This is a genomic window from Pseudomonas sp. S12(2018) (assembly GCF_024355235.1).
Classification (GTDB): domain Bacteria; phylum Pseudomonadota; class Gammaproteobacteria; order Pseudomonadales; family Pseudomonadaceae; genus Aquipseudomonas; species Aquipseudomonas palmensis.
In genome coordinates this window covers 132913-179662 of the sequence record NZ_QLAD01000008.1, presented here as the reverse complement: position 1 = coordinate 179662, position 46750 = coordinate 132913, and the positions used below count along the sequence as shown (strand labels likewise).

At 65.3% G+C, this 46750-nt stretch carries 45 protein-coding genes; 25 read left to right on the top strand and 20 right to left on the bottom strand.

Annotated features, from left to right (window positions below; genetic code table 11):
- The coding region (locus DN388_RS19770) for an aldehyde dehydrogenase family protein (protein ID WP_254506117.1) at window positions 1-1362 on the bottom strand (1362 nt) is incomplete at its 3' end.
- A 265-nt stretch (window positions 1363-1627) separates the two neighbouring features.
- On the opposite strand from DN388_RS19770, the gene DN388_RS19765 reads away from it, so the two are divergent.
- From DN388_RS19765 to DN388_RS19750, 4 genes are all read left to right on the top strand, one after another.
- Window positions 1628-3547: a sigma-54-dependent Fis family transcriptional regulator gene (locus DN388_RS19765; protein WP_100634129.1), complete on the top strand. Its 1920-nt coding sequence runs from the start codon at window positions 1628-1630 to the stop codon at window positions 3545-3547.
- 65 nt (window positions 3548-3612) lie between these two features.
- On the top strand, window positions 3613-4962 hold the full coding sequence (gene mpl, locus DN388_RS19760; protein WP_255001831.1) for a UDP-N-acetylmuramate:L-alanyl-gamma-D-glutamyl-meso-diaminopimelate ligase: 1350 nt from the start codon (window positions 3613-3615) through the stop codon (window positions 4960-4962).
- Window positions 4959-5588: a flavin prenyltransferase UbiX gene (gene ubiX, locus DN388_RS19755; protein WP_043863917.1), complete on the top strand. Its 630-nt coding sequence runs from the start codon at window positions 4959-4961 to the stop codon at window positions 5586-5588. The genes mpl and ubiX overlap by 4 nt, the downstream gene beginning before the upstream one ends.
- Window positions 5585-5875 carry a YceK/YidQ family lipoprotein gene (locus DN388_RS19750; protein WP_043863916.1) on the top strand — a complete coding sequence of 97 codons (291 nt, stop codon included), beginning with the start codon at window positions 5585-5587 and terminating at the stop codon, window positions 5873-5875. The genes ubiX and DN388_RS19750 overlap by 4 nt, the downstream gene beginning before the upstream one ends.
- Before the next feature lie 66 nt (window positions 5876-5941).
- Here the strand turns inward: DN388_RS19750 and DN388_RS19745 are convergent, their stop codons facing one another.
- From DN388_RS19745 to DN388_RS19735, 3 genes are all read right to left on the bottom strand, one after another.
- The gene (locus DN388_RS19745; protein ID WP_043863915.1) at window positions 5942-6583 is read right to left on the bottom strand and encodes an oxidoreductase; all 642 of its coding nucleotides are present in this window, start codon (window positions 6581-6583) and stop codon (window positions 5942-5944) included.
- Between the two features lie 26 nt (window positions 6584-6609).
- On the bottom strand, window positions 6610-8331 hold the full coding sequence (locus DN388_RS19740) for a C13 family peptidase (RefSeq protein ID WP_078481390.1): 1722 nt from the start codon (window positions 8329-8331) through the stop codon (window positions 6610-6612).
- Between the two features lie 87 nt (window positions 8332-8418).
- Window positions 8419-8874, bottom strand: a complete 456-nt coding sequence (locus DN388_RS19735; protein ID WP_043863913.1) for a MaoC family dehydratase — start codon at window positions 8872-8874, stop codon at window positions 8419-8421.
- A 170-nt stretch (window positions 8875-9044) separates the two neighbouring features.
- Here DN388_RS19735 and DN388_RS19730 point away from each other — a divergent pair, with 170 nt between their 5' ends.
- The 3 genes from DN388_RS19730 to DN388_RS19720 are packed head-to-tail and all read left to right on the top strand — an operon-like array spanning window position 9045 to window position 10720.
- Window positions 9045-9407, top strand: coding sequence for a CidA/LrgA family protein (locus DN388_RS19730; RefSeq protein WP_043863912.1), 363 nt, complete (start codon window positions 9045-9047; stop codon window positions 9405-9407).
- A gap of 2 nt (window positions 9408-9409) precedes the next feature.
- Window positions 9410-10120 (top strand): LrgB family protein, encoded by a 711-nt coding sequence (locus DN388_RS19725; protein WP_173925073.1) that lies wholly within the window; start codon window positions 9410-9412, stop codon window positions 10118-10120.
- Between the two features lie 9 nt (window positions 10121-10129).
- Window positions 10130-10720, top strand: coding sequence for an LON peptidase substrate-binding domain-containing protein (locus DN388_RS19720; RefSeq protein WP_043863910.1), 591 nt, complete (start codon window positions 10130-10132; stop codon window positions 10718-10720).
- Between the two features lie 3 nt (window positions 10721-10723).
- Here DN388_RS19720 and DN388_RS19715 read toward each other — a convergent pair whose 3' ends face one another.
- Both DN388_RS19715 and DN388_RS19710 read right to left on the bottom strand, forming a co-directional pair.
- Entirely contained in the window at window positions 10724-12040 is a 1317-nt protein-coding gene (locus tag DN388_RS19715) for a bifunctional DedA family/phosphatase PAP2 family protein (protein WP_054916340.1), read from the bottom strand.
- Between the two features lie 4 nt (window positions 12041-12044).
- Window positions 12045-12737 carry a DNA-3-methyladenine glycosylase gene (locus DN388_RS19710; RefSeq protein ID WP_043863908.1) on the bottom strand — a complete coding sequence of 231 codons (693 nt, stop codon included), beginning with the start codon at window positions 12735-12737 and terminating at the stop codon, window positions 12045-12047.
- Window positions 12738-12927: 190 nt separating this feature from the next.
- Between DN388_RS19710 and DN388_RS19705 the strand changes: the two genes are divergently transcribed.
- The 12 genes from DN388_RS19705 to lipA all read left to right on the top strand — a co-directional run bounded on the left by DN388_RS19705 (window position 12928) and on the right by lipA (window position 24287).
- Window positions 12928-14199, top strand: coding sequence for a glutamate-5-semialdehyde dehydrogenase (locus tag DN388_RS19705; RefSeq protein WP_255001822.1), 1272 nt, complete (start codon window positions 12928-12930; stop codon window positions 14197-14199).
- A 2-nt stretch (window positions 14200-14201) separates the two neighbouring features.
- Complete coding sequence (gene nadD / locus DN388_RS19700) at window positions 14202-14888, top strand: nicotinate-nucleotide adenylyltransferase (RefSeq protein WP_043863906.1); 687 nt, start codon at window positions 14202-14204, stop codon at window positions 14886-14888.
- Between the two features lie 44 nt (window positions 14889-14932).
- A complete protein-coding gene (rsfS, locus tag DN388_RS19695) occupies window positions 14933-15358 on the top strand; it encodes a ribosome silencing factor (RefSeq protein WP_088514344.1) in 426 nt (141 codons plus the stop codon).
- A 9-nt stretch (window positions 15359-15367) separates the two neighbouring features.
- Window positions 15368-15835, top strand: coding sequence for a 23S rRNA (pseudouridine(1915)-N(3))-methyltransferase RlmH (rlmH, locus tag DN388_RS19690; RefSeq protein WP_010222895.1), 468 nt, complete (start codon window positions 15368-15370; stop codon window positions 15833-15835).
- A 15-nt stretch (window positions 15836-15850) separates the two neighbouring features.
- Window positions 15851-17803, top strand: a complete 1953-nt coding sequence (gene mrdA, locus DN388_RS19685; RefSeq protein ID WP_054916341.1) for a penicillin-binding protein 2 — start codon at window positions 15851-15853, stop codon at window positions 17801-17803.
- Window positions 17804-17834: 31 nt separating this feature from the next.
- On the top strand, window positions 17835-18938 hold the full coding sequence (gene rodA / locus DN388_RS19680) for a rod shape-determining protein RodA (RefSeq protein WP_043863944.1): 1104 nt from the start codon (window positions 17835-17837) through the stop codon (window positions 18936-18938).
- Window positions 18939-18955: 17 nt separating this feature from the next.
- Entirely contained in the window at window positions 18956-19966 is a 1011-nt protein-coding gene (mltB, locus tag DN388_RS19675; protein ID WP_043863903.1) for a lytic murein transglycosylase B, read from the top strand.
- On the top strand, window positions 19966-20967 hold the full coding sequence (locus DN388_RS19670; RefSeq protein WP_043863902.1) for a septal ring lytic transglycosylase RlpA family protein: 1002 nt from the start codon (window positions 19966-19968) through the stop codon (window positions 20965-20967). Before mltB ends, DN388_RS19670 begins: the two co-directional genes overlap by 1 nt.
- 135 nt (window positions 20968-21102) lie before the next feature.
- A complete protein-coding gene (locus tag DN388_RS19665; protein WP_043863901.1) occupies window positions 21103-22263 on the top strand; it encodes a D-alanyl-D-alanine carboxypeptidase family protein in 1161 nt (386 codons plus the stop codon).
- Between the two features lie 76 nt (window positions 22264-22339).
- Window positions 22340-22615 carry a DUF493 domain-containing protein gene (locus DN388_RS19660; protein ID WP_043863900.1) on the top strand — a complete coding sequence of 92 codons (276 nt, stop codon included), beginning with the start codon at window positions 22340-22342 and terminating at the stop codon, window positions 22613-22615.
- Window positions 22615-23262 carry a lipoyl(octanoyl) transferase LipB gene (gene lipB, locus DN388_RS19655; protein ID WP_043863899.1) on the top strand — a complete coding sequence of 216 codons (648 nt, stop codon included), beginning with the start codon at window positions 22615-22617 and terminating at the stop codon, window positions 23260-23262. Before DN388_RS19660 ends, lipB begins: the two co-directional genes overlap by 1 nt.
- Before the next feature lie 2 nt (window positions 23263-23264).
- The gene (gene lipA, locus DN388_RS19650; RefSeq protein ID WP_043863898.1) at window positions 23265-24287 is read left to right on the top strand and encodes a lipoyl synthase; all 1023 of its coding nucleotides are present in this window, start codon (window positions 23265-23267) and stop codon (window positions 24285-24287) included.
- A gap of 136 nt (window positions 24288-24423) precedes the next feature.
- On the opposite strand, the gene DN388_RS19645 is transcribed toward lipA, so the two are convergent.
- From DN388_RS19645 to leuS, 5 genes are all read right to left on the bottom strand, one after another.
- Window positions 24424-25740 carry a lytic murein transglycosylase gene (locus DN388_RS19645; protein ID WP_043863897.1) on the bottom strand — a complete coding sequence of 439 codons (1317 nt, stop codon included), beginning with the start codon at window positions 25738-25740 and terminating at the stop codon, window positions 24424-24426.
- Window positions 25741-25801: 61 nt separating this feature from the next.
- Entirely contained in the window at window positions 25802-25966 is a 165-nt protein-coding gene (gene arfA, locus DN388_RS19640) for an alternative ribosome rescue factor ArfA (RefSeq protein WP_054916343.1), read from the bottom strand.
- A 137-nt stretch (window positions 25967-26103) separates the two neighbouring features.
- Window positions 26104-27141: a DNA polymerase III subunit delta gene (gene holA / locus DN388_RS19635; protein WP_058540594.1), complete on the bottom strand. Its 1038-nt coding sequence runs from the start codon at window positions 27139-27141 to the stop codon at window positions 26104-26106.
- A 39-nt stretch (window positions 27142-27180) separates the two neighbouring features.
- Window positions 27181-27786, bottom strand: coding sequence for an LPS assembly lipoprotein LptE (gene lptE, locus DN388_RS19630; RefSeq protein WP_054916345.1), 606 nt, complete (start codon window positions 27784-27786; stop codon window positions 27181-27183).
- Window positions 27787-27844: 58 nt separating this feature from the next.
- Window positions 27845-30451, bottom strand: coding sequence for a leucine--tRNA ligase (gene leuS / locus DN388_RS19625; RefSeq protein ID WP_054916346.1), 2607 nt, complete (start codon window positions 30449-30451; stop codon window positions 27845-27847).
- A gap of 237 nt (window positions 30452-30688) precedes the next feature.
- Here leuS and DN388_RS19620 point away from each other — a divergent pair, with 237 nt between their 5' ends.
- Both DN388_RS19620 and DN388_RS19615 read left to right on the top strand, forming a co-directional pair.
- Window positions 30689-31006, top strand: a complete 318-nt coding sequence (locus DN388_RS19620) for a hypothetical protein (protein ID WP_043863893.1) — start codon at window positions 30689-30691, stop codon at window positions 31004-31006.
- Window positions 31007-31140: 134 nt separating this feature from the next.
- Complete coding sequence (locus DN388_RS19615; protein ID WP_058540592.1) at window positions 31141-31902, top strand: YdcF family protein; 762 nt, start codon at window positions 31141-31143, stop codon at window positions 31900-31902.
- Here the strand turns inward: DN388_RS19615 and lnt are convergent.
- From lnt to miaB, 5 genes are all read right to left on the bottom strand, one after another.
- A complete protein-coding gene (lnt, locus tag DN388_RS19610) occupies window positions 31899-33416 on the bottom strand; it encodes an apolipoprotein N-acyltransferase (protein ID WP_043863891.1) in 1518 nt (505 codons plus the stop codon). The two genes, DN388_RS19615 and lnt, sit on opposite strands and share 4 nt — an antisense overlap.
- An 8-nt stretch (window positions 33417-33424) precedes the next feature.
- On the bottom strand, window positions 33425-34264 hold the full coding sequence (locus DN388_RS19605; RefSeq protein WP_043863890.1) for an HlyC/CorC family transporter: 840 nt from the start codon (window positions 34262-34264) through the stop codon (window positions 33425-33427).
- 5 nt (window positions 34265-34269) lie between these two features.
- Window positions 34270-34764 (bottom strand): rRNA maturation RNase YbeY, encoded by a 495-nt coding sequence (ybeY, locus tag DN388_RS19600; RefSeq protein ID WP_043863889.1) that lies wholly within the window; start codon window positions 34762-34764, stop codon window positions 34270-34272.
- Window positions 34757-35758 (bottom strand): PhoH family protein, encoded by a 1002-nt coding sequence (locus DN388_RS19595; RefSeq protein WP_043863888.1) that lies wholly within the window; start codon window positions 35756-35758, stop codon window positions 34757-34759. The genes ybeY and DN388_RS19595 overlap by 8 nt, the downstream gene beginning before the upstream one ends.
- Window positions 35759-35880: 122 nt before the next feature.
- Window positions 35881-37209, bottom strand: coding sequence for a tRNA (N6-isopentenyl adenosine(37)-C2)-methylthiotransferase MiaB (miaB, locus tag DN388_RS19590; RefSeq protein ID WP_043863887.1), 1329 nt, complete (start codon window positions 37207-37209; stop codon window positions 35881-35883).
- A gap of 129 nt (window positions 37210-37338) precedes the next feature.
- Here miaB and DN388_RS19585 point away from each other — a divergent pair, with 129 nt between their 5' ends.
- Window positions 37339-37665 carry a DUF1820 family protein gene (locus DN388_RS19585; RefSeq protein ID WP_043863886.1) on the top strand — a complete coding sequence of 109 codons (327 nt, stop codon included), beginning with the start codon at window positions 37339-37341 and terminating at the stop codon, window positions 37663-37665.
- 8 nt (window positions 37666-37673) lie between these two features.
- On the opposite strand, the gene DN388_RS19580 is transcribed toward DN388_RS19585, so the two are convergent.
- From DN388_RS19580 to DN388_RS19565, 4 genes are all read right to left on the bottom strand, one after another.
- Window positions 37674-38222: a tetratricopeptide repeat protein gene (locus tag DN388_RS19580; RefSeq protein ID WP_043863885.1), complete on the bottom strand. Its 549-nt coding sequence runs from the start codon at window positions 38220-38222 to the stop codon at window positions 37674-37676.
- 224 nt (window positions 38223-38446) lie between these two features.
- Window positions 38447-39727 (bottom strand): glutamate-1-semialdehyde 2,1-aminomutase, encoded by a 1281-nt coding sequence (gene hemL / locus DN388_RS19575; protein WP_054916347.1) that lies wholly within the window; start codon window positions 39725-39727, stop codon window positions 38447-38449.
- Between the two features lie 11 nt (window positions 39728-39738).
- Window positions 39739-40365 carry a thiamine phosphate synthase gene (gene thiE / locus DN388_RS19570; RefSeq protein ID WP_058540588.1) on the bottom strand — a complete coding sequence of 209 codons (627 nt, stop codon included), beginning with the start codon at window positions 40363-40365 and terminating at the stop codon, window positions 39739-39741.
- 23 nt (window positions 40366-40388) lie between these two features.
- Window positions 40389-41186 (bottom strand): hydroxymethylpyrimidine/phosphomethylpyrimidine kinase, encoded by a 798-nt coding sequence (locus DN388_RS19565; RefSeq protein WP_054916370.1) that lies wholly within the window; start codon window positions 41184-41186, stop codon window positions 40389-40391.
- A 261-nt stretch (window positions 41187-41447) separates the two neighbouring features.
- Here DN388_RS19565 and DN388_RS19560 point away from each other — a divergent pair, with 261 nt between their 5' ends.
- The 3 genes from DN388_RS19560 (at window position 41448) to amn (ending at window position 46705) form a co-directional block, all read left to right on the top strand.
- A complete protein-coding gene (locus DN388_RS19560; RefSeq protein WP_255001769.1) occupies window positions 41448-43436 on the top strand; it encodes a sensor histidine kinase in 1989 nt (662 codons plus the stop codon).
- 74 nt (window positions 43437-43510) lie between these two features.
- Window positions 43511-45163, top strand: coding sequence for an acyl-CoA dehydrogenase family protein (locus DN388_RS19555; RefSeq protein WP_255001766.1), 1653 nt, complete (start codon window positions 43511-43513; stop codon window positions 45161-45163).
- Window positions 45164-45232: 69 nt separating this feature from the next.
- Entirely contained in the window at window positions 45233-46705 is a 1473-nt protein-coding gene (gene amn, locus DN388_RS19550; protein WP_255001757.1) for an AMP nucleosidase, read from the top strand.
- Window positions 46706-46750: the final 45 nt, after the last annotated feature.

Sequence of the window (46750 nt, the reverse complement as noted above, 5' to 3'; positions counted from 1 at the left end):
TACGCGGCCAGCCTTGATGCCGCGGCCCATGCGATAGGCGCGGTTGATGTCGCGGGTCCATACACCGGCGCCCAGGCCGAATTCGGTGTCGTTGGCAATGGCCAGGGCCTCGGCTTCGTCCTTGAAGGTGGTGATGCTGACCACCGGGCCGAAGATCTCTTCCTGGAACACGCGCATCTTGTTGGTGCCCTTGAGCAGGGTCGGCTGGATGTAGTAACCGGTCGACAGGTTGCCCTCGAGTTTTTCCACCTTGCCGCCCGTGAGCAGTTCGGCGCCTTCCTTCTCGGCGATTTCCAGGTACGAGAGAATCTTGTCGAACTGCTGCTCGGAGGCCTGGGCGCCGACCATGGTGTCGGTGTCCAGCGGGTCGCCACGCTTGATCTGCTTGATCTTCTTCATCACCTCCTGCATGAACGCCGGGTAGATCGATTCCTGCACCAGTGCGCGCGACGGGCAGGTGCACACCTCGCCCTGGTTGAAGAACGCCAGCACCAGGCCTTCGGCGGCCTTCTCGATGAAGCTCTGCTCGGCCTGCATGATGTCTTCGAAGAAGATGTTCGGCGACTTGCCGCCCAGCTCCACTGTGCTGGGGATGATGTTCTCGGCAGCGCATTTCATGATGTGCGAACCCACCGGGGTGGAGCCGGTGAAGGCGATCTTGGCGATGCGCTTGCTGGTGGCCAGCGCTTCGCCGGCTTCACGGCCATAGCCCTGCACCACGTTGAGCACGCCCGGTGGCAGCAGGTCGCCGATCACTTCGAGCAGCACGCTGATGCCCAGCGGGGTCTGTTCGGCCGGCTTGAGCACCACGCAGTTGCCGGCGGCCAGGGCCGGGGCGAGCTTCCAAGCGGCCATCAGGATCGGGAAGTTCCACGGGATGATCTGCCCGACCACGCCCAGCGGTTCGTGGATGTGATAGGCCACGGTGTTGCCGTCGATTTCAGCGGCGCTGCCTTCCTGGGCGCGCAGGCAGCCGGCGAAGTAGCGAAAGTGATCGGCGGCCAGCGGGATGTCGGCGTTGAGGGTTTCGCGTACCGCCTTGCCGTTGTCCCAGGTTTCGGTGATGGCCAGCAGTTCGAGGTTCTGCTCGATGCGGTCGGCGATTTTCAGCAGGATCAGCGAGCGCGCCTGCACCGAGGTGGTGCCCCAGGCATCGGCGGCCGCATGGGCGGCGTCCAGCGCCTTGTCGATGTCTTCGGCACTGGAGCGTGGGAACTCGGCAATCGGCTGGCCGTTGACCGGCGAGGTGTTGGTGAAGTACTCGCCTTTGACCGGTGGCACGAACTCGCCGTTGATGTAGTTGCCGTAGCGGCTCTTGAAGGAAACGATCGCGCCGTCGGTACCGGGATGTGCGTAACGCATGGTGTGTCTCCTGGCTATTGTGCTTGTAGGGAGGATGTAAAGCGTAGTGCAAGGCACGGGCCACTGCCCGGTGGCCTAGTTAAATCAAGGGCTTGGCGCGGCGCGGAGGGCGCCCCGCAGGCGCTGTGTGCCAGCCCCGGCACAGCCTGGGTGACACTCTGTACCCGTCGTGGCACACAACGTGACCCGACGGTCCCGCCACCATTGCAATGCACTGGCGGCAGGAGGATGCTGGGTTCATCTCGTGTGCGGAGAACAATAAAAAGTGCAGAGCAATCATCTGAGCCGGCACGCCCGGCAAGTGCTCACCGTCACCCAGGGCAAGGCGCTGTTGCAGGGGCCGGGCAGCGACCCGTCGATCGCCCGTTCCTGGCTGCGCTGCCTGGAGGACTACCACCTCGACCCGGCCCAGAGCGTTGCGCCCACCGTGCTCGAGCACGGGCGGCTGCTGGAGAGCCGTGAGCGCCTGCAGCAGGTGCTGCAGATCGCCGGCAACGAGATGAACAGCCTGCACCAGCAACTCTGCGGCGCCGGGCACGCGGTTCTGCTGACCGATGCACGCGGGGTGATCCTCAACTGCGTCACCGCACCCACCGAGCGGCGCATCTTCGAGCGCGCCGGGCTCTGGCTGGGCGCCGACTGGAGCGAGGCCTGCGAAGGCACCAACGGTATTGGCACCTGCCTGGTCGAGCGCCAGGCCCTGACCATTCACCAGGATGAACACTTTCGCGGGCGCCATACCGGGCTGACGTGCTCGGCCAGCCCGGTGTTCGATCCGCAGGGCGAGCTGCTGGCAGTGCTCGACGTGTCGTCGGCGCGCCCCGACATGTCGCGCCAGAGCCAGTTCCACACCATGGCGCTGGTCAACCTCTCGGCCAAGATGATCGAGAGCTGCTACTTCCTGCGCCATTTCGAAAACCACTGGCTGTTGCGCTTTCACCTGCAGGCCGAATCGGTCGGGCTGTTCAGCGAGGGGCTGCTGGCGTTCGATGGCGAGGGGCGTATCTGTGCGGTCAACCAGAGTGCGCTGAACCTGCTGGCAACGGCACGCGGTGGGCTGCTCGGCCAGCCAGTGGAGGCGTTTTTCGACTGCGCGCTGGATGAACTGCTCGGGCGTGCCACGGCGGCCGCCAGCACCAGCTGGCCGCTGCGTACCCGCGATGGCCGTGTGCTGTTCGCCAGCCTGCGCGGCCAGGCCCGTGCGGTGGCGCCACCGCTTGCACCGTCGGCCACCAGCACGCCAATGCCGGCACAACGCATCTGCCTGGTCGACCCGGCACTGCAACAGGATTTTCGGCGTGCGCTACGGGTGTTCGAGCGCGACGTGCCGCTGCTGCTCAACGGCGAAACCGGGTGCGGCAAGGAGGCCTTCGCCAAGGCCGTGCACCAGGCCAGCCAGCGCGCGGGCAAACCGTTCGTCGCGCTCAACTGTGCGTCGATCCCGGAGAGCCTGATCGAGAGCGAGCTGTTCGGCTATCGCGGCGGCAGCTTTACCGGGGCGCGCAAGGAGGGCATGCGCGGCAAGCTGCAACAGGCCGACGGCGGCACCTTGCTGCTGGACGAGATCGGCGACATGCCGCTGGCCCTGCAGACGCGCCTGCTGCGGGTGCTCGAGGAGCGCCAGGTGGTACCGATCGGCGGCGAGCCGCAGGCGGTGGATGTGCGCATCATCAGTGCCACCCACCGTGACCTGCTGGGCCGGGTCGAGGCCGGCAGCTTTCGCGAAGACCTGTATTACCGCCTCAATGGCCTGGAGGTCGCCCTGCCGGCATTGCGTGAGCGCAGCGACAAGGCGCAGTTGCTCGACTTTGTCCTCGCCGAGGAAGCCGCGGGCCAACCTGTGCGGCTAGAGCCGTCGGCACGCCGGGCGCTGCTGGAATTTGCCTGGCCCGGCAACGTGCGCCAGTTGCGCAATGTGCTGCGTACCCTGGTGGCCCTGTGCGAGGATGGCCGCATCGCATTCGACGACCTGCCGCCGGTAGTGCGCCAGCCCCCGGCAGCGCTCGAGCCCAGGGTTGCCAGGCCGCAGGCCGAACACCCGCTGGACGACGCCGAGCGGGCCGCGCTGCTGCAGGCGCTGGAGCACAAGCGCTGGCACATGACCCAGGTAGCGGCGCAACTGGGGGTCAGCCGCAATACGCTGTACCGCAAGCTGCGCAAGCACGGGATTGCACGGGGCGCCTAGGCAAACTCAGGATGCGATTTTTCCCACCCTAAGCTACCCTGCCTCCACGTTTCGTGAGGTCGACCATGCACATTCATATTCTCGGTATCTGCGGTACTTTCATGGGCTCGCTGGCGGTGCTGGCCAAGGAGCTTGGCCACCGCGTCACCGGCTCCGACGCCAACGTCTATCCCCCCATGAGCACCCAGCTCCAGGCCCAGGGCATCGAGCTGCATCAAGGCTATGACGCCGCCCAGCTGGAGCCGGCCCCCGACCTGGTGGTGATCGGCAACGCACTGTCGCGGGGCAACCCGGCGGTGGAGTACGTGCTGAACAAGGGCCTGCCCTACGTGTCGGGCCCGCAGTGGCTGGCTGACCACGTGCTGCAGGGCCGTTGGGTACTGGCCGTGGCCGGCACCCACGGCAAGACCACCACCAGCAGCATGCTGGCCTGGGTGCTGGAGCATGCCGGGATGAGCCCCGGCTTTCTGATCGGCGGTGTGCCGCAGAACTTCTCGGTGTCGGCGCGCCTGGGCGCCACGCCGTTCTTCGTGGTCGAGGCCGACGAGTACGACAGCGCGTTCTTCGACAAGCGTTCCAAGTTCGTGCACTACCGTCCGCGCACCGCCATTTTGAACAACCTCGAGTTCGATCACGCAGACATCTTCCCTGATCTAGCTGCCATCGAGCGCCAGTTCCACCATCTTGTACGCACCATTCCGAGCGAAGGCCTGGTCATTTACCCCACCACCGAGCCGGCCCTGCAGAAGGTGATCGAGATGGGCTGCTGGACCCCGGTGCAGACCACCGGCGCCGGTGGCCAGTGGCAGGTGAAACTGCTCAGCGCCGACGGTTCGCGCTTCGAAGTCAGTTTCGAAGGCCAAGCCCAGGGCGTGGTGGAGTGGGAGCTGACCGGCCAGCACAACGTGGCCAACGCCTTGGCCACCCTGGCCGCTGCCCGCCATGTGGGCGTGGTGCCGGCCATCGGGATTGCCGCCTTGAGCGCGTTCAAGAGCGTCAAGCGGCGCATGGAAAAGGTCGCTGAAGTCCAGGGCGTGACCATCTATGATGACTTTGCCCACCATCCGACCGCCATTGCCACCACCCTCGATGGGCTGCGCAAGCGCATCGGCGACGCTCCGTTGATCGCGGTGATCGAGCCGCGCTCCAACTCCATGAAGCTGGGCGCCCACCGTGATGGCCTGCCCCAGAGCGTGTGCGATGCCGACCAGGTGATCTGGTATGCACCGCCCAATCTGGGCTGGGACCTGGCCGCCACCGCCGCCGAGTGCACGGTGCCGTCGATTGTCGCCGACAGTCTCGAGGCGATCATCGAGCGGGTCAAAAGCCAGGCCGCGCCGGGCACCCAGGTGGTGATCATGAGCAACGGCGGCTTTGGCGGGCTGCACGGCAAGCTGGCCGAGGCACTGCGATGAGCGGCCCGGAGCGCATCACGCTGGCCATGACCGGTGCCTCCGGGGCGCAGTACGGGTTGCGCCTGCTCGATTGCCTGGTGCGTGAAGACCGCGAGGTGCATTTTCTGATCTCCAAGGCTGCGCAACTGGTGATGTCGACCGAGACCGACGTGGTGTTGCCGGCCAAGCCGCAGTCGATCCAGGCGTTTCTGACCGAGTACACCGGCGCTGCGGCCGGGCAGATCCGGGTATACGGGCGCGAGGACTGGATGTCGCCGGTGGCCTCGGGCTCCGGGGCGCCGGCAGCGATGGTGGTGGTGCCCTGTTCCACCGGCACGCTGTCGGCAATCGCCACCGGGGCCTGCAACAACCTGATCGAGCGGGCCGCGGACGTGACCCTGAAGGAGCGTCGGCAGTTGATTCTGGTGCCGCGCGAGGCGCCTTTCTCGACCATCCACCTGGAGAACATGCTCAAGCTGTCGCAGATGGGCGCGGTGATATTGCCGGCCTCGCCGGGCTTCTATCACCAACCGCAGACCATCGACGACCTGGTGGACTTTGTGGTGGCGCGGATTCTCAACCTGCTGGATGTTCCGCAGGACATGCTGCCGCGCTGGGGCGAGCACCATGTTGGCGGCGAGGAGTGAAGGCGCTGCTGGTGGCAGGCCTGGCGGTGCTGGCACTGAGCAGCGGCTGCGCCACGGTGCGCACGCTGGATGCGGCCAAGCCGGGGGCACCGGTGGTGTATTCGGGTACGCGGCTGGATCTGTATGCGCTGCAGGGCGGTTGCTGCCCTGAAGACCGTTTTGGCGCGCCGGCACCGGCGTACCCGGGGCTGGACCTGCCGGGCAGTGCACTGCTCGATACGGTGTTGCTGCCGTTGTCGGTGCTGACGGTGCTGGGGGTGGGGTTTCAGGCTACCGGCGGGTTGTAGCCAGCGGCCTCATCGCGGGTCGAGCCCGCTCCCACAAGGGGCTCGACCCACGATGAGGCCTTTGAATTACTTACCCAATCTACGCAGTTCATCGGACTCCACGGTCCGGACCCCGTCCTGCTCTTCCAGCGCCAGGCGCCACAGCGCCCGCGCCAGTTGGCAGGCTTCGATGCCGCGGTACTTGCCCGGCAGCAGCCGCGACAACGGCCCGGCAAACTGTTCACCGAGCCGAGGCTCGATACGCTCGCCCAGCAGTACCGACGGCCGCGCGATGGTCAATTGCGGCCAGTCCTGCGCCATGAGTGCCTGTTCCATCTCGCCCTTGACCCGGTTGTAGAACACCGACGACTTGGGGTCGGCACCAATCGCGCTGACCACCAGCAGGTGCCGTGCACCCATTTCCCGCGCTCGCTTGCTGAACGCCACCACCATGTCCAGGTCGACGGCGCGAAACGCCGTTTCCGAACCTGCCTGTTTGATGGTGGTGCCCAGGCAGCAGAAGGCGATGTCCACGCGGCCGCTCAACTGCGGCAGGAACACCGCCGGGTCGCCGACCGGGTTCTCCAGGTGCGGGTGTTCGGCCAGCGGCCGGCGCGTGGGGGCCAGCACACGGCTCACGGTTGGCTCGTTGAGCAGCCGATCCAGCAAATGCTCACCAGTCAGCCCGGTGGCTCCGGCAATCAGGATGTGCTGAGGCGTCAGGTACATGATGTCTCTCCCTTGATACAGTCAGCTTAGTGGCTGCTTGTATTTTCTGCTTGTACCGCATCGGCACTTTGCAGTGCTTTTCGTGCCTGTTGCTGGCGCAGCTTCTGCCAGTGCTGCAGCACCCGTTGCGGCGCCCACAGCTGAGGTTCGGAAGCCTCGAAGCCATCGGCCTGCTCGCGCTGCTGCACCGTGGTCTTGGCCAGTTCGAAGGCCTGCTGCAGGTCGTCGGTCTGGTTCAGTGCCCGGGCGAACAGTGCTTCGCCGAAATAGGTGAAGTCGGCCTCTTCGGAGCAGCCGAATGACACCCGGTCGGCACGCGATGCGGTCATGATCAAGGTCTTGTCGTCCTTGAGTGAATCGATGTAACCCCCCGAGTAGCACGCAGAGATCACGATTATCTTGTCACGTTCCTTTAGTGGGGCAAGCGCGGCCGAGAGTTCATCGGCGGGCAGGTCGGCCAGTTGCAGGCGCGGCAGATCCAGCACCAGTTCATGTTCGTGGCTGCCGTGGCTGGTCAGGTAGATGAACACCAGGTCTTCGGGGCCGCTGCGCTCGGCCAGGGTGCGTGCGGCCCGCGCCAGGTTCTCGCGGGTGGCCAGGGGGCGGTCGGCCATGTGGTCGCGGTGGTTGACCAGGGCGACCTGGCCAGTGGCACCGAAACGGGTCTTGAGCATGTCGCTGACGTAGTCGGCCTCGCGCATGAACACGCTCTGGTTGCCATCGCCGGCCAGGGCCAGGCTGTACAGTTCGATGGCCGGGGTGGAGGCCGGTACCTGGGCCAGCGCCTTGTCGAGCAGGGTGCCCTGCTTGAGCAGGGCCAGCTCCAGGGGGTCGGGCAACAGGCGCCCGTGTTCGTCGCGCACGCGCAGGCCGTTTACCCAGTGGCCGCTTTCGACACTGCCGTCGACCTGCGTCAGCCGGCCTTTGCCCTGGTAGGTGTCGTTTTCGAAACCGCCGACGTACAGGCTGCCGTCGGGCAATTGCAGACGGCCCTGGCCGGCGAAGCGCCAGTCGCGAAACTCGCCCTTGTAGTGGCTGCCGTCGCTGCCGAACAGCTCGCCCTTGCCGGTCAGCGAGCCGTCGCGGAACTGGCCGATCCAAACGTCGCCATCGGCGTTTTCGTAACGGCCGCGACCTTGCAGGTGGTTGTCCTTGAATTCGCCGATGTACTGGTCGCCTTCGGCGCTGTTGAAGGTGCCGCTGCCCTGCAACTGGCCGTCGACGAAGCGCCCGCTGAACTGGTTGCCACTGGCATCGCTGCGGATGCCTTCGCCGTGGGGTTTGCCCTTGGCGAACAGGCCCTGGTACTGGCTGCCGTCGGCCAGGGTCAGTTCGCCGGCGCCGTTGTACTGGTCGTCCTTGAACTGCCCGCGATACTGCACCTGGCCTTCCCTGAGGGTGCCTTCGCCGTCACGCCGGCCAAGCTTGAAGCCGCCGCTGTAGTGGCTGCCCGGGGTGGTCAGCTCGCCCTGGCCGTGAAACAGACCCTGCTGGAACTCGCCGCGGTACACCTCGCCATTGCTGCCGTGCCATTCGCCGCGGCCCTGCCACTGGCCCTGCTGGAAGTTGCCGGCATACCAGCTGCCGTTGGGGTAGTCGATGCGCCCCGGGCCCTGCAGCAGGCCATTGACCACGTCGCCACGGTAGCGGCCGCCATCGGGCAGGCGGGCGTCGGGCGGTGACAGCGGTTCACCGTCGCCACAGGCGGCGAGCAGCAGGGTCAGGGCAAGGGGTACGAATGGGCGCATGGCGGGGTCCGGGCAAGTCAGGCCCCGAGTATGCCGCAGTTTGTCGCGGGTGAAACAGCCGCTGGCAGCTGTTTCACCTTGGGCGGGTCAGACGAAGCAGAGCGACAGCGGCTCGGCGATATAGGCGGGTTTGTCCTGGCCTTCGATTTCCAGGGTGGTGGTGGCCTTGAGCAGCCACTGGCCCGGTTTCTTCTCGATGGCCTCGCTCAGGTCGACCTTGAGACGAACCCGCGAACCGACCTTCACCGGCTGGATGAAGCGCACGCTGTCCAGGCCATAGTTGACGACCATCTTCAGCCCCTCGGGCAGCACGAGGATGTCTTCCATCAGCTTGGGAATCAGCGAAAGGGTGAGAAAACCGTGGGCAATGGTGCTGCCAAATGGCGTTTTTGCCGCCTTCACCGGGTCCACATGAATGAACTGGAAGTCGCCGGTAGCCTCGGCGAACAGGTTGATGCGCTCCTGGTCGATGGTCAGCCACTCGGAACGTCCCAGTTCCTTTCCAACGTACTGCGCCAGCTCTGCAACGGGTACATAGGGCATTGCGACTCTCCTGGTTGTCTTTGATTTTGTTGTGACTGCTACAGGTTCGACTGCTTAAGATCAGCACGCCGACCGGATGCGGTCAAGTCACCGTTGTTTCAGCGAATATCGGGGTATAGACCAGTCGTTAGCGTGCTTATAATGGCCGCCAGGCCTGAGGGAGAAGTGCAATGTTGTTGCGTGGTTTGACGTGGCTCGTGCTGTTCCAGTTGCTGGGGACGGCGATCAATCACCTGTTTCTGTCGATGCTGCCGGGGCCGATCATCGGGCTGGTGCTGTTGCTGGCGTACCTGATGCTGCGCGGCGAGGTCAGTGCGCCGTTGAGCGAGGCGGCCAGCAGCCTGCTGCGCTACCTGCCGTTGCTGCTGGTGCCGCCGGCGGTGGGGGTGATGGTGTACGCCGCCGACATTGCTGCCGACTTCTGGGCCATCGTCGGTTCGCTGGTGCTGTCGGTGCTGATCGCCCTGGCGTTCTGTGGCGTGCTCATGCAGAAGATGATTGCCCGTCAGGCCCGTCGTGAGGAAAAGCCATGAGCCTGGACTGGCACGGCGCCCTCGATGCGGTCATCCACCACCCGCTGTTCGGCATCGGTATCACCCTGGGGGCCTATCAGCTGGTGCTGGCGGCCTACGACAAGACCCGCTGGATCTTCCTGCAGCCGGTACTGGTATCGATGCTGGTGGTGATCGGTGTACTGGTGACGTGCGGCGTGTCCTATGCCGAGTACCGCAAGAGCACCGAAATCATGAACATCCTGCTGGGCCCGGCCACCGTGGCCCTGGCGGTCCCGCTCTACCTGAACCTGCGGCGTATTCGCCAGCTGTTGTGGCCGACCTTGACTACGCTGGTAATCGGCGGCCTGGTCGCGACCTGTGCCTGCCTGTTGCTGGGCTGGTGGTTCGGTGCCGAACACATGATCCTGATGACCATGGCGCCCAAGTCGGTGACTTCGCCGATTGCGATGCTGGTGGCCGAGCAGATCGGCGGGGTGGCGGCGCTGGCGGCAGTGTTCGTGCTGATCACCGGGGTGATCGGGGCGATCTTCGGCCCGGCCCTGCTGTCGGCCTGCGGGGTGAGCAGCCCGGAAGCCCGCGGCATGGCACTGGGCATCAGTGCGCACGCGGTGGGCACGGCGGTGGCGTTGGAAGAAAGCGAGGAAACCGGGGCCTTCGCGGCCCTGGGCATGAGCCTGATGGGAGTGGTCACGGCGGTGTTCCTGCCGTTGGCGGTCAGCTTGGTTGCCTGAGGATATTCGATGACATTGCCCCTGTTTCCACTCAATACCGTGCTGTTCCCCGGCTGCAAGCTCGACCTGCAGATCTTCGAGGCGCGTTACCTGGACATGATCGGCCGCTGCATGAAGCAGGGCGGCGGGTTCGGCGTGGTGTGCATCCTCGAAGGCGAGCAGGTGGGCAATGCCCCGTCGGGGTTCGCGACAATCGGCTGCGAGGCGTTGATACGCGACTTCCAGCAGCAGGACAACGGCCTGCTGGGCATTCGCGTCGAGGGTGTGCGGCGCTTCGATGTCGGCCCCTACGAGGTGCAGAAGGACCAACTGCTGCTGGCCGACGTGAACTGGCGCAGCGAACAGCCCGACGCCCCCCTGGAGGAGGACGATCACGACCTGCTGGCATTGCTCGGCGCGCTGGGCGAGCACCCGATGGTGGCGGCACTGGATATGCCGGTCGAAGTCATCGGCCAGCAGGCACTGGCCAACCAGCTGGCCTACCTGCTGCCCTTCGAGGATGAAGACAAGCTCGATCTGCTGGCCATCGATTCGCCCCGCCAGCGCCTGGACGCGATCCAGGCGCTGCTCGAGCGGCTGCAGGGCGAGTTGTTCGCCTAGGTCTCAGTACTGGTAGCGCAGCAGGGCATGGGGCAAGGCATGCAGGGCGAAGAACGCCAGGGTGCCGGCGCAGGCCGGCAGGATCAGCCACCACACCTTGAGCGGCATGGCGCCGAGCGGTTCGCGGTGCTGCACCAGGCTCAGGCTGGCGGCGCACACGCAGCAGGCCAGCAGCGAGCCGGCGAGGATGTCGGTGGGCCAGTGTGCACCCAGGTAGACCCTGGACAGGGCAATCGACATCGCCGGCAGGCACCCCAGCAGAATCCAGGTCAGGCGCATGCGTGGCGGCTGGCCACGACCGGCCAGCACCGCCAGCGTCAGAAAGAACGCGAATGACGCCGAACTGTGGCCACTGGGCATGCTGTAGGAGGTCAGCGGGTCGCTGAGCACTTCGGGGCGCGCGCGGGCGAACAGCCACTTGAGTGTGCCGTTGGCCAGCGCCGTGCCCATCAGCGTGCAGGCGGCGAAGATCGCCGGGCGCCACTGCCGGCTCAGCAGCAGCAGGCCGGTGAGCACACCGCCCACCACGAACTGCGTGCGGAAGTCGCCCAGGCGGGTGATCAGTACGATGGTGCCGTCCAGCGTGGCGCGGCGGTGTTCCTGCACCAGCGTCATCAGGCCCTGGTCGAAATCGTTCAGGTACGGCCAGCCGATGAACACCGCAGCCAGCATTACCAGGCTCAGGCCGGCGATCAGCCGTGTGCCGTAGCGCTTGCTGCGCAGGCTGGTGCTGATGCTCAGGCCGATCAATAGTGCGAGGCCGGCGGCGATGATGCCTGCTTCGGTCCAGAACCCTTCGGGCAGCGGCAGGCGCATGGCCGCGCCGGTGGCCCAGCCGGGCAGCAGGTAGGCCACCGCCCAGCCGGCACCTGCCAACAGGCTGACGGCGATGAAGCGTGGCAAGGGCATGTCGAACATGCCCGCCACCATCGGCAGCATCGGCCGCAGCGGGCCGATGAAGCGCCCCACCAGCAGGCTGGCGATGCCATAGCGCTGGAAGTAGCTCTCGGCGCTGCCGATCCATTCGGGGTGGTGGCGCAGCAGCGGTAGGCGCCGGATGTTCTGGTGGAAGCGCCGGCCCAGGGTGTAGGAAATCGCATCGCCCAGCAGCCCGCCCAGAAAGCCCAGCAGCAGGGTTTCGCTCAGGCCCAGTGCGCCGCTGCCGGCGAGAACCGCCACGGCGAACAGCAGGATGGTGCCGGGCACGATGAGCCCGGCGATGGCCAGGCATTCGACGCAGGCCACGATGAAGATTGCCAGGCCGAGCCATTGCGGGTTCGCGGTCAGCCAGCCGGTCAGGCTGTCGAGCCATGGGCCCATGGTGTCAGTTTCCTTGTGTCAGTAAGAAATAGTCGCGGCCTTCGACTTGCCCACGGCGCAGCGGGTTCCGGGTGCAGTGCGCGGCGAAGTCGGCGTCGACGAAACGGTAGGGCAGATGTTCGTCGCGCCCTTGGGGAATGCCCAGGCGTGTGGTCTGAATAATGTGTTTCACGGTTATGCCGCAGTCTTCGACGAACAGCCGCTCGGGGTCGAAACGCTGGGCGTCCCAGTGCGGGACTTTCAGCCCCAGGGCCTTGCATAGCAGGGTCTGGCCGGCACACAGGCGCTGATCGGCGCGCGGCTGGCCGCTGGCGTCGGGGTTGTTCAGCTGCATCTGCGCCAGGCTGTTGTGGTCGCTGACGGCATCCACCCAGGGGTAGGCCGACTTGATCAGCACCGCGTTGCCGGGGCCGTGGGCGCTGAAGTTGAGCGAATCGCCGCCACGGGCGTAGTACATGTAGATGTGGCCGCCATCGAGGAACAGGGCCTTGCGTTTTTCGGTGTAGCCCAGCGAGGCGTGGCTGCCCTTGTCGGTGACGTAATAGGCTTCGGTCTCGATGATGCGCGCCGACAGCCACAGCTCGCCCTGACGATGGCGGATTACCTTGCCGAGCAGGGCCTTGGCCAGGGTCTGGGCGTCGCGGTCGAAGAAGCTGTCGGGGAGGGCCCGGGGCGGGCAGGGGGCGAATTCGGTCATGGGCGCGATAATAGCAATTTATGGTCCGGGTCGGCGGCGGGGCTTTGCTGGAGCCGGCCTTGCCGGCGAAGGGACGCGCTACGGTACATCTTCATACACTGTTTTCGACCATCCGCCTGACACCGCTGGGCGTATACCTGCATGACAGTTATAATCAGCCGATTTTCCCCTCCGCCAAGACACTGAGCCCATGACTGAGTCCGTTCTTGACTACATGACCCGCCTGGGTCGCGCCGCCCGTGAGGCCGCGCGCGTGATTGCCCGCGCCAGCACCGCGCAGAAGAACTGCGCCCTGCACGCTGCCGCCAATGCCCTGGACGCCGCCCGCGCCGAGCTGGGCGCCGCCAACGAACTGGACCTGGCTGCCGGCCGCGCCAATGGTCTGGAGCCGGCCATGCTCGAGCGCCTGGCGCTGACCCCGGCCCGCATCGACGGCATGATCGTCGGCCTGCGCCAGGTGGCCAGCCTGCCGGACCCGGTCGGTGCCATCCGCGACATGAGCTATCGCCCCTCCGGCATCCAGGTCGGCAAGATGCGCGTACCGCTGGGCGTCATCGGCATCATCTACGAGTCGCGCCCCAACGTGACCATCGACGCTGCCAGCCTGTGCCTGAAGTCGGGCAACGCCACCATCCTGCGTGGCGGCTCCGAAGCCATTCATTCCAACCGTGCCATTGCCGCCTGCATCCAGCGCGGCCTGGCCGAGGCCGACCTGCCCGCGGCGGTGGTGCAGGTGGTCGAGGTCACCGACCGCGAGGCGGTGGGCGCGCTGATCAGCATGCCCGAGTACGTCGACGTGATCGTGCCCCGTGGCGGCAAGGGCCTGATCGAACGGGTCAGCCGCGACGCACGGGTGCCGGTGATCAAGCACCTGGACGGCATCTGCCACGTGTACGTGGCCGAGCACGCCGAGCTGGACAAGGCCCAACGCATCGCCTTCAACGCCAAGACCTATCGCTACGGCATCTGCGGCGCCATGGAAACCCTGCTGGTCGACCAGTCGGTCGCTGCGGCGTTCCTGCCGGCGATGGCCAGCCAGTTTCGCGACAAGGGCGTGGAGCTGCGGGGCTGCGAGCGCACCCGGCAGATCATCGAGGCACTGCCGGCCAGCGAAGACGACTGGAGCACCGAGTACCTGGCGGCGATTCTGTCGATTCGCGTGGTCGATGGCCTGGATGCGGCCATCGAGCACATCAACCACTATGGTTCGCACCATACCGATTCGATCGTCACCGAACACCAGGGTCAGGCCCGGCGCTTTACCGCCGAGGTCGACTCCTCGTCGGTGATGATCAACACCCCGACCTGCTTTGCCGACGGCTTCGAGTACGGCCTGGGGGCCGAGATCGGCATCTCCACCGACAAGCTGCATGCACGCGGCCCGGTCGGACTGGAAGGGCTGACCTGCGAGAAGTACGTGGTGATCGGTGACGGCCAGCTGCGCGGTCAGGAGTCGTTCTGACCTTGGCCGAGCACAGCCCGCTCGCCGTTGCTGCCACGCCGTCGCCCGCCCGGCGCATCGGCGTGCTCGGCGGCACGTTCGATCCGGTGCACATCGGTCACCTGCGCAGTGCGCTGGAGGTGGCCGAAGTGCTGACGCTGGACGAACTGCGCCTGATGCCCAATGCGCGCCCGCCGCACCGCGACATGCCGCAGGTGTCGGCGCAGGATCGCCTGGCCATGGTCGAACGAGCGGTCGAGGGCGTGCCCCTGCTGAGCGTCGATGCGCGTGAGCTGGCCCGGGACAAGCCGTCCTACACCATCGATACGCTGGAGCTGATGCGCGCCGAAATGGCCGCTGACGACCAGTTGTTCCTGCTGCTGGGCTGGGACGCATTCTGCGGCCTGCCGAGCTGGCATCGCTGGGAAGAGTTGTTGCAACACTGTCATATCCTGGTGCTTCAGCGCCCGGATGCCGACGTCGAGTCGCCGGATGCCCTGCGCAACCTGCTGGCCGCACGTTCGGTGAGTGACCCGCAAGCCCTGCAGGGGCCGGCCGGGCACATAGCATTCGTCTGGCAGACACCCTTGTCGGTGTCGGCCACGCAGATCCGACAGCTGCTGGCCAGCGGCAAGTCGGTGCGGTTTCTGGTGCCGGACGCAGTACTGGCCTATATCGATGCGCACGGCCTGTACCGTGTGCCGAACTGAGTGCGCCAACGGCGCCTCATACCTACGAGTTGAATGAGTTTTATATGAGCAAGCAAGAAATGATTAAAGGCGAAGAGCTGGTCAAGGTCGCGGTAGCTGCCCTTGAAGACGTCAAGGCCCAGGACGTCCTGGTCATCGACGTTCGCGACAAGCAGAGCATCACCGACTACATGATCATCGCCACCGGTACCTCCAACCGTCAGATCAGCGCGATGCTGGACAAGGTCCGCCAGATGGTCAAGGAGAAGGGCGTTCGTCCGCTGGGCGAAGAAGGCAAGGGCGACAGCGACTGGGTGCTGCTGGACCTGGACGACGTCATCGTGCACATGATGACCGCCTCGGCCCGTCAGTTCTACGACCTGGAGCGCCTGTGGAAAGGTGCCGAGCAGAGCCGTGCCGCCGATGGCAAGCACCACAGCCCGGAGCACACCCACGAGCACTTCGCCAAGCTCAACAAAGACCAGGAATAAGGTAGCCCCGTGCGTCTGCGTCTGATCGCGGTCGGCTCGCGCATGCCCAAATGGGTCGAGGACGGCTGGCATGAATATGCCAAGCGCCTGCCGTCGGAGCTGTCCCTGGAGCTGGTGGAGATACCGCTCAACACGCGCGGCAAGAATGCTGACGTTGCCCGCCTGATTCGTCAGGAGGGCGAGGCCATGCTGGCCAAGGTCCAGCCGGGCGAGCGTATCGTCACCCTCGAGGTGCACGGCAAGCCGTGGAGCACCGAACAGCTGGCGGTCGAACTGGACCGCTGGCGCCTCGACTCGCGTACCGTCAACTTCATGGTCGGCGGCCCCGAAGGGCTGGCGCCGGAAGTCTGTGCGCGGGCCGAGCAGCGCTGGTCGCTGTCGCCGCTGACCTTGCCGCACCCGTTGGTAAGGATACTGATCGGCGAGCAGCTGTACCGCGCCTGGACCGTGTTGTCCGGGCACCCTTACCACAAATAGTCGTAAGCCTTTTCAATGTCGCAGCCGATTCGCCTCAAGGACCACGAGAAAGACGCCCGCCTGGTGCGTAGCCGCGTCGTGGTCGGCGCAGTCGCGATCGTGCTGCTGATTTGCGTGCTGATCGCCCGGCTGTACTACCTGCAGGTCATTCAGTACGACTACCACTCCACGCTGTCGGAGAACAACCGGGTGCATGTGCAGCCGATCCCGCCGACACGCGGGCTGATCTTCGACCGCAACGGGGTGATCGTCGCCGACAACCGGCCAAGCTTCAGCCTCACCATGACCCGCGAGCGTTCCGGTGACTGGCAGCAGGTGCTCGATTCCATCGTCGAGGTGCTGGAGCTGACCGAGGACGACCGGGCACTGTTCGAAAAACGCATGCGCCAGGGGCGTCGGCCCTTCGAGCCGGTACCGATCCTGTTCGAGCTGACCGAAGAGCAGATCGCCCGGATAGCGGTGAACCAGTTCCGTCTGCCGGGTGTGGAGGTGGCGGCGCAGCTGGTACGCCATTACCCGCAGGGTGCGCACTTTGCGCATTCGGTCGGCTATGTGGGGCGCATCAACGAAAAAGAGCTCAAGTCCCTCGACCCGGTCAACTACAGTGGCACCCACCATATCGGCAAGACCGGTATCGAGCGCTTCTACGAAGCCGAGCTGCATGGCCAGGTCGGCTACGAAGAGGTCGAGACCAACGCCCGTGGCCGGGTGCTGCGGGTGCTCAAGCGTACCGATCCGATCCCCGGCAAGGACATCGTCCTGAGCCTGGACATCAAGTTGCAGGAAGCCGCCGAAGCGGCGCTGGGCGGTCGTCGTGGCGCGATCGTGGCGCTCGACCCGAACACAGGTGAAGTGCTGGCGATGGTCAGTCAGCCGAGCTTCGACCCCAACCCCTTCGTCACCGGCATCAGCTTCAAGGCCTATGCCGAGCTGCGCGACTCGATCGACCGCCCGCTGTTCAACCGCGTACTGCGCGGCCTGTATCCGCCGGGGTCGACGATCAAGCCGGCAGTGGCCATCGTCGGCCTGGACACCGGCGCGGTCACGGCCACCTCGCGGGTGTTCGACCCGGGCTACTACCAACTGCCCAACTATGACCACAAGTACCGCAACTGGAACCGCACCGGTGATGGCTGGGTCGACCTCGACACGGCGATCATGCGTTCCAACGACACCTATTTCTACGACCTGGCGCACAAGGTCGGCATCGACCGGCTTTCGGCCTACATGAACCGCTTCGGCATCGGCCAGAAGGTCGCGCTGGACATGTTCGAGGAATCCTCCGGGCTGATGCCGTCGCGTGACTGGAAGCGCGCGACCCGGCGCCAGGCCTGGTTCCCCGGCGAGACACTGATCCTCGGCATCGGCCAGGGCTACATGCAGGCCACGCCGCTGCAACTGGCCCAGGCCACCGCGCTGATCGCCAGCAAGGGCAAGTGGAACCGCCCGCACCTGGCCAAGACCGTCGAGGGCGTGCGCCCGGTGGACGAGAACCCGATGGAAGACATCGTGCTGCGTGACAAGGCCGACTGGAACAGGGTCACCCACGGCATGGAGATGGTGATGCACGGTGCCCGTGGTACCGCGCGCAAGGCCGCCATCGGCGCGCAGTACCGCATCGCCGGCAAGAGTGGTACTGCGCAGGTGGTCGCGATCAAGCAGGGCGAGAAGTATGACCGCAACAAGGTGCAGGAGCGTCACCGCGACCACGCCCTGTTCGTGTCCTTCGCCCCGGCCGAAAACCCGAAGATCGTGGTGTCGGTGATGGTCGAGAACGGCGAGTCCGGCTCCGGCGTGGCCGCCCCCGTGGTGCGCCAGGTGATGGACGCCTGGCTGCTCGACCAGAACGGTCGCCTCAAGCCTGAATACGCCAACCCCGCGGGCGCCCCGACCAATGTGTCGGTGACCACCCCGGCCGCCCCGCCAGCCAACCCTACAACCGCGCAGGAAACGGCCCGTGAAGAGTAATTTCGATCGCATGCTCTCCAGCGAGGACGTGATGCGCCGCCGCGCCAGCTTCCTGCAGCGCATCCACGTCGACGGCCCGCTGCTGGTGCTGCTGCTGACCCTGGCCGCCGGCAGCCTGTTCGTGCTGTATTCGGCCAGCGGCAAGAACTGGGACATGCTGCTCAAGCAGGCGTCCTCGTTCGGCCTGGGCCTGGTGTCGATGTTCGTCATCGCCCAGCTGGAGCCACGCTTCATGGCGCGCTGGGTGCCACTGGCGTACGTCGGCGGGGTGATCCTGCTGGTGGTGGTGGACGTGATGGGCCACAACGCCATGGGCGCCACGCGCTGGATCAACATCCCCGGGGTGATCCGCTTCCAGCCGTCGGAGTTCATGAAGATCATCATGCCGGCGACCATCGCCTGGTACCTGGCCAAGCGCACCCTGCCGCCGCACCTCAAGCACGTGATGATCAGCCTGATCCTGATCGGTGTGCCGTTCATTCTCATCGTGCGCCAGCCCGACCTGGGCACCGCGTTGCTGATCCTGGCCTCGGGCGCGTTCGTGCTGTTCATGGGCGGGCTGCGCTGGCGCTGGATCCTCAGCGTGCTGGCGGCGGCAGTGCCGGTGGCGGTGGCGATGTGGTTCTTCGTCATGCACGACTACCAGAAGCAGCGCGTGCTGACTTTCCTCGACCCGGAAAGCGACCCGTTGGGCACCGGCTGGAACATCATCCAGTCCAAGGCGGCGATCGGCTCGGGTGGGGTATTCGGCAAGGGTTGGCTGCTCGGCACCCAGTCGCACCTGGACTTTCTGCCCGAGAGCCACACCGACTTCATCATCGCCGTGCTCGGCGAGGAATTCGGCCTGGTGGGCATCTGCGCGCTGCTGCTGATCTACCTGCTGCTGATCGGTCGCGGCCTGGTGATCACGGCCCAGGCGCAGACACTGTACGGCAAGCTGCTGGCCGGCAGCCTGACCATGACCTTCTTCGTATACGTGTTCGTCAATATCGGTATGGTGAGCGGCCTGTTGCCCGTGGTGGGCGTGCCGCTGCCCTTCATCAGCTATGGCGGAACTTCGCTCGTGACGCTGCTGTCAGCGTTTGGGGTTTTGATGTCGATCCACACGCACCGCAAATGGATCGCGCAGGTTTGAATAAGGTGAACAATTCAATGCAAGCAATGCGTGGCTGGGTGGCTCGCTGTGCCCCCTGGGTCGGGCTGTTGGGGCTGCTGGCCCCAGGTCAGCAGGCGAGTGCCGCCGATTATGACGGCTCGCCCCAGGTGGCCGAGTTCGTCGGCGAGATGACCCGCGACTACGGCTTTGCCGGCGAGCAACTGATGGCGGTGTTTCGCGAGGCGCAGCGCAAGCAGTCGATCCTGGATGCGATCTCGCGCCCGGCCGAGCGGGTCAAGCCGTGGAAGGAATACCGGCCGATGTTCATCACCGACGCGCGCATCGCCCGCGGTGTGGACTTCTGGCGCCAGCACGAGGCCACCCTGGCGCGCGCCGAAAAGGAATACGGCGTGCCTGCCCAGGTGATCGTGGCGATCATCGGCGTGGAGACCTTCTTTGGCCGCAACACCGGCAATTACCGGGTGATCGACGCGCTGTCGACCCTGGGCTTCGATTACCCGCCGCGGGCCGAGTTCTTCCGCAAGGAGCTGCGCGAGTTCCTGCTGCTGGCCCGCGAAGAGCAGGTCGACCCGCTGACCCTCAAGGGCTCGTACGCCGGCGCCATGGGCCTGCCGCAGTTCATGCCCAGCAGCTTTCGCGCCTATGCCGTGGACTTCGACGGCGACGGCCACATCAATATCTGGACCAACCCGGACGATGCCATCGGCAGCGTGGCCAGCTACTTCAAGCGCCATGGCTGGGTGGCCGGCGAGGGCGTGGTCAGCCGCGCCCAGGTGCGTGGCGAACGTGTCGACGAGGGCCTGAGCCCGGGTATCGAGGCGGTCAAGACCGTCGCGCAGTTGCGGGCACTGGGCTGGTCGAGTCATGATGCGCTGCGCGATGATCTGCCGGTCACCGCCTTCCGGCTCGAAGGCGACAACGGCCCGGAATACTGGCTGGGCCTGAAGAATTTCTACGCGATCACTCGCTACAACCGCAGCGTGATGTACGCCATGGCGGTACATCAACTCTCGGATCAGCTGGTCCAGGCAAGGGGCGCCAGGTAATGCGCGTACTGTTTACTGACACATCTCTCAAACTGATCGGTTGCGCGGCCCTGGGCCTGTTGCTGGTCAGCTGCTCCTCCAGCCGCCCGACGCCGCAAGGTGGCAGCAACGTGGTTCGCGCCAAGCCGGGCCTGGACATCAACCGGGCCCACAAGGACGGCGCGCCGTGGTGGGACGTGGATGTCTCGAAGATCCCCGACGCCACCCCAACGGTGCACACCGGCAACTACAAGGCCAACCCCTACACGGTGCTGGGCAAGACCTACTTCCCGATCCAGGACTCGCGCAACTACCGCGCCGAGGGCACGGCGTCGTGGTACGGCACCAAGTTCCACGGGCAGAACACCGCCAATGGCGAGGTGTACGACCTGTACGGCATGAGTGCGGCGCACAAGACCCTGCCACTGCCGGCCTACGTCAAGGTGACCAACCTGGACAACCAGCGCAGCGTGATCCTGCGGGTCAACGACCGTGGTCCGTTCTATTCGGACCGCATCATCGACCTGTCCTACGCCGCGGCCAAGAAGCTCGGCTACGCCGAAACCGGTACCGCCCGGGTGCGCGTCGAGGGCATCGACCCGCAGCAATGGTGGGCCCAGCGTGGTCAGCAGGCGCCGATGGTGCTCAACCAGCCCCAGGTGGCCCAGACCCAGCCGCTGCCGGCCAGTACCGGCACCGTCGAGCAATGGACCCCGCCGCCGCAGCAGCACGCGGCGGCCGTGGTGCCGGTGCAGGTTGCCAACAACGGCAGCGGGCCGGCCAGCAATGGTCTTTACTTGCAGGTCGGCGCGTTCGCCAACCCGGATGCGGCCGAACTGCTGCGCTCCAAGCTCAGCGGCATGGTCAGCGCGCCGGTGTTCATCAGTTCCATCGTGCGCAACCAGCAGACCCTGCACCGCGTGCGCCTGGGGCCGATCAACAGCCAGGGCGAGGCCCAGCAGATGCAGGACAGCGTGCGCCTGGCCAACCTGGGGCAACCCAAAGTCGTCACGGCAGATTGATCGGGGGGACTGATCGGTTTGTCATGCAGTCGGGCAGAGCAGCCATGTACAATGGCCGTTTTGCTCGCCAGGCCCAGCGCCTGGAATACGTTTTGCCCGCGAGGGCATGAGCCCAATAGCCATTTCGAGAGACGGATGAACATAACCAGCTTTGCCAAACGCCTTTGCCTGCTTGTACCGCTGATGATCGCTCCTGCCGCTTTCGCGGCAGAGCAGATGATGCCGTCGCCGCCGCAACTGGCAGCCAAGTCCTACGTGCTCATGGAAGCCTCCAGCGGCAACATCCTGGTCGAGAACAATGGCGACCAGCGCCTGCCTCCGGCGAGCCTGACCAAGCTGATGACCGCCTACATCGCCACCCTGGACATCCGTCGCGGGCAGATCGGCGAGAACGATCCGGTCACCGTCAGCGAAAACGCCTGGCGTACCGGCGGTTCGCGCATGTTCATCAAGGTCGGCACCCAGGTCAGCGTCAGCGACCTGCTGCACGGCATCATCATCCAGTCCGGCAACGACGCCAGCGTCGCCCTGGCCGAGCACATCGCCGGCAGTGAAGACGCCTTCGCCGACATGATGAACAAGACTGCCACCGACCTGGGCATGAGCAACAGCCACTTCATGAACCCCACCGGCCTGCCGAACCCCGAGCACTACTCCTCGGCGCACGACATGGCGGTGCTGGCACGGGCGATCATCCACGAGGATCCGGCGCACTACGCGATCTACTCGCAAAAGGAATTCTTCTGGAACAACATCAAGCAGCCCAACCGCAACCTGCTGCTGTGGCGCGACAAGACCGTCGACGGCCTGAAGACCGGCCACACCGACGAGGCGGGCTACTGCATGGTGTCCTCGGCAGTACGTGACGGCATGCGCCTGATCGCCGTGGTGTTCGGTACCAACAGCGAGCAATCGCGCGCTGCCGAAACCCAGAAGCTGCTGACCTACGGTTTCCGCTTCTTCGAGACCCAGACCTTCTACCAGAAGGGCACCGAACTGGCCCAGGCGCCGGTGTGGAAGGGCAAGACAGCCCAGGTCAAGGCAGGTCTTGCCGAAGACCTGAGCATGACTTTGCCTAAAGGCCAATTGAAGAAGCTGGCTGCAAGCATGACCATGAACCCGCAGCTGACCGCGCCCATCGCCAAAGGTGACGTGATCGGTAAAGTGGAAGTCAAACTGGATGACAATGTGGTACACAGCGCCGACCTGATCGCGCTGGACGACGTGGAGGAAGGTGGTTTCCTGCGTCGTGCGTGGGATAGCATTCGGCTATTCTTCTACGGGCTGTTCAACTGATATCGTGACCTGCCATGCCCCCGCACACTCACGCGGGGGCATTGTTGTTGCCACGGCTTACGAGGCCGTTACTGCCATGACCGAACCAGACGTCAAGTCGCACAAGATCGAATTCCCCTGCGCTGATTACCCGATCAAGATAATCGGCGACACCGTGGTCCATTTCAGGGACACGGTGATCGAGATTCTCAAGAAATATGCCGAGGTCGACCTCAAGACCCTGGCCGAGCGCCAGAGCAAGGAAGGCAAGTACACCACGGTGCAGCTGCACATCATTGCCACCAGTGAAGACCAGTTGCAGAACATCAACAGTGCCCTGCGCGCGACCGGAATCGTGAAAATGGTGCTCTGATGTCGGCCAGCCTCGGCTTTCGCGACCTCGGCCTGCTGCCTTACACGGCCGTGCTCGAGGCCATGCGTCGGTTCACCGACCAGCGTGGCCCGGGCACGGCCGATGAAGTGTGGCTGGTTGAACACCCGCCGGTGTTCACCCAGGGCCAGGCCGGCAAGGCCGAGCACCTGCTGCTGCCGGGAGATATCCCGGTGGTGCAGACCGACCGCGGTGGCCAGGTGACCTACCATGGACCGGGTCAGCTGGTGGCCTACCTGTTGCTCGATGTACGCCGCCTGGGCTTTGGCGTGCGTGACCTGGTCAGCCGCATGGAGCGCTGCCTGATCGAGCTGCTGGGCAGTTATGGCGTCGAGGCGGCGGCCAAGCCCGACGCGCCTGGCGTCTACGTCGACGGGGCGAAGATCGCCTCCCTCGGCTTGCGCATTCGCAATGGCTGTTCTTTCCATGGCCTTGCCTTGAACGTGGACATGGACCTTGCGCCATTCCGCCGGATTAACCCCTGCGGGTATGCGGGGCTGGCCATGACCCAGCTGCGCGATCAGGCAGGCCCGATCGAACTCACCGAGGTAAGGGCAAGGCTGCGCGGGCAGCTGGTCAAGCACCTCGACTATGCTGAGCAGACGACCCTTGCGGGCGGAATCGACTGAATATGAATACTGTTGTGCAAGAACCGCAGCAAACCCTTATTCCCACTCAGGACGTCAGCGCGCGCCCGGCCCCACGGCCCAAGGTCGAAGCTGGCGTCAAGCTGCGTGGCGCCGAAAAGGTTGCACGTATCCCGGTCAAGATCATCCCGACCGAGGAACTGCCGAAAAAACCTGACTGGATCCGCGTGCGCATCCCGGTGTCGCCGGAAGTCGACCGCATCAAGCAGTTGCTGCGCAAGCACAAGCTGCACAGCGTGTGCGAAGAGGCTTCCTGCCCGAACCTGGGCGAGTGCTTCTCGGGCGGCACCGCCACCTTCATGATCATGGGTGACATCTGCACCCGTCGCTGCCCGTTCTGCGACGTCGGCCACGGCCGGCCCAAAGCGCTGGATGTCGACGAGCCGATGAACCTGGCCGTGGCCATCGCCGACCTGCGCCTGAAGTACGTGGTGATCACCTCGGTGGACCGCGACGACCTGCGTGACGGCGGTGCCCAGCACTTTGCCGACTGCCTGCGCGAGATCCGCAAGCTGTCGCCGGGCGTGCAGCTGGAAACCCTGGTGCCGGACTACCGCGGACGCATGGACGTGGCACTGGCGATCACGGCCCAAGAGCCGCCGGATGTGTTCAACCACAACCTGGAAACCGTGCCGCGCCTGTACAAGGCCGCGCGTCCGGGTTCGGACTACCAGTGGTCGCTGACCCTGCTGCAGAAGTTCAAGGAGCTGGTGCCGCACGTACCGACCAAGTCCGGCCTGATGCTGGGCCTGGGCGAGACCGACGAGGAAGTGATCGAGGTGATGCATCGCATGCGCGAGCACAACATCGACATGCTGACCCTGGGCCAGTACCTGCAGCCATCGCGCAGCCACTTGCCGGTGCAGCGTTTCGTGCACCCGGACACCTTCGCCTGGTTCGCCGAGGAAGGCTACAAGATGGGCTTCAAGAACGTCGCCTCGGGCCCGCTGGTGCGTTCGTCGTACCATGCCGACCAACAGGCGCACGAGGCCAAGATCAAGCTGTGACCGGCGTGTGACTGGCTGAAAAAAGGCCCCCGTACCAGCGATGGTACGGGGGCCTTTTTGTTGATGGCTTCACTGGCTTCTTCGCCGGCAAGGCCGGCTCCTACAGGCTGTGGGAGCCGGCCCTGCCGTCGCGCTGTCAGCGCTTGCGCAGGCTTTCCAGCAGCTTGTGCGTCGGGTAGCCATCGGCCGGCCAGCCCTGCGCCTGCTGCGCACTGCGGATGGCCTTGCGCGTGTTGGCGCCGATGATCCCGTCTGCGGTACCCGCGTCATAATTGTTGGCGCTGAGCAGTTGCTGCAGCTCGATCCGCTCGCTGCGGCTCAGCGGCAGGTCATCCTTGGGCCACGACCCGCGAATGAAGCCCGAGTTGTCGAAGCGTTCCGCCAGCAGGCTTACGGCCAGCGCATAGGACGACGAGTTGTTGTACTTGAGGATCGCGCGGAAGTTGTCCAGCACCAGGAATGCCGGGCCACGGGCGCCCGCCGGCAGCAGCAGGGCGGCCGACAGCTGTTCGGTACCAGCCGGGGCACGGGCACCGGCTGGCAGGGTCACACCCAGTTGCTGCCACTCCGCCACGCTCTTGCGCAGGCTGCCATCGGCCAGCCAGTAGTCGAAGCTGCCTGGCACCTGGACTTCGAAGCCCCAGGGCTCGCCACGTTTCCAGCCGGAGCTTTGCAGGTAGTGCGCGGTGGAGGCCAGCGCATCGGCCGAGCTCTTCCAGATGTCGCGGCGACCGTCGCCGTCGAAGTCCACGGCGTGGGTGTTGTAGGTGGTCGGGATGAACTGGGTCTGGCCCATTGCGCCGGCCCACGAACCCAGCATGGCCTCGGGCTGGATATCGCCGTTCTGCAGGATCTGCAGGGCCGCGATCAGCTGCGCCTGGGCAAATGCCGGGCGGCGTCCTTCATAGGCCAGGGTGGCCAGGGAGCGGATCACCGACTTGCTGCCCTGGAACTGGCCGAAGTTGCTCTCCATGCCCCATACCGACACCAGTACGCTGCGGTCCACGCCATAGCGTTGCTCCAGCTGGCTGAGCAGAACGGCATGCTGGTCGAGCAGCTTCTTGCCGTTGCGAACGCGCAGGGGCGACAGCGCGCCCTCGAGGTATTCCCACACCGGCCGGGTGAATTCGGGTTGGCTGCGGTCGGCCTTGATCACGTCCATGTCGGGGGTGATGCCGATGAACGCGCGGTCGAAGGTGGCCGGGGTGATGCCGGCCTGCAGGGCCTGCTGACGAAAGCCGGCTTGCCATTGGGCAAAGGTCTGCAGGGGCTGGATTTCCGGGCTGGCGTCGGTGTTCGGGGTGGGCAGGGTGACCACCGGGGCAGGTTGCGCGGGAGCCAGGGGCAGGGTGTCGGCGACGGTAGGTTGCTCGGCACAGGCGACGAGCAGGATAAGGCTGGAAGCTGCGGTCAGCTGGCGAAGTTGCCGGCGACGGGAGGGGCATAAGGGCATGCATGGGTCCAGGTATTTCAGGTCAGGTGACGACCATATCATGCCTGTGGGTTTCTTGCTTTCATGCGGCCAAAAAGTGAGAAGCCTCCCAATCTCTCGATTGGAAGGCTTCGCGGCGGTAGCTGCCTTTGCCTTTGCCGGCGGGTTCCTGACGGCTGCGGAACAAGGGCTGGGCGATGATCGATTTGGCCTTGTTGGGCCGGTGCTTTGCGGGCTTTTTGCTCATGGCAGAGGTCCTGCTCAGATGGGTGTGGGCGCAATATAGGCGCTGAACCCCTCGCAGGCAAGGGCAGAGCCGGCATTGCCGGCGATGGGCTGCGCAGCGGCCCCCAGAAGCTTCGCCGGTGCTGACCGTCAGGGGGGTTACTCGGCAGGCAATGCCAGCCGCTGACCCGCCATCAACAGCGACAGCCGCGACAGGCTCACCCAGGGCGAGCCCTGGGCCTGGCCCTTTATCTGCGCATCGATGCGCTGGGCATCCTGCAGCAGCTGCGCCCAGCGTTGCGCCGAGTAACGCTGCAGGGCCTTGCTCATCAAGGGCTTGCGCTTGTCCCACACTGGCGGGCGAGCCTGGCTGAACGCCTTGTCCAGCGGCACGCCCTGGGCGAACTGCTGGGCCAGGCCGGCCAGTACACGCAGCTCGCGCGCCAGTGCCCAGAGGATCACCGGTGGCTCGACCCCTTCGCCGCGCAGCCCCTCGAGCATGCGCAGCGCATGCGCGGCCTCGCCGTTGAGGATCGCATCGACCAGGCCAAACACGTCGAAACGTGCACTGTCGGCCACTGCTGCCTGCACGGTTTCCACCGTGATCGTGTTGCCGTCGGCCAGCAGCTTGAGCTTTTCGATCTCCTGCGCTGCGGCCAGCAGGTTGCCTTCGACCCGTGCGGCGATCAGCTCCACCGCATCACGCTGGGCCGAGAGCCCGGCCTGGGCCAGGCGCTGGTTGATCCATTGCGGCAGCTGCTGGGTGTCGACCGGCCAGATCTGCACGAACTGCACCTGCTGGCCTTCGATCAGGGCCTTGCCCCACTTGGTCTTCTGCGCGCTGCCATCAAGCTTGGGCAGGCTGACCAGCAGCAGGGTGTCGTCGGCCGGGCGCGCACAGTATTCGATCAGTGCCGCCGCGCCCTTGTCGCCGGGCTTGCCCGATGGCAGGCGCAGCTCCAGCACACGCTTTTGCGCGAACAGCGACAGGCTGGCACCGGCCTGCAGCAGGGTGCCCCAGTCGAAGTTGGCGTCGGCGCTGAACACCTGGCGTTCGTCGAACCCTTGCTGGCGAGCCGCCAGGCGCACCGCATCGGCGGCTTCCTGGCACAGCAACGGGTCGTCGCCACTGATCACGTAGACCGGTGCGAGGTTGCCTTGCAGGTGTTTGGGCAGTTGGGCAGGTGTGAGCTTCATAGGACAGATAGACGGGGCGCCGAAGCGCCCCGTTCAGGCTCAGTTGGCCGGCAGTTCCAGCGGCGATTGCTGGGGGGTTGCATCCTGGGCACGGCGTGCAGCTTCAAGCGCCTGGGCTTCGGCCTTGGCCCGCTCATCGGCCTGCTGTTGCAGGCTGTCGAGCTGCTCGGGGGTCAGTTGCTGCAGGCGCAGCACCATGCGCTGCACCAGCTCGCGACGAATCTCGTCACGGATCTGGCCGGCTTCCTGATCGGAACCGGTCAGGTTGTTGCTGTCGTGCACGTAGACCTTCTGCACTTCGATCTTGTCGTTCAGCAGGCTCAGGTTGTCCAGGCCCTTGATCTCGTAGCTAAGCTCGGTGGTCAGCTCGTACTCCACCGAACGGCCGGCGCCGGCATAGCTGGCCGCGCGCTGGTTTTCCTGTTCGTTGGTCAGGATCAGCTTGTACGGCGCACCTGTGTGCACGTTGACGCCGCTGGTTTGCAGTACCTGGCGCAGCTGGGTCACGGTTTCGCCATAGGCATTGCGCGCGCTCAGGTCGATTTCCTTGAGGCTCAGCTCGGTGACACCGGTGCCACGCAGCTGGAAACCGCAGGCGCTGAGCAGGACCGCCAGGCCCATCACCAGCAGATTGCGTTTGATCATCTTGTTGCTCCCTTGAACCTTGTAGGCGGTGCGGGCGCCATCAAGGCGCCCGTTGCTCTCAGTTGGCGACGATATTGACCAGCTTGCCAGGTACCACGATGACCTTGCGGATGCTCAGGCCTTCGGTGAAACGCAGCACGTTCTCGTTGCTGCGCGCGGCGGCCTCGATTTCTTCACGGCTGGCGCCGGCCGGCATTTCGATGTGCCCGCGCAGTTTGCCGTTGACCTGGATGACCAGTTCGAGGGTGTCCTGCACCAGCGCGCTTTCGTCGACCGCCGGCCAGCCGGCATCGATGATGGCCTGGGTGTGGCCCAGGCGCTGCCACAGCTCGTGGCTGATGTGCGGGGTGATCGGCGCCAGTATCAGGGCCACGGTCTCCAGGCCTTCCTGGATCAGTGCACGGTCCAGGTCGGTGGCTTGCGAGGCCTTTTCCAGCACGTTCATCAGGGTCATCACCTGGGCGATGGCGGTGTTGAACTTGTTGTGCTGGCCCACGTCGATGCTGGCCTGGCGGATCGCCGAATGGGTGGCACGGCGTACCAGCTTCTGTGCGTCGTTCAGGTTGCCCAGCTCCAGCTTGCCCGGCAGACCCTGGCCAACGTGGGCCTGGGCCAGGCGCCAGACGCGGCGCAGGAAGCGGTTGGCACCCTCGACGCCGGAGTCTGACCATTCCAGGCTCATGTCGGGCGGCGAAGCGAACATCATGAACAGGCGGCAGGTGTCGGCACCGTAGGCTTCGATCATCGATTGCGGGTCGACGCCGTTGTTCTTGGACTTGGACATCTTTTCGGTGCCACCGATGATCACCGGCAGGCCGTCGGTCTTCAGGCGTGCACTGATGGCCTTGCCCTTGGCATCCAGCTCGACTTCGACGTCGGCCGGGTTGAACCAGTCCTGGCCGCCGTTGCTGGCGACACGGTAGTAGGTGTCGGCCACGACCATGCCCTGGGTCAGCAGGTTCTTGAACGGCTCGTTGGAGGTGACCAGCCCTTCGTCGCGCATCAGCTTGTGGAAGAAGCGCGCGTACAGCAGGTGCAGGATCGCGTGCTCGATACCGCCGATGTATTGATCGACCGGCAGCCAGTGGTTGGCCGCCTTAGGGTCGACCAGGCCCTGGTCGTAGTTGGGCGAGGCATAACGGGCGAAGTACCAGGACGACTCGACGAAGGTGTCCATGGTGTCGGTTTCGCGCTTGGCCGGCTGGCCGCATTTCGGGCAGCTGCATTCGTAGAATTCAGGCAGGCGCGCCAGCGGCGAGCCGGCGCCGTCCGGAACCACGTTCTCCGGCAGGATGACCGGCAGTTGGTCTTCCGGCACCGGTACGTCGCCACAGGCGTCGCAATGGATGATCGGGATCGGGCAGCCCCAGTAGCGCTGGCGGCTGATGCCCCAGTCGCGCAGGCGGAACTGGGTGCGGGATTGGCCCAGGCCCTTGGTGATCAGGGCGGCTTCGATGGCATCGAAGGCGCCGGGGAAGTCCAGGCCGTCGAACGCGCCGGAGTTGATCAGCTGGCCGTGCTCGTTGTAGGCGGCCTGCCATTCGCTGCCCACTTGATCGCCGGCACTGGTGCGCACCACGGTCTTGATCGGCAGCTTGTACTTGGTGGCGAACTCGAAGTCGCGTTCGTCGTGGGCCGGTACGGCCATGACTGCGCCGTCGCCGTAGTGCATCAGCACGTAGTTGGCGACCCACACCGGGAGCTTCTCGCCGGTCAGCGGGTGCTCGACCAGCAGCGAAGTGGCCAGGCCCTTCTTCTCCTGGGTGGCGACGTCGGCTTCGGCAACGCTGCCGCTCTTGCACTCGTCGATGAACGCCTGCAGCTCAGGGTTGCCCTTGGCTGCGAGGGTCGCCAGCGGGTGCTCTGCGGCCACTGCCACGTAGGTGGCGCCCATCAGGGTGTCGGGGCGGGTGGTGAAGACTTTCAGCGTGCCCGCTTCGCCGATGCTGGCCTGGTCGTAGGGGAACTGCACTTCCATGCCGCGCGACTTGCCGATCCAGTTGCGCTGCATGGTCTTGACCTGTTCAGGCCAGCCCGGCAGCTCGTCGAGGCTTTCCAGCAGCTCGTCGGCGTAGGCGGTGATCTTGAAGTAGTACATCGGGATTTCGCGCTTTTCGATCAGCGCGCCGGAACGCCAGCCACGGCCGTCGATGACCTGCTCGTTGGCCAGTACGGTCTGGTCGGCCGGGTCCCAGTTCACGGTGCCGTTCTTGCGGTAGATCACGCCCTTTTCGAACAGGCGGGTGAACAGCCACTGCTCCCAGCGGTAGTAGTCCGGCTTGCAGGTGGTGATCTCGCGGGTCCAGTCGATCGCCAGGCCCAGGCTCTTGAGCTGGGTCTTCATGTAATCGATGTTTTCGTAGGTCCACTTGGCCGGTGCCACGTTGTTCTTCATCGCGGCGTTTTCCGCCGGCATGCCGAAGGCGTCCCAGCCCATTGGCTGCAGGACGTTCTTGCCGAGCATGCGCTGGTAGCGCGCGATCACGTCGCCGATGGTGTAGTTGCGCACGTGCCCCATGTGTAGCTTGCCGCTTGGGTAAGGGAACATCGACAGGCAGTAGTAGGTGTCCTTGCCTGGCTGTTCACTGACGTCAAAAGAGTGGTGCTCGTTCCAGTAAGACTGGGCGGCGGCTTCGATTTCGCGGGGCTGATAGAGTTCGTGCATGGCTACTTTGCGCTGAGAAATGGGAGACCTTATCCAGGCTGGTTCAAAACCGTTGTGCCCGGCAATCCGGTGTCAAGAGTGAACGCCGTAGCATACATGACCCCCGTCCATCGTGGGAAACCCTGATTGCACCGGATCGGCCGGCGTTCCGTTGGTCGCGGCAACGGGCTGGTTTTGGGAGTGCCGCTAAGCTGACGTGTGGGGGGAGATGAATCTTATCTTCAATGAGGTGAACGGATGGGAGAGTCGCAGCTGGAACCACTGAAGCCGGAGATTTACGAGCGGTTGCTCGATCGCCTGGGGCTTGCCCTGGATGTCGCCCGTACGGCCGCTCGATTGCGTGATGAAATGCCTGCCGAACTGGAACTGCGTGGCCTGAGCCGCGCCGAATTCGACGTGATCAGGGCCTATCTGGCGTCGTTGCCGGAGGGGGCGCCGGGTCGTGCCGAAGCGATGCAGCAAGCGCAGCCGCCGTCCAGGGCCAAGGTCGTCTGGCTCAAGCAGGCGGCGCGTTCCACCCACACGGCAAAGCCCGGAAAGCTGCACTGCAAATAGATAGGCAGTTGCCGGGCACAATCAGGCGCAGGCGGAGTGCGCCACTGGCACCATGATTCCCATTGATCGGCGCCTGGCGGCATTGTTGCCAGGCGCCGTTTGTCTGTAGCCTTGGGCATCCATGGAGGTGCCTGATGCCATTTCGCTATTTCATCAAACAACTGATTCTGCCGCCCGGCGTGCTGCTGTTGCTGCTGCTGGCAGCGTGGTGGCTGCGCCGGTCCTGGCCGCGTACCTCGCTGTTGTGTTTCATCGCCGGCCTGGGCGGGCTGTGGCTGATGAGCCTGCCGGTGGTGGTGGAGTTCGCGGCGCGCCAGCTGGAGCGTGTGCCGCCGCTTGCGCCGCAGCAGTGGCAGGCGCTGGCCGGCCAGGCCGACGCGATCGTGGTGCTGGGCGCCGGGCGCGAGCGCGGTGATCCGGCCTGGGGTGGCGCCGACCAGCCCACCGGCGTGGCACTGGAGCGCATGCGCTACGCGGCGCAACTGGCCAAGGCCAGCGGCCTGCCGCTGTTGACCAGCGGTGGGCTGCACTACGGTACGCCGCCGAGCGAGGCGCGATTGATGGCCGATTCGTTGCAGCGCGATTTCGACGTGCCGGTACGCTGGCTCGAAGAGCAGAGCCGTACCACCTGGGAGAACGCCCAGATGAGCGCCGCGCTGCTGTTGCCGCAGGGCGTGAAGCGTGTGGTGGTGGTCACCCAGGCCTGGCACATGCCGCGTGCGGTGTGGAGTTTCGAACAGGCGGGGTTCGACGTGGTGGCGGCGCCGGTTGGCTATCTGGGGCATGCCTATGCACGCCCGTTCGGCGGCTGGATGCCCGAGAGCCGCGCCATGTGGCAGAGCGGCCAACTGCTCAACGAAGCAGTCGGCCTGCTGGGTTATCGCCTGTTCTACTAGACCGTCTTGGCAATGCGGCTGGCCAGCAGGGCCCAGCCGAACAGGCCCAGGCACAGGAGGGTCAGCGGCCAGGAGCGCCAGTGCAGGTAGGGCGTGAGTTTCTGCATCGGCACCACTTCACCGTAGAGGATGCCGCGTTCGAACTGCGGAATCTGCGCGGTGATCTTGCCGAACGGGTCGATCAGGCCGGTGACGCCGTTGTTGGTGGCGCGGATCATCCAGCGCCCGGCTTCCAGCGCGCGCATCTGCGCCATCTGCAGGTGCTGGATGGGGCCGATCGACTTGCCGAACCAGGTGTCGTTGCTGATGGTCAGCAGGATGTCGCTCTTGGCGGCAAGGCTGGCGGCCAGTTCCGGGTAGACCACTTCGTAGCAGATCATCGGCGCCAGGTGGTAACCCTTGGCCTGCAGCATGGCCTGGTCTTCGGGGCCGCGGGCGAAGTCCGACATCGGCAGGTCGAAGAAGGCGATCAGGCCACGCAGCATGTCCTGCAGGGGCACGTACTCGCCAAAGGGCACCAGCTTCTGCTTGAGGTAGGTGCCGTCACCCTCGCCGACCACGGTGATGCCGTTGTAGTAGCGCCGCTGCTGGTGCACCACCTCACGTACCGGCACACCCGTGATCAGCGCCGAATGCCGGTCAGTGGCGAAGCTGCCCATCATGTCCAGGTAGCCCTGGGCCTGTTCCTTGAGCACCGGCACTGCGGTTTCGGGCCACACGATCAGGTCCACGGGCCGGGAACTGAAGCTCATGTCGCGGTACAGCGCCAGTTGCCGGTTGAGCTGCTCGGGGTCCCACTTCAGTTCCTGCTCGATGTTGCCCTGGATTGCCGCGACCTTCAGCGGCTCGCCCGAAGGTACGGTCCAGGCATGGCCCTTGAGCGCCAGGCCGATGATCCACGGGGCGAACAGCAGCAGCGCGCCGATGGCCATGAAGCCCTTGCGCTCGCGCAGGCGATGCAGGTTGCACAGCAGGGCGGCGGTCAGGGCCAGGGTGAAGGACACCAGCCACATGCCGCCCAGCGGAGCCAGGCCCGCCAGCGGACCGTCCAGCTGACTGTAGCCGGCATAGAGCCACGGGAAACCGGTGAGAAACCAGCCGCGGAACGCCTCCTGGCCCACCCACAGGGCGGCAAAGCACAGGGCGTCGGCCAGCGGTGCTTCAGGGCGGCGCAGCCAGCGCGCCCACAGCCAGGCCGGCAGGGCGAAAAACCACGCGATGGCGGCGAAGAACAGCAGCATCAGGCCGCCGGCCAGCAGCGCCGAGGCGCCGCCGTAGTCGTGGATGCTGACGTAGATCCACCAGGTGCCGGCACCGAACAGGCCGAAGCCGTAGCACCAGCCGCGCCACAGCGCCTGGCGCGGGCTCAGCTCGCGCAGGCCGAGGTAGAACAGCGCCAGCGACAGCAGCGACAGCGACCAGATATCGAACGGGGCCAGGCTCAGCGGGGTGAGGGCGCCGGCCGCCACGGCCAGCAGGTTACCGGGCCAGCCGGGGCGGGTGATCCAGCGCATGGTTGTCCTTAACGGGTGATGGGGGTCAGGCGCAGCAGGTGAATCCGGCGGCTGTCGGCATTGAGGATGCGAAAGCGGTACGGGCCGATTTCGGTGGTTTCGTTGCGCTTGGGCAGGTGGCCGAAGGCGCTCATGACCAGGCCGCCGACGGTGTCGAACTCGTCGTCGGAGAACTCGCTGTCGAAGAATGCATTGAAGTTCTCGATCGGCGTCAGGGCCTTGATCAGGAAGTCGCCGCTGGGCAGCGGCTTGATGTAGCTGTCTTCCTCGACGTCATGCTCGTCCTCGATGTCGCCGACGATCTGCTCCAGCACGTCCTCGATGGTCACCAGGCCCGCCACGCCGCCGTATTCGTCGATGACGATGGCCATGTGGTTGTGGTTGGCGCGAAACTCGCGCAGCAGCACGTTCAGGCGCTTGGACTCGGGCACGAAGGTGGCCGGGCGCAGCAGGTCCTTGATGTTGAAGCTGTCTCCGTTCTCCTTGAGGATCAGTGGCAACAGGTCCTTGGCCAGCAATACGCCAAGCACGTCGTCGTGGCTCTCGCCGACCACCGGGTAGCGCGAATGCGCGGCGTCGATCACTGCCGGCAGGAACTCGCGCGGGGTCTGCGACGCCTTGATGCTGATCATCTGCGAGCGCGGCACCATGATGTCGCGCACCTGCAGGTCGGCGACCTGGATCGCACCTTCGACGATGGTCAGGGCCTCGCTGTCGAGCAGCTTGTTCTGGTGCGCTTCGCGCAGCAGCTCGAGGAGCTCCTGGCGGTTTTTCGGCTCATGGGCAAAAGCCTGGGTCAGTTTGCCCAGCCAGGACTTTTGCCCGTTGCTCGATCGATCTTCGCTCATGGCGGTTACTCGTGATCCTTGCAGATATCAGTGTGGGGTGCGTCGTGTTCGTCGTCGGCGTACGGGTCGGGGTGACCCAGTTCGGCAAGCAACGTTCGTTCCAGTGCTTCCATTTCCTCGGCCTCATCGTCGTCGATGTGGTCGTAGCCCAGCAGGTGCAGGCAACCGTGGATGACCAGGTGGGCCCAGTGGGCTTCGAGGGCCTTGCCCTGCTCGGCGGCCTCGCGCTCCACCACCGCCACGCAGATCACCAGGTCGCCCAGCAGCGGGATGTCGAGCAGGTCGTCGGGCACATCGGCCGGGAAGGACAGCACGTTGGTGGCGTAGTCCTTGTGCCGCCAGGTGTGGTTCAGCTCGCGACCTTCGGCTTCGTCGACCAGGCGGATGGTCAGTTCAGAATCGGCACTGCGCTGGCGCAGGGCCAGGGCGCACCATTGGCGGAACTGTTCTTCACTCGGGGCGCTTGCCTGGGTGGCCAGTTGCAGATCGAGCTCAAGCATCGTGCGGTTTGCCTTCGGTCGGGCCCGCCTGTGCATTCTCGAAGCGCTCGTAGGCTTCGACGATGCGCTGGACCAACGGGTGGCGCACGACGTCCTTGGGCTGGAAATGGGTGAAGCTGATGCCCGGCACGTCCTTGAGCACGCTGATGACGTGGGCCAGGCCCGACTTGGTGCCGCGCGGCAGGTCGACCTGGGTGATGTCACCGGTGATCACGGCAGTGGAACCGAAGCCGATACGGGTGAGGAACATCTTCATCTGCTCGACGGTGGTGTTCTGGCTCTCGTCGAGGATGATGAAGCTGTTGTTCAGGGTGCGGCCGCGCATGTAGGCCAGCGGGGCGATCTCGATCACCTGGCGTTCGATCAGTTTGGCCACGTGTTCGAAGCCGAGCATCTCGTACAGGGCGTCGTACAGCGGGCGCAGGTACGGGTCGATCTTCTGGGCCAGGTCGCCGGGCAGGAAGCCGAGCTTCTCGCCGGCCTCGACTGCCGGGCGTACCAGCAGGATGCGACGCACCTGTTCACGCTCCAGCGCGTCGACCGCGCAGGCCACGGCCAGGTAGGTCTTGCCGGTACCGGCAGGGCCGATACCGAAGTTGATGTCGTTGCCGAGGATTTCCTTCACGTAGCGCTGCTGGTTGAGCCCGCGTGGGCGAATCATGCCCTTGCGCGTGCGCAGCGAAACGCTGACTTCGTTGACCGCCGGGTTCTCCAGCGCTTCAACGGCCGATTCCTGCAGGAACAGGTGGACCATTTCCGGGGACAGCTCGGTGGCCTTGGTCTCGCGATAGAGACGGCGCAGCAGCTGTTCGGCAGAGGAGGTCAGTTTGGGTTCGCCGATCAGTTCGAACTGATTGCCGCGGTTGCGGATCTCGATGGCCAGGCGCTGTTCGATCAGGCGCAGGTGCTCGTCGAACTGCCCGCACAGGTTGGCGAAGCGATGAGCCTCGAAGGGCTCGAGGATGAAGCGATGAGGTTCTATGGGTGCGTTCAAGGTCGTTTTTAGCCGCCCTACGGCAATTTGGATGAATTCAAGGATAACCCCACCCGCGCTACGGTGAAAGCGCTGAAACGATCAAGGGTCGCCGGGCCGCTCGTCGGGCCCGGCGCAGGCCCTTACTGCACCAGCGAACCGAACAGCGAATGTGGCCGTGCATCGTCGATGTGGATGTCGACGAACTGGCCGATCAGCGTGGGATTGTCGCAGCGGAAGTTGACGATACGGTTATTCTCCGTGCGCCCCTGCAACTGCCCCGGGTCGCGTCGCGAATAGTCGGTTACCAGGATGCGCTGCAGGGTGCCGACCATCTGTCGGCTGATCTCGAAGCCCTGGTGGTCCAGGCGGTGCTGCAGTGCAGCCAGGCGTTCCTTCTTCAGCGCCTCGGGGGTGTCGTCCGGCAGGTCGGAGGCCGGGGTGCCCGGACGCGGGCTGTAGATGAACGAGTAGGAGAAGTCGAAGCCGACCTCGGCCACCAGCTTCATGGTGTTCTCGAAGTCTTTCTCGGTTTCGCCGGGGAAGCCGATGATGAAGTCGGAACTGATGCAGATGCCCGGTACCGCCGCCTTGAGCTTGCGCAGCTTGGACTTGTACTCCAGCACCGTGTGCCCGCGCTTCATCGCCGCCAGCACGCGGTCCGAGCCCGACTGCACCGGCAGGTGCAGGTGCTTGACCAGCTCCGGCACCTCGGCGTGTGCCTGGATCAGGCTGTCGGAGAACTCCAGCGGGTGCGAGGTGGTGTAGCGGATGCGGTCGATGCCGTCGACGGCCGCCACCACCCGGATCAGCTCGGCGAGATCGGCCACGCGACCGTCGTGGGTCTGGCCCCGGTAGCCGTTGACGTTCTGGCCCAGCAGGGTGACTTCACGCACGCCGTTCTCGGCCAGGTGGATGATCTCGGCCAGCACGTCGTCGAACGGGCGGCTGACCTCTTCGCCGCGGGTATAGGGCACCACGCAGAAGGTGCAGTACTTGCTGCAGCCTTCCATCACCGACACGTAGGCGGTGGGGCCGTCGATACGCGGTTCGGGCAGGTGGTCGAACTTCTCGATCTCGGGGAACGACACGTCGACTTGCGGCAGGCGCGTGGTGCGCGCCGCGTCGATCATCTCGGGCAGGCGGTGCAGGGTCTGCGGGCCGAACACCACGTCGACATAGGGCGCGCGCTTGCGGATCGAATCACCTTCCTGGCTGGCCACGCAACCGCCCACGGCGATCACCATGTCGGGCTTGGCGTCCTTGAGCTCGCGCCAGCGGCCGAGCTGGGAGTAGACGCGGTCCTGGGCCCGTTCGCGGATCGAGCAGGTGTTGAGCAGGATGACGTCGGCGTCTTCGGCCCGCTCGGTCACCTCCAGCGCTTGATGTTCACCCAGCAGGTCGACCATGCGCGAGCTGTCATACTCGTTCATCTGGCAGCCATGGGTTTCGATATAGAGCTTCTTGGCCATGCGTGATCATCAGGTGATTCAAAGAACCGCGCATTATAGGGCGCGTGGTCGAGGGTTCCTAGCGCTGTCGTTCGGGCGGCTATGTTATAGTTTGCGGCTTATTTCCCCCTGTGACTGTTCCAGCCCCCAATGACCAAACGCGAAGCTCCCATCTACAAAGTCATCTTTCTCAACCAGGGCCAGGTGTTCGAGATGTACGCCAAACAGATCTACCAGAGTGACCTGTGGGGTTTTCTGGAGATCGAGGAATTCGTGTTCGGCGAGCGCACTCAGGTCGTGGTCGACCCGAGCGAGGAGAAGCTCAAGGCTCAGTTCGAGGGTGTGGTGCGCAGCTTCGTGCCCATGCATTCGATCGTGCGCATCGACGAGGTCGAGCGCCTGGGCACGCCGAAGGTCAGTGAAGCCCGTGGCGTCAGCAACGTGATGCCGTTCCCGATGCCGATGCCCGAGAAGTAACAGCTGCGTTACGGAAGGGGTGCGAAGGGGGTGCGACCGTCGACGGTCTGCAGCTCCAGCAGGTACTTGCGAAAGATCTGGCCGAGTACCTGGGTGGCCATCTCCAGTTCGTCGCGCTGCATTTTTGCCGACACTTCGTCGGCCATGTCCAGCGCGTCTTCAGCGCCGTTCACCGCGGCCATCTTCAGCACGATATAGGCCTGCACGTTGTTGGCGGCGACGCCTTCGCCGCGAAAGAACATGCTGCCCAGGCGATATTGCGCTTCGGCGTGGCCTTGCAGCGAGGCCTGCTCGAAATAGTTGAGTGCCTTGTTCAGGTCTTGCGGGGCGTTCTTGCCGTCGTAATAGAACTCGCCCAGCTCGTACTGCGCCTGTGCGTCGCCGGACTGCGCGGCCTGCTGGCAGCTGGCCAGGGCCTGTTGCAGTTCGTCGGCAGGCGTATTGAGGGTGCAGCGGCCTGCTGCCGGGATCAGCAACGAGTTACCGCCTGCGGTGGCCAGCAGGGGCTGAAGTAGCAACAGGCAGCCCAGTGCGAGGGCGCGGCCGGCGCGGTTCATGGTGATCGACTTACCTCTGCAAAGCTGCGGCCAATGTGTCTGGTGGCACATTATGGGATAAGCAGCGCCCACCTTACAAAGTCTTTACTCGATTTTCTGCCGAGGGAGGAAGGCGGGGAGGCTTGCGGTGGCTGTTCTGGCGTCTTTGCCGGCCAGGCCGGCCCCTGCAGTTTGCATGAGATTGCATGCAACCTGCAGGGGCCGGCCTGGCCGGCGAAGCGGTTTCACAGCTTGGCGAAGGCCCGCTCGGCAGCATCCAGGGTGATCTTCAGCTCGGTCTCGCCATGGGCGATGGAGGTGAAGCCGGCTTCGAATGCGCTCGGCGCCAGGTACACGCCGCCTTCGAGCATCAGGTGGAAGAAGCGCTTGAAGCGCTCGGCATCGCTGGCCATCACGTCGTCGAAGGTGACGATGTCGTCGGCGCCGCTGAAGTACAGGCCGAACATGCCACCGGCCTGGGTGGTGACGAACGGCACGCTGGCCGCATCGGCCCGCTGCTGCAGGCCATCGAGCAGGCGGCTGGTGAAGGCGCTCAGCTCGTCATGGAAGCCCGGACGGCTGATCAGCTTGAGGGTGGTCAGGCCCGCGGCCATGGCCAGCGGGTTGCCCGACAGGGTGCCGGCCTGGTACACCGGGCCCAGCGGCGCGATCTGCTCCATGATGTGGCGCTTGCCGCCGAAGCAGCCCACCGGCATGCCGCCACCGACGATCTTGCCGAAGGTCGACAGGTCCGGGGTCACCCCGTAGTGCGCCTGGGCGCCGCCCAGGGCCACGCGGAAGCCGGTCATCACTTCGTCGAAGATCAGCACCACGCCGTGCTGGTCGCACAGGCTGCGCAGGCCTTCGAGGAAGCCCGGCGCCGGTGGCACGCAGTTCATGTTGCCGGCCACCGGCTCGACGATGATGCACGCCACGTCCTGGCCGACTTCACCGAGCATCTTCGCTACCGCGTCGATATCGTTGAACGGCAGGGTCAGGGTGTGCTTGGCGAACGCCGCCGGCACGCCGGCCGAGCTTGGTACGCCCTGGGTCAGCAGGCCGGAGCCGGCCTTGACCAGCAGGCTGTCGGAGTGGCCGTGGTAGCAGCCTTCGAACTTGATGATGCTGTCGCGACCGGTGAAGCCACGGGCCAGGCGGATTGCGCTCATGGTCGCTTCGGTGCCGGAGCTGACCATGCGCACCATTTCCATCGACGGCACGATCGAGCAGACCAGGTCGGCCATCTCGGTTTCCATCGCGGTCGGGGCGCCATAGGACAGGCCGTGGGCCAGTTGCTTGCGCACCGACTCCAGCACGTCCGGGTGGCTGTGGCCGAGGATCATCGGGCCCCACGAGCCGACGTAGTCGACATAGCGCTTGTCGTCTTCGTCAGTGACATAGGCGCCTTCGGCGTGCTTGAAGAACAGCGGCGTGCCGCCCACGCTCTTGAACGCACGCACGGGCGAGTTCACGCCACCGGGGATGTGCTTCTGGGCATTGGCAAACAGGGTTTCGGAACGAGACATGTCGGGCTCTCTCAGGCAGATGCGAACAGGGCGTTGAAGGCGCGGGCGCGGCGAGTGACCTCGGCCGTGCTGTCGGCGCCGAACAGGCCGTGAATCACCGCCAGCAGGTCGGCGCCATGGGCGACCAGCGGTGCGGCGTTGTCCAGGGTGATGCCGCCGATCACGGCAATCGGCAATTTGATGCGGCCACGGGCGTCGTCCAGCAGCTGCACGTTGCAGGCCGGGGCGCCGGGTTTGGTGACCGAGTTGAAGAAGCGGCCGAAGGCGACATAGTCGGCGCCTTCGCGGGCCGCCTGCTCGGCCAGGTCGAGCTGGGCGTGACAGGTGGCGCCGATGATCGCGCTGCGCCCCAGCAGGGTGCGCGCCGGGGTCAGCGGGCCGTCGGTCTGGCCCAGGTGCACGCCGACGTCCAGGCGCGCGGCCAGCTCGGCATCGTCATTGATGATCAGGCGGGTGTTGTAGCGCTCGCACAGGGCCTTGAGCGCTTCGGCCTCGCCCAGGCGACGTGCGTGGTCCTGGCTCTTGTCGCGGTATTGCAGCAGGGTCACGCCACCTTCGAGGGCCGCTTCGACGTAGGCAAGAAAGCGGCCAGCCAACAGTTGGCTGTCGGTGATGGCATACAAACCACGTAACTTCATCGTGCAGGCCTCGGGGCGGTCGGTCAGGAACAGAAATCCAGGGGCAGGCGGCGTGGCACGTACTGGCCCTGGCCGAGTTTTTCGGCGTCACGCAGGGTGCGCCAGGTGTAGTCCAGCGCCGAGCGTACCGCGCTGTGCAACTGCTCGCCCAGGGCCAGGCGTCCGGCCAGGGCGCTGGCCAGGGTGCAGCCCGAGCCATGGTAGTCGCCCGGCAGGCGCTGGCAGGTCCAGGTGTGGTGCTCGCCGTCGCGGCTGTACAGGCGGTTGTGAATTTCGTGTTCGTCGCCGTGGCCGCCGGTGATCAGCAGGTGCTTGACGAATGGCAGCAGTTTTTCGGCGCATTCATCGGCACTGCCTTCGGGCAGTTCGGCCAGGATGCGGGCCTCGGGCAGGTTGGGCGTGGCAATGGTGGCCAGCGGCAGCAGGCGTTCGCGCATGGCGTAGCCGACCTCGTCCTTGCCCAGGCGACCACCGCCACCGGCGCGCAGCACCGGGTCGCACACCAGCGGCAGGTGCGGGTGGGCGCTGAGCAGTTCGACGATGGTGTCGACCATGGCCAGCGAGCCAAGCATGCCAAGCTTCACCGCCGCGACGGTCGAGTCGGTCAGCACGGCATTGGCCTGGGCCAGCACCCACTCGCGGTCGAGCACGCGGAAGTCACTGACATTGACGGTATTCTGCACGGTCAGGGCGGTGACGGCCGGGGCGGCGTGACAACCTTGAGCGATCAGGGCTTCGATATCTGCCTGCAAGCCGGCGCCGCCACTGGGGTCGTGGCCGGAGAGACAGAGGACAACGGGGCGGGAGCTGTAGGTATTCATGGTGCGCGAGCTTACCACCAAACGCTTTTGGCGGGTCTTCCAGGCAGGCGGTGTTTTTGATCGACAGGTCAGATTGCGTCTCTGATATAGGCTGAAAGCCGTGAGATAGAGCCTCTGAATTGAATTGAAACAACACCGCTGGAAGCGCTGGGAACCTATGCTAGAGTGCTCGCCAATCGATAACAGGTACTGTCGGATTTCGTCGCCTCAAACGGACAGGAGGCCAACGCGACGCGACTGCACATGCCACGCCGGGGCTGTATGCGTAATTTGCTGACTTTCTTGCTGTGCTGTTTGCCACTGATGGCCAGCGCTGCCGATTTCGACGACACCACCCGGCAGTTGCCGCTGGGCCGCCTGATGCAGGTGTATGAAGACCCCGATGGCAGCGCCAGCATCGCCCAGGTGAGCTCGCCGGACTTCGCCAGCCGCTTCGAGCCGCACCAGGCCGACGTGCTCAACGCCGGCTATTCGACCTCGGTCTTCTGGATCAGGCTCGACCTGCGCTACACCGCCACGGCCCAGGCGGCGCCACGTCACTGGCTGCTGGAACTGGCCTACCCGCCACTCGATTACCTGGAGCTCTACCTGCCCGATGCCGCCGGGCACTACTACCTGGCGCAGCGCACCGGGGATGCCTTGCCCTACGCCAGCCGCCAGATCCGCCAGAACAACTACCTGTTCAATCTGCCGTTCGCCCCCGGCCAGGCGACCACTTTGTACCTGCGCCTGCACAGCGAGGGTTCGGTACAGGCGCCGCTGACGTTGTGGTCGAGCGATGCGTACCTGGAGGCGCAGCCCACGCGGCTGTATGTGCTGGGGCTGATCTACGGCGTGCTGCTGGGGATGCTGGTGTACAACCTGTTCATCTTCATCAGTGTGCGCGACAGGAGCTACCTCTACTACATCCTCTACATCGCCTCGTTCGGCCTGTACCAGGTCTCGGTCAATGGCGCCGGGGTGGCGTACTTCTGGCCGGACCACCCGTGGTGGGCCAACGCCGCCACCCCGTTGTTCATCGGCGCCGCGGGCCTGTTCGGTTGCCAGTTCGCGCGCAGTTTCCTGCAGATGGCCAGCCACAGCCGCGCCTTCGACCGCTTCCTGCAGGGGCTGATGGCCTGTTCGGTGCTGGTGATGGTGATGTCGCTGGCGCAGGACTACGGGATCGCCCTGCGCCTGGCTACCGCGCTGGCGCTGCTGTTCACGGTGAGCATCTTCGCCGCCGGGCTGTTTGCCTGGTGGCGCGGCATGCGCGTGGCACGCTACTTCATCATCGCCTGGTCGGCCTTTTTGCTCGGCGGGCTGGTCAACACTCTGATGGTGCTGGGCTACCTGCCCAATGTGTTCCTGACCATGTACGCCAGCCAGATCGGTTCGGCGCTGGAGGTGGGGCTGTTGTCGCTGGCCCTGGCCGACCGCATCAACAGCATGCGCGAAGAACAGGCGCGCACGCTGCGCGAGGCCGGGCTGACCCTGGAGCAGGCCAACCTGCAGCTGGCGCGCAGCAATCGCCTCAAGGACGAGTTCCTGGCCACCGTCACCCATGAGCTGCGCACCCCCATGAACGGTGTGATCGGCTCGCTGGAACTGATGCAGATGGCCACCAGCGAGCAGGAGCGTACCCCCTACCAGCACACCGCCAACGCTGCCGCGCAGAACATGATGCGCATGGTCGACGACATCCTGATTCTCACCGAGCTCAAGGCCGGTCGCCTGCAGGTGCAGACCGAGCTGTTCAGCGTGCATGGATTGCTTCACGAACTGCGCGTGCGCTTTCTGCCCAAGGCCCAGGAAAAGGGCCTGTTCTTCAACCTGGACCCGGGCATGGATCTGCCGGATGTGATCCACGGCGACCGGCGCAAGCTGGCCATGTGCCTGAGCTACCTGCTCGACAACGGGCTCAAGTTCACCCATCGCGGCGGCGTGCTGCTCAAGGTGCGGGCCACGCCCATGGGCGTCGATCAGGCGAGCCTGACCTTCAGTGTGCGCGACAGCGGTATCGGCTTTCACTGCCTGGACGAGGCAGCGCCCTACCAGCGTTTCTTCCAGGTCGATGGGTCGATGACCCGCGAGTACGGCGGCCTGGGCATTGGCCTGTCGATCTGTCGCAAGCTGGCGCTGTTGATCGATGCACAGCTGAGCCATCAGTCGAGCCCGGGCGAGGGCAGTTGCTTCGAACTGACCCTGACGGCCCGGGTGCCCAGCGGGTTTTCCGGGGCGCCCAGATCGGGGCAAATCGCGGCTGATTAGGCGTTTTTGTCACTTTGAGCCGGGGGCGGGGCGTGATTCACTGGGGTCACGTCCGGATCTGCCAGGAGCCCCCGATGAACCTGCACCAGTACGCCGAAACCCACGAAGTCACCAACCAGCCGCCCAGCCTCGACGGCGCCAATCTGTATCGCCTCGACCTGCCGCTGCAGCAATGGTCGCGCCATTACGGCGCAGGCTGGGCCGAGGCACGTATCGATGCCTACGGCGCGCTGGCCGGTGGGCCGCTGATGGCCGCAGGCTTTCTGGCCAACCAGAACAAGCCGCAGTTCAGCAGCCATGACCGTTATGGGCATCGGATCGATCTGGTGGAGTTTCACCCGGCCTACCATGAGCTGATGCGGACTGCCATCGAGCATGGCCTGCCCTCGCTGCCTTGGGCCGAGCCGCGTGCCGGCGCGCATGTGGCCCGTGCCTCGATGACCTACCTGCACAGCCAGGCCGAAGCCGGTAGCGGCTGCCCGCTGACCATGACCTTTGCCGCGGTGCCGGCGCTCAGGCTGCAACCGGACCTGGCCGAGTACTGGGTACCCAAGGTGCTGGCCACCGCCTACGACCCGCGCAATGTCGGCGACCGGCACAAGGTGGGGGTTACGCTGGGCATGGCCATGACCGAGAAGCAGGGCGGTACCGATGTGCGTGCCAATACCACCCGGGCCTACCCGGTGGGCGCGCCGGGGCCGGGCCAGGCCTACGAGCTGGTGGGCCACAAGTGGTTCTGTTCGGCACCGATGTGCGACGCGTTCCTGACCCTGGCACAGACCGACAAGGGCCTGAGCTGCTTTTTGCTGCCGCGCCATCGCCCGGACGACACGCGCAACCAGTTCTATATCCAGCGCCTGAAGAACAAGCTGGGCAACTGTTCGAACGCGTCCAGCGAGGTGGAGTTTCGCGGCGCCCTGGCCTGGATGATCGGCGAGGAAGGCCGTGGCGTGCCGACCATCATCGAGATGGTGGCCATGACCCGTTTCGACTGCATGGTCGGCTCCAGCGCGCTGATGCGCCAGGCCCTGACCCAGGCCGCGCACCACTGCGCCCACCGCACGGTCGGGGGCCGGGTGCTGGCCGAGCAGCCATTGATGCACAATGTGCTCGCCGACCTGGCCCTGGAAAGCGAGGCGGCGCTGGCCCTGAGCCTGCGCATGGGGCATGCGCTGGACCAGCCCGACGACCCGCACCAGGCGCGCTTTGCGCGGCTGATGACGGCGGTGGGCAAGTACTGGATCTGCAAGCGCGCGCCGGCCATGATCAACGAGGCCGCCGAATGCATGGGCGGCGCCGGTTATGTGGAAGAGAGCATCCTGCCCCGGCTGTACCGCGAGGCCCCGGTCAACTCGACCTGGGAAGGCTCGGGCAACGTGCAGTGCCTGGACGTGTTGCGTGCCCTGTCCAAGGAGCCCGGTGTACTGGACACGCTGTTCGCGGAGCTGGGCGATGGCCATGGCGACCCGCGTCTGGCCGCACACATCGGCAACCTCAAGGCGGCCTTCGCCGATACCGGCGACATCCAGTACCGCGCCCGCCAGCTCACCGAGGACATCGCCCTGGCGGTGCAGGCCAAGCTGTTGCTGGAGGCCGGCAATGCGGCGGTCAGTGACGCCTTCATCGGCAGCCGGCTGTCCGGCAGCGGCCGGGTCTACGGCACGTTGCCGCGCGGGGCGGACGTGGCGGCGCTGGTGCAGCGGGCCACACCGAACTGGCCGCTCTAACGTGCGTGCCTTTGCCGGCGGATATAGGCAAGATGGGCCCATGCATGTCAGACAGACAGGAAGTACATTGTGAGCCGTACCGATGAAACCTTCGTTGTCGTGGAAACCGCCGAGCAAGCCGTCGACCAGTTGGCCGTCTTGCACGAATCCGCCACCGCCGCACTGAGCCAGGCGCTCAAGCGCTACCTCAAGGACCGCACTGAGCCCAATGCGGCCGAGCGCGCGCAGTTTCGTTACCCCGAACTGCGCCTGACCTACCAGTATCAGGGTGACGTACCGGTGATCACCCGGGCCTACGCCAAGGTTCAGTTGCCGGGCACCTACAGCATCACCGTGACCCAGCCGGCCGCGTTTCGCGGCTACCTGCTGGAGCAGCTCGGGCCCTTGATGCGCGACTTTACCGTGACGGTCGAAGTGGGCCTGAGCGAGCAGAACATTCCCTACCCCTATGTGGTCGAGCAGGGCGATGAACTGGCCGGCACCGGCATCACCGCTGCGGCGCTGGCGCGGGTGTTCCCCAGCACCGACCTGTCGGCGGCCACCGACGGCATCGCCGACGGGCTGTATGACTGGGCCAACGTCGACCCGCTGCCGCTGGCGCTGTTCGACGCGGCGCGGGTCGATTTCTCGCTGCGCCGGCTGGTGCATTACACCGGCAGCGACTGGCGGCATGTGCAGCCATGGATCCTGCTCACCAACTACCACCGCTATGTCGACCAGTTCATCACCCACGGCCTGGAGCAACTGCGCCAAGACCCGCGCTTCGTGCGCATGGTGCTGCCGGGCAACGTGGTGATCGAAAAGGCCATGGACAATGGCGAGGCACAGGCGCTGGTGGCCGGGGTGGTGTGGCACCGCTACCAGATGCCGGCGTATCACCTGATTGCTGCCGACGGCCATGGCATCACCCTGGTCAATATCGGCGTGGGCCCGTCCAACGCCAAGAACATCACCGACCATCTGGCGGTGCTGCGCCCGCACTGCTGGCTGATGATCGGCCACTGCGGCGGCCTGCGCCAATCCCAGACCATCGGCGACTACGTGCTGGCCCACGCCTACATGCGCCGCGACGGCATCCTTGACCGCGTGCTGCCGCCCAATATCCCGATCCCGGCCCTGGCCGAGGTGCAGCTGGCGTTGCAGGAAGCGGCGGCGCAGGTGACCGGCGAACGTGGCGACGAGCTGAAAAAGCGCCTGCGCACCGGCACCGTGCTGACCTATGACGACCGCAACTGGGAGCTGCGCTGGGCCCAGGAGCGCCCGTTGATCAACCTGTCGCGGGCCGTGGCAGTGGACATGGAAAGCGGCACCATCGCCGCCCAGGGCTACCGCCTGCGCGTGCCCTACGGCACCTTGCTGTGCGTGTCCGACAAGCCGCTGCACAGCGAGATCAAGCTGCCGGGGGCGGCCAACGCCTTCTACAACCGGGCGGTCAGCCAGCACCTGAAGATAGGTATTGCGGCGCTCGACCTGCTGCGCACCGAACTGAACTCGCTGCACTCGCGTAAACTGCGCAGTTTCGACGAGCCGCCGTTCCGCTGAGGCCCCATGCCGTTACCCCCCCGTTCCAAGCCGCGGCCCGCCGCG

Coding starts and splice junctions, on each gene's coding strand:
- DN388_RS19715 (WP_054916340.1), bottom strand. CDS start 12,040: ATGGGCCCATGGCTCGACAGCCTGACCGGCTGGCTGACCGCGAACCCG.
- DN388_RS19720 (WP_043863910.1), top strand. CDS start 10,130: ATGACATTGCCCCTGTTTCCACTCAATACCGTGCTGTTCCCCGGCTGC.
- rodA (WP_043863944.1), top strand. CDS start 17,835: ATGCGCCGCCGCGCCAGCTTCCTGCAGCGCATCCACGTCGACGGCCCG.
- DN388_RS19745 (WP_043863915.1), bottom strand. CDS start 6,583: ATGTACCTGACGCCTCAGCACATCCTGATTGCCGGAGCCACCGGGCTG.
- DN388_RS19660 (WP_043863900.1), top strand. CDS start 22,340: ATGACCGAACCAGACGTCAAGTCGCACAAGATCGAATTCCCCTGCGCT.
- DN388_RS19645 (WP_043863897.1), bottom strand. CDS start 25,740: ATGCCCTTATGCCCCTCCCGTCGCCGGCAACTTCGCCAGCTGACCGCA.
- mrdA (WP_054916341.1), top strand. CDS start 15,851: ATGTCGCAGCCGATTCGCCTCAAGGACCACGAGAAAGACGCCCGCCTG.
- DN388_RS19740 (WP_078481390.1), bottom strand. CDS start 8,331: ATGCGCCCATTCGTACCCCTTGCCCTGACCCTGCTGCTCGCCGCCTGT.
- mltB (WP_043863903.1), top strand. CDS start 18,956: ATGCAAGCAATGCGTGGCTGGGTGGCTCGCTGTGCCCCCTGGGTCGGG.
- arfA (WP_054916343.1), bottom strand. CDS start 25,966: ATGAGCAAAAAGCCCGCAAAGCACCGGCCCAACAAGGCCAAATCGATC.
- leuS (WP_054916346.1), bottom strand. CDS start 30,451: ATGCACGAACTCTATCAGCCCCGCGAAATCGAAGCCGCCGCCCAGTCT.
- DN388_RS19555 (WP_255001766.1), top strand. CDS start 43,511: ATGAACCTGCACCAGTACGCCGAAACCCACGAAGTCACCAACCAGCCG.
- DN388_RS19605 (WP_043863890.1), bottom strand. CDS start 34,264: ATGAGCGAAGATCGATCGAGCAACGGGCAAAAGTCCTGGCTGGGCAAA.
- DN388_RS19585 (WP_043863886.1), top strand. CDS start 37,339: ATGACCAAACGCGAAGCTCCCATCTACAAAGTCATCTTTCTCAACCAG.
- lipA (WP_043863898.1), top strand. CDS start 23,265: ATGAATACTGTTGTGCAAGAACCGCAGCAAACCCTTATTCCCACTCAG.
- DN388_RS19615 (WP_058540592.1), top strand. CDS start 31,141: ATGCCATTTCGCTATTTCATCAAACAACTGATTCTGCCGCCCGGCGTG.
- holA (WP_058540594.1), bottom strand. CDS start 27,141: ATGAAGCTCACACCTGCCCAACTGCCCAAACACCTGCAAGGCAACCTC.
- DN388_RS19705 (WP_255001822.1), top strand. CDS start 12,928: ATGACTGAGTCCGTTCTTGACTACATGACCCGCCTGGGTCGCGCCGCC.
- hemL (WP_054916347.1), bottom strand. CDS start 39,727: ATGTCTCGTTCCGAAACCCTGTTTGCCAATGCCCAGAAGCACATCCCC.
- DN388_RS19710 (WP_043863908.1), bottom strand. CDS start 12,737: ATGACCGAATTCGCCCCCTGCCCGCCCCGGGCCCTCCCCGACAGCTTC.
- lptE (WP_054916345.1), bottom strand. CDS start 27,786: ATGATCAAACGCAATCTGCTGGTGATGGGCCTGGCGGTCCTGCTCAGC.
- thiE (WP_058540588.1), bottom strand. CDS start 40,365: ATGAAGTTACGTGGTTTGTATGCCATCACCGACAGCCAACTGTTGGCT.
- mpl (WP_255001831.1), top strand. CDS start 3,613: ATGCACATTCATATTCTCGGTATCTGCGGTACTTTCATGGGCTCGCTG.
- DN388_RS19560 (WP_255001769.1), top strand. CDS start 41,448: ATGCGTAATTTGCTGACTTTCTTGCTGTGCTGTTTGCCACTGATGGCC.
- rsfS (WP_088514344.1), top strand. CDS start 14,933: ATGAGCAAGCAAGAAATGATTAAAGGCGAAGAGCTGGTCAAGGTCGCG.
- lnt (WP_043863891.1), bottom strand. CDS start 33,416: ATGCGCTGGATCACCCGCCCCGGCTGGCCCGGTAACCTGCTGGCCGTG.
- DN388_RS19565 (WP_054916370.1), bottom strand. CDS start 41,186: ATGAATACCTACAGCTCCCGCCCCGTTGTCCTCTGTCTCTCCGGCCAC.
- DN388_RS19670 (WP_043863902.1), top strand. CDS start 19,966: ATGCGCGTACTGTTTACTGACACATCTCTCAAACTGATCGGTTGCGCG.
- DN388_RS19580 (WP_043863885.1), bottom strand. CDS start 38,222: ATGAACCGCGCCGGCCGCGCCCTCGCACTGGGCTGCCTGTTGCTACTT.
- lipB (WP_043863899.1), top strand. CDS start 22,615: ATGTCGGCCAGCCTCGGCTTTCGCGACCTCGGCCTGCTGCCTTACACG.
- DN388_RS19735 (WP_043863913.1), bottom strand. CDS start 8,874: ATGCCCTATGTACCCGTTGCAGAGCTGGCGCAGTACGTTGGAAAGGAA.
- DN388_RS19730 (WP_043863912.1), top strand. CDS start 9,045: ATGTTGTTGCGTGGTTTGACGTGGCTCGTGCTGTTCCAGTTGCTGGGG.
- DN388_RS19620 (WP_043863893.1), top strand. CDS start 30,689: ATGGGAGAGTCGCAGCTGGAACCACTGAAGCCGGAGATTTACGAGCGG.
- DN388_RS19665 (WP_043863901.1), top strand. CDS start 21,103: ATGAACATAACCAGCTTTGCCAAACGCCTTTGCCTGCTTGTACCGCTG.
- miaB (WP_043863887.1), bottom strand. CDS start 37,209: ATGGCCAAGAAGCTCTATATCGAAACCCATGGCTGCCAGATGAACGAG.
- ybeY (WP_043863889.1), bottom strand. CDS start 34,764: ATGCTTGAGCTCGATCTGCAACTGGCCACCCAGGCAAGCGCCCCGAGT.
- ubiX (WP_043863917.1), top strand. CDS start 4,959: ATGAGCGGCCCGGAGCGCATCACGCTGGCCATGACCGGTGCCTCCGGG.